This window comes from Microbacterium sp. AC215 (assembly GCF_979258645.1).
Genome location: NZ_OZ409869.1, coordinates 559,546 through 614,083 on the forward strand (window position 1 = coordinate 559,546; position 54,538 = coordinate 614,083).

At 64.5% G+C, this 54,538-nt stretch carries 61 protein-coding genes and 2 pseudogenes (2 of these 63 running past the window's edge); 21 read left to right on the top strand and 42 right to left on the bottom strand.

What is annotated here, in order from left to right:
• Together ACZZZF_RS02905 and ACZZZF_RS02910 are read left to right on the top strand one after the other, a co-directional pair.
• A protein-coding gene (locus ACZZZF_RS02905; RefSeq protein ID WP_463497018.1) for a GNAT family N-acetyltransferase crosses the window boundary here: on the top strand, window positions 1-974 show its 3' portion. 136 nt of this gene lie to the left of the window's left edge; the window shows 974 of its 1,110 coding nt (coding positions 137-1,110); its start codon lies off the left edge, out of view; it ends in the stop codon at window positions 972-974.
• Window positions 975-1,357: 383 nt separating this feature from the next.
• A complete protein-coding gene (locus ACZZZF_RS02910; protein WP_157538185.1) occupies window positions 1,358-2,227 on the top strand; it encodes an HNH endonuclease in 870 nt (289 codons plus the stop codon).
• Window positions 2,228-3,066: 839 nt separating this feature from the next.
• On the opposite strand, the pseudogene ACZZZF_RS02915 reads toward ACZZZF_RS02910, so the two are convergent.
• The 3 genes and pseudogenes from ACZZZF_RS02915 to ACZZZF_RS02925 all read right to left on the bottom strand — a co-directional run.
• Window positions 3,067-3,937: pseudogene (locus tag ACZZZF_RS02915) on the bottom strand (arsenic resistance protein); the annotation flags it as partial.
• A 52-nt stretch (window positions 3,938-3,989) separates the two neighbouring features.
• Window positions 3,990-4,385 (bottom strand): arsenate-mycothiol transferase ArsC, encoded by a 396-nt coding sequence (locus ACZZZF_RS02920; protein ID WP_056278753.1) that lies wholly within the window; start codon window positions 4,383-4,385, stop codon window positions 3,990-3,992.
• A 20-nt stretch (window positions 4,386-4,405) separates the two neighbouring features.
• Window positions 4,406-5,080 (bottom strand): arsenate reductase/protein-tyrosine-phosphatase family protein, encoded by a 675-nt coding sequence (locus ACZZZF_RS02925; protein WP_056278752.1) that lies wholly within the window; start codon window positions 5,078-5,080, stop codon window positions 4,406-4,408.
• Window positions 5,081-5,128: 48 nt separating this feature from the next.
• Here ACZZZF_RS02925 and ACZZZF_RS02930 point away from each other — a divergent pair, with 48 nt between their 5' ends.
• Window positions 5,129-5,881, top strand: coding sequence for an MIP/aquaporin family protein (locus ACZZZF_RS02930; RefSeq protein ID WP_056278751.1), 753 nt, complete (start codon window positions 5,129-5,131; stop codon window positions 5,879-5,881).
• A gap of 11 nt (window positions 5,882-5,892) precedes the next feature.
• Entirely contained in the window at window positions 5,893-7,275 is a 1,383-nt protein-coding gene (locus ACZZZF_RS02935) for an FAD-dependent oxidoreductase (protein ID WP_463497020.1), read from the top strand.
• 193 nt (window positions 7,276-7,468) lie between these two features.
• Here ACZZZF_RS02935 and ACZZZF_RS02940 read toward each other — a convergent pair whose 3' ends face one another.
• The 6 genes from ACZZZF_RS02940 to ACZZZF_RS02965 all read right to left on the bottom strand — a co-directional run bounded on the left by ACZZZF_RS02940 (window position 7,469) and on the right by ACZZZF_RS02965 (window position 12,568).
• On the bottom strand, window positions 7,469-7,780 hold the full coding sequence (locus ACZZZF_RS02940) for a hypothetical protein (RefSeq protein ID WP_056278749.1): 312 nt from the start codon (window positions 7,778-7,780) through the stop codon (window positions 7,469-7,471).
• 27 nt (window positions 7,781-7,807) lie between these two features.
• The gene (locus ACZZZF_RS02945) at window positions 7,808-8,611 is read right to left on the bottom strand and encodes a F510_1955 family glycosylhydrolase (protein WP_230100797.1); all 804 of its coding nucleotides are present in this window, start codon (window positions 8,609-8,611) and stop codon (window positions 7,808-7,810) included.
• Window positions 8,612-8,769: 158 nt separating this feature from the next.
• Entirely contained in the window at window positions 8,770-9,369 is a 600-nt protein-coding gene (locus ACZZZF_RS02950) for a DUF305 domain-containing protein (protein ID WP_463497022.1), read from the bottom strand.
• An 85-nt stretch (window positions 9,370-9,454) separates the two neighbouring features.
• Window positions 9,455-9,856 carry a DUF6153 family protein gene (locus tag ACZZZF_RS02955; protein ID WP_157538183.1) on the bottom strand — a complete coding sequence of 134 codons (402 nt, stop codon included), beginning with the start codon at window positions 9,854-9,856 and terminating at the stop codon, window positions 9,455-9,457.
• A gap of 116 nt (window positions 9,857-9,972) precedes the next feature.
• Window positions 9,973-12,093, bottom strand: coding sequence for a heavy metal translocating P-type ATPase (locus tag ACZZZF_RS02960; RefSeq protein ID WP_396654928.1), 2,121 nt, complete (start codon window positions 12,091-12,093; stop codon window positions 9,973-9,975).
• A gap of 55 nt (window positions 12,094-12,148) precedes the next feature.
• Window positions 12,149-12,568, bottom strand: coding sequence for a metal-sensing transcriptional repressor (locus tag ACZZZF_RS02965; protein ID WP_082586588.1), 420 nt, complete (start codon window positions 12,566-12,568; stop codon window positions 12,149-12,151).
• Between the two features lie 161 nt (window positions 12,569-12,729).
• Here ACZZZF_RS02965 and ACZZZF_RS02970 point away from each other — a divergent pair, with 161 nt between their 5' ends.
• Together ACZZZF_RS02970 and ACZZZF_RS02975 are read left to right on the top strand one after the other, a co-directional pair.
• A complete protein-coding gene (locus ACZZZF_RS02970; RefSeq protein ID WP_082586587.1) occupies window positions 12,730-13,296 on the top strand; it encodes a TlpA family protein disulfide reductase in 567 nt (188 codons plus the stop codon).
• On the top strand, window positions 13,293-14,054 hold the full coding sequence (locus ACZZZF_RS02975; RefSeq protein WP_017201929.1) for a cytochrome c biogenesis CcdA family protein: 762 nt from the start codon (window positions 13,293-13,295) through the stop codon (window positions 14,052-14,054). The genes ACZZZF_RS02970 and ACZZZF_RS02975 overlap by 4 nt, the downstream gene beginning before the upstream one ends.
• 98 nt (window positions 14,055-14,152) lie before the next feature.
• Here ACZZZF_RS02975 and ACZZZF_RS02980 read toward each other — a convergent pair whose 3' ends face one another.
• The 14 genes from ACZZZF_RS02980 to ACZZZF_RS03045 form a co-directional block, all read right to left on the bottom strand.
• A complete protein-coding gene (locus ACZZZF_RS02980) occupies window positions 14,153-15,508 on the bottom strand; it encodes a M23 family metallopeptidase (RefSeq protein ID WP_026049678.1) in 1,356 nt (451 codons plus the stop codon).
• A 193-nt stretch (window positions 15,509-15,701) separates the two neighbouring features.
• Window positions 15,702-16,385 carry a copper resistance CopC family protein gene (locus tag ACZZZF_RS02985; protein WP_026049677.1) on the bottom strand — a complete coding sequence of 228 codons (684 nt, stop codon included), beginning with the start codon at window positions 16,383-16,385 and terminating at the stop codon, window positions 15,702-15,704.
• Window positions 16,382-18,151, bottom strand: coding sequence for a bifunctional copper resistance protein CopD/cytochrome c oxidase assembly protein (locus ACZZZF_RS02990; protein ID WP_052492866.1), 1,770 nt, complete (start codon window positions 18,149-18,151; stop codon window positions 16,382-16,384). The genes ACZZZF_RS02985 and ACZZZF_RS02990 overlap by 4 nt, the downstream gene beginning before the upstream one ends.
• Before the next feature lie 125 nt (window positions 18,152-18,276).
• Window positions 18,277-18,792 carry a DUF3515 family protein gene (locus tag ACZZZF_RS02995; protein WP_042538292.1) on the bottom strand — a complete coding sequence of 172 codons (516 nt, stop codon included), beginning with the start codon at window positions 18,790-18,792 and terminating at the stop codon, window positions 18,277-18,279.
• Window positions 18,777-20,381, bottom strand: a complete 1,605-nt coding sequence (gene lnt, locus ACZZZF_RS03000) for an apolipoprotein N-acyltransferase (RefSeq protein ID WP_079112071.1) — start codon at window positions 20,379-20,381, stop codon at window positions 18,777-18,779. The genes ACZZZF_RS02995 and lnt (ACZZZF_RS03000) overlap by 16 nt, the downstream gene beginning before the upstream one ends.
• Window positions 20,365-21,315, bottom strand: coding sequence for a cytochrome c oxidase assembly protein (locus ACZZZF_RS03005; RefSeq protein ID WP_042538291.1), 951 nt, complete (start codon window positions 21,313-21,315; stop codon window positions 20,365-20,367). Before ACZZZF_RS03005 ends, lnt (ACZZZF_RS03000) begins: the two co-directional genes overlap by 17 nt.
• Window positions 21,316-21,340: 25 nt before the next feature.
• Window positions 21,341-21,676, bottom strand: coding sequence for a DUF6804 family protein (locus ACZZZF_RS03010; protein ID WP_042538290.1), 336 nt, complete (start codon window positions 21,674-21,676; stop codon window positions 21,341-21,343).
• The gene (gene lspA, locus ACZZZF_RS03015; protein ID WP_230100799.1) at window positions 21,673-22,185 is read right to left on the bottom strand and encodes a signal peptidase II; all 513 of its coding nucleotides are present in this window, start codon (window positions 22,183-22,185) and stop codon (window positions 21,673-21,675) included. Before lspA ends, ACZZZF_RS03010 begins: the two co-directional genes overlap by 4 nt.
• Window positions 22,186-22,204: 19 nt before the next feature.
• The gene (locus ACZZZF_RS03020; RefSeq protein WP_052492864.1) at window positions 22,205-22,882 is read right to left on the bottom strand and encodes a copper resistance CopC family protein; all 678 of its coding nucleotides are present in this window, start codon (window positions 22,880-22,882) and stop codon (window positions 22,205-22,207) included.
• A complete protein-coding gene (locus tag ACZZZF_RS03025; protein WP_042538288.1) occupies window positions 22,875-23,789 on the bottom strand; it encodes a cation diffusion facilitator family transporter in 915 nt (304 codons plus the stop codon). Before ACZZZF_RS03025 ends, ACZZZF_RS03020 begins: the two co-directional genes overlap by 8 nt.
• A gap of 9 nt (window positions 23,790-23,798) precedes the next feature.
• Window positions 23,799-24,788, bottom strand: a complete 990-nt coding sequence (locus ACZZZF_RS03030; RefSeq protein WP_308418032.1) for a flavin-containing monooxygenase — start codon at window positions 24,786-24,788, stop codon at window positions 23,799-23,801.
• On the bottom strand, window positions 24,785-25,450 hold the full coding sequence (locus ACZZZF_RS03035; protein WP_136041016.1) for a DsbA family protein: 666 nt from the start codon (window positions 25,448-25,450) through the stop codon (window positions 24,785-24,787). Before ACZZZF_RS03035 ends, ACZZZF_RS03030 begins: the two co-directional genes overlap by 4 nt.
• Window positions 25,451-25,520: 70 nt before the next feature.
• Window positions 25,521-25,994 carry a hypothetical protein gene (locus tag ACZZZF_RS03040; protein ID WP_162253852.1) on the bottom strand — a complete coding sequence of 158 codons (474 nt, stop codon included), beginning with the start codon at window positions 25,992-25,994 and terminating at the stop codon, window positions 25,521-25,523.
• Window positions 25,995-26,110: 116 nt separating this feature from the next.
• A complete protein-coding gene (locus ACZZZF_RS03045; protein WP_056278743.1) occupies window positions 26,111-27,067 on the bottom strand; it encodes an acyltransferase family protein in 957 nt (318 codons plus the stop codon).
• Window positions 27,068-27,196: 129 nt separating this feature from the next.
• Between ACZZZF_RS03045 and cmtR the strand changes: the two genes are divergently transcribed.
• Genes cmtR through ACZZZF_RS03070 form a run of 5 tightly spaced genes read left to right on the top strand, consistent with a single transcriptional unit; the run spans window position 27,197 to window position 31,575 of the window.
• Window positions 27,197-27,556 (top strand): Cd(II)/Pb(II)-sensing metalloregulatory transcriptional regulator CmtR, encoded by a 360-nt coding sequence (gene cmtR, locus ACZZZF_RS03050; protein ID WP_017201917.1) that lies wholly within the window; start codon window positions 27,197-27,199, stop codon window positions 27,554-27,556.
• A complete protein-coding gene (locus ACZZZF_RS03055) occupies window positions 27,553-29,463 on the top strand; it encodes a heavy metal translocating P-type ATPase (RefSeq protein WP_040568236.1) in 1,911 nt (636 codons plus the stop codon). The genes cmtR and ACZZZF_RS03055 overlap by 4 nt, the downstream gene beginning before the upstream one ends.
• Window positions 29,463-30,071: a cadmium resistance transporter gene (locus tag ACZZZF_RS03060; protein WP_056278742.1), complete on the top strand. Its 609-nt coding sequence runs from the start codon at window positions 29,463-29,465 to the stop codon at window positions 30,069-30,071. Before ACZZZF_RS03055 ends, ACZZZF_RS03060 begins: the two co-directional genes overlap by 1 nt.
• Window positions 30,068-30,601 carry a signal peptidase II gene (locus ACZZZF_RS03065; protein WP_056278741.1) on the top strand — a complete coding sequence of 178 codons (534 nt, stop codon included), beginning with the start codon at window positions 30,068-30,070 and terminating at the stop codon, window positions 30,599-30,601. The genes ACZZZF_RS03060 and ACZZZF_RS03065 overlap by 4 nt, the downstream gene beginning before the upstream one ends.
• A complete protein-coding gene (locus ACZZZF_RS03070) occupies window positions 30,598-31,575 on the top strand; it encodes an arsenic resistance protein (protein ID WP_056278740.1) in 978 nt (325 codons plus the stop codon). The genes ACZZZF_RS03065 and ACZZZF_RS03070 overlap by 4 nt, the downstream gene beginning before the upstream one ends.
• Before the next feature lie 207 nt (window positions 31,576-31,782).
• On the opposite strand, the gene ACZZZF_RS03075 is transcribed toward ACZZZF_RS03070, so the two are convergent.
• Window positions 31,783-32,289 (bottom strand): hypothetical protein, encoded by a 507-nt coding sequence (locus ACZZZF_RS03075; protein ID WP_056278739.1) that lies wholly within the window; start codon window positions 32,287-32,289, stop codon window positions 31,783-31,785.
• A gap of 46 nt (window positions 32,290-32,335) precedes the next feature.
• Window positions 32,336-32,479, bottom strand: coding sequence for a hypothetical protein (locus ACZZZF_RS03080; protein ID WP_157538179.1), 144 nt, complete (start codon window positions 32,477-32,479; stop codon window positions 32,336-32,338).
• A 229-nt stretch (window positions 32,480-32,708) separates the two neighbouring features.
• On the opposite strand from ACZZZF_RS03080, the gene ACZZZF_RS03085 reads away from it, so the two are divergent.
• Window positions 32,709-32,840, top strand: coding sequence for a hypothetical protein (locus ACZZZF_RS03085; protein WP_268776162.1), 132 nt, complete (start codon window positions 32,709-32,711; stop codon window positions 32,838-32,840).
• A gap of 177 nt (window positions 32,841-33,017) precedes the next feature.
• On the opposite strand, the gene ACZZZF_RS03090 is transcribed toward ACZZZF_RS03085, so the two are convergent.
• The 4 genes from ACZZZF_RS03090 to ACZZZF_RS03105 all read right to left on the bottom strand — a co-directional run bounded on the left by ACZZZF_RS03090 (window position 33,018) and on the right by ACZZZF_RS03105 (window position 37,133).
• Complete coding sequence (locus ACZZZF_RS03090; protein WP_230100800.1) at window positions 33,018-34,259, bottom strand: Fic family protein; 1,242 nt, start codon at window positions 34,257-34,259, stop codon at window positions 33,018-33,020.
• Window positions 34,260-34,962: 703 nt separating this feature from the next.
• Window positions 34,963-35,754 (bottom strand): hypothetical protein, encoded by a 792-nt coding sequence (locus ACZZZF_RS03095; protein ID WP_157538177.1) that lies wholly within the window; start codon window positions 35,752-35,754, stop codon window positions 34,963-34,965.
• 36 nt (window positions 35,755-35,790) lie between these two features.
• Window positions 35,791-36,486, bottom strand: coding sequence for a hypothetical protein (locus tag ACZZZF_RS03100; RefSeq protein WP_056278736.1), 696 nt, complete (start codon window positions 36,484-36,486; stop codon window positions 35,791-35,793).
• A 269-nt stretch (window positions 36,487-36,755) separates the two neighbouring features.
• Complete coding sequence (locus ACZZZF_RS03105; RefSeq protein ID WP_157538175.1) at window positions 36,756-37,133, bottom strand: hypothetical protein; 378 nt, start codon at window positions 37,131-37,133, stop codon at window positions 36,756-36,758.
• Between the two features lie 93 nt (window positions 37,134-37,226).
• On the opposite strand from ACZZZF_RS03105, the gene ACZZZF_RS03110 reads away from it, so the two are divergent.
• Together ACZZZF_RS03110 and ACZZZF_RS03115 are read left to right on the top strand one after the other, a co-directional pair.
• A complete protein-coding gene (locus ACZZZF_RS03110) occupies window positions 37,227-37,523 on the top strand; it encodes a hypothetical protein (protein ID WP_056278734.1) in 297 nt (98 codons plus the stop codon).
• Between the two features lie 120 nt (window positions 37,524-37,643).
• The gene (locus ACZZZF_RS03115) at window positions 37,644-37,850 is read left to right on the top strand and encodes a hypothetical protein (protein ID WP_056278733.1); all 207 of its coding nucleotides are present in this window, start codon (window positions 37,644-37,646) and stop codon (window positions 37,848-37,850) included.
• 451 nt (window positions 37,851-38,301) lie between these two features.
• Here ACZZZF_RS03115 and ACZZZF_RS03120 read toward each other — a convergent pair whose 3' ends face one another.
• The 4 genes and pseudogenes from ACZZZF_RS03120 to ACZZZF_RS03135 form a co-directional block, all read right to left on the bottom strand.
• Window positions 38,302-38,448, bottom strand: coding sequence for a hypothetical protein (locus tag ACZZZF_RS03120; RefSeq protein WP_230100832.1), 147 nt, complete (start codon window positions 38,446-38,448; stop codon window positions 38,302-38,304).
• Window positions 38,449-38,551: 103 nt separating this feature from the next.
• Window positions 38,552-38,674: pseudogene (locus tag ACZZZF_RS03125) on the bottom strand (SOS response-associated peptidase family protein); the annotation flags it as partial.
• A gap of 25 nt (window positions 38,675-38,699) precedes the next feature.
• Entirely contained in the window at window positions 38,700-39,197 is a 498-nt protein-coding gene (locus tag ACZZZF_RS03130) for a hypothetical protein (protein WP_157538171.1), read from the bottom strand.
• A 175-nt stretch (window positions 39,198-39,372) separates the two neighbouring features.
• Window positions 39,373-40,116 (bottom strand): hypothetical protein, encoded by a 744-nt coding sequence (locus ACZZZF_RS03135; protein WP_157538169.1) that lies wholly within the window; start codon window positions 40,114-40,116, stop codon window positions 39,373-39,375.
• 226 nt (window positions 40,117-40,342) lie between these two features.
• Between ACZZZF_RS03135 and ACZZZF_RS03140 the strand changes: the two genes are divergently transcribed.
• Window positions 40,343-40,660, top strand: coding sequence for a helix-turn-helix domain-containing protein (locus tag ACZZZF_RS03140; RefSeq protein WP_082586584.1), 318 nt, complete (start codon window positions 40,343-40,345; stop codon window positions 40,658-40,660).
• Window positions 40,661-41,140: 480 nt separating this feature from the next.
• On the opposite strand, the gene ACZZZF_RS03145 is transcribed toward ACZZZF_RS03140, so the two are convergent.
• The 4 genes from ACZZZF_RS03145 to ACZZZF_RS03160 form a co-directional block, all read right to left on the bottom strand.
• Window positions 41,141-42,268, bottom strand: a complete 1,128-nt coding sequence (locus ACZZZF_RS03145) for a hypothetical protein (protein WP_056278732.1) — start codon at window positions 42,266-42,268, stop codon at window positions 41,141-41,143.
• Between the two features lie 367 nt (window positions 42,269-42,635).
• The gene (locus tag ACZZZF_RS03150; RefSeq protein WP_082586583.1) at window positions 42,636-42,974 is read right to left on the bottom strand and encodes a helix-turn-helix domain-containing protein; all 339 of its coding nucleotides are present in this window, start codon (window positions 42,972-42,974) and stop codon (window positions 42,636-42,638) included.
• Between the two features lie 4 nt (window positions 42,975-42,978).
• Complete coding sequence (locus tag ACZZZF_RS03155; protein ID WP_056278731.1) at window positions 42,979-44,085, bottom strand: tyrosine-type recombinase/integrase; 1,107 nt, start codon at window positions 44,083-44,085, stop codon at window positions 42,979-42,981.
• A 331-nt stretch (window positions 44,086-44,416) separates the two neighbouring features.
• Window positions 44,417-44,743, bottom strand: coding sequence for a hypothetical protein (locus tag ACZZZF_RS03160; protein WP_053096077.1), 327 nt, complete (start codon window positions 44,741-44,743; stop codon window positions 44,417-44,419).
• A gap of 100 nt (window positions 44,744-44,843) precedes the next feature.
• Here ACZZZF_RS03160 and ACZZZF_RS03165 point away from each other — a divergent pair, with 100 nt between their 5' ends.
• The gene (locus tag ACZZZF_RS03165) at window positions 44,844-45,689 is read left to right on the top strand and encodes a class I SAM-dependent methyltransferase (RefSeq protein WP_463497023.1); all 846 of its coding nucleotides are present in this window, start codon (window positions 44,844-44,846) and stop codon (window positions 45,687-45,689) included.
• A 66-nt stretch (window positions 45,690-45,755) separates the two neighbouring features.
• Here ACZZZF_RS03165 and ACZZZF_RS03170 read toward each other — a convergent pair whose 3' ends face one another.
• From ACZZZF_RS03170 to ACZZZF_RS03180, 3 genes are read right to left on the bottom strand one after another with little or no spacing between them, the layout of a single operon-like run.
• Window positions 45,756-48,107 (bottom strand): ATP-binding cassette domain-containing protein, encoded by a 2,352-nt coding sequence (locus ACZZZF_RS03170; protein ID WP_056278728.1) that lies wholly within the window; start codon window positions 48,105-48,107, stop codon window positions 45,756-45,758.
• Between the two features lie 25 nt (window positions 48,108-48,132).
• Entirely contained in the window at window positions 48,133-48,543 is a 411-nt protein-coding gene (locus ACZZZF_RS03175) for a VOC family protein (protein ID WP_056279056.1), read from the bottom strand.
• A 5-nt stretch (window positions 48,544-48,548) separates the two neighbouring features.
• Complete coding sequence (locus tag ACZZZF_RS03180) at window positions 48,549-48,947, bottom strand: helix-turn-helix transcriptional regulator (protein WP_232224559.1); 399 nt, start codon at window positions 48,945-48,947, stop codon at window positions 48,549-48,551.
• A gap of 179 nt (window positions 48,948-49,126) precedes the next feature.
• Between ACZZZF_RS03180 and ACZZZF_RS03185 the strand changes: the two genes are divergently transcribed.
• On the top strand, window positions 49,127-49,726 hold the full coding sequence (locus ACZZZF_RS03185) for an HdeD family acid-resistance protein (RefSeq protein ID WP_053096073.1): 600 nt from the start codon (window positions 49,127-49,129) through the stop codon (window positions 49,724-49,726).
• A gap of 63 nt (window positions 49,727-49,789) precedes the next feature.
• Here ACZZZF_RS03185 and ACZZZF_RS03190 read toward each other — a convergent pair whose 3' ends face one another.
• Entirely contained in the window at window positions 49,790-50,554 is a 765-nt protein-coding gene (locus tag ACZZZF_RS03190) for an SDR family oxidoreductase (protein ID WP_056278725.1), read from the bottom strand.
• A 120-nt stretch (window positions 50,555-50,674) separates the two neighbouring features.
• Between ACZZZF_RS03190 and ACZZZF_RS03195 the strand changes: the two genes are divergently transcribed.
• The 4 genes from ACZZZF_RS03195 (at window position 50,675) to ACZZZF_RS03210 (ending at window position 53,363) form a co-directional block, all read left to right on the top strand.
• Window positions 50,675-51,148 carry an NfeD family protein gene (locus ACZZZF_RS03195; protein ID WP_053096071.1) on the top strand — a complete coding sequence of 158 codons (474 nt, stop codon included), beginning with the start codon at window positions 50,675-50,677 and terminating at the stop codon, window positions 51,146-51,148.
• Between the two features lie 9 nt (window positions 51,149-51,157).
• Window positions 51,158-52,084 carry an SPFH domain-containing protein gene (locus ACZZZF_RS03200; RefSeq protein ID WP_053096070.1) on the top strand — a complete coding sequence of 309 codons (927 nt, stop codon included), beginning with the start codon at window positions 51,158-51,160 and terminating at the stop codon, window positions 52,082-52,084.
• Window positions 52,081-52,854 (top strand): glycerophosphodiester phosphodiesterase family protein, encoded by a 774-nt coding sequence (locus ACZZZF_RS03205; protein WP_463497025.1) that lies wholly within the window; start codon window positions 52,081-52,083, stop codon window positions 52,852-52,854. The genes ACZZZF_RS03200 and ACZZZF_RS03205 overlap by 4 nt, the downstream gene beginning before the upstream one ends.
• 125 nt (window positions 52,855-52,979) lie before the next feature.
• Window positions 52,980-53,363 (top strand): RNA polymerase-binding protein RbpA, encoded by a 384-nt coding sequence (locus ACZZZF_RS03210; RefSeq protein WP_053096068.1) that lies wholly within the window; start codon window positions 52,980-52,982, stop codon window positions 53,361-53,363.
• On the opposite strand, the gene lnt (ACZZZF_RS03215) is transcribed toward ACZZZF_RS03210, so the two are convergent.
• Window positions 53,360-54,538 carry the 3' portion of an apolipoprotein N-acyltransferase gene (gene lnt / locus ACZZZF_RS03215; RefSeq protein WP_463497027.1) on the bottom strand. Its footprint extends 345 nt past the window's final position, so only the last 1,179 of its 1,524 coding nucleotides appear in the window; its start codon lies beyond the right edge, outside the window; the stop codon is at window positions 53,360-53,362. The two genes, ACZZZF_RS03210 and lnt (ACZZZF_RS03215), sit on opposite strands and share 4 nt — an antisense overlap.

Below are 54,538 nucleotides of genomic sequence, written 5' to 3' on the forward strand. Positions count from 1 at the left end.
TGCCGGCGCACCGGAAGCTGGACGCAGCCGGACACCCGACGGCGTCCGACATCGCCGCGCACATCACCGATCCGGCCTCGGAGCGATCGAGCCTGCTCACAGTGGAGGACGCGGTGTCAGGGGAGGTTTACGGATACTGCGGGCTCGTCTTCGACGCGAACGGCAACGATCAGGAGCCCGAGGTAGCGTTCGAGCTCCTCCAGGCCGTGCACAATCGCGGATTTGCCACGGAGGCCGCGACGGCGGTCCTGCGGTGGGCTGCCGAAGCGGGCTATCGCCGTGCGTGGGCGGGAGTCTGGGAGTGGAACGTGAGTTCGCGTCGCGTGCTCGACAAGCTGGGGTTCGTGGATTCGGGCCGATCGGGCCGCGTCAGCGAGCACGGTCGCACCCTCATCACGGTCCGCGACCTCGGGACCGAGCACACCCCGATCGAACGCACCGAGCTCGTCGAGCATCAGGATCTTTCCACATCGCAGTTGTCAGCGCTCGGCAAACTCTTCGACTCCGAGTACCGCGTGACGCACGGCGCCTGGAATCCTGACCGCCCGTACGGGTATTCGCCGGCGCATGTTCATGTGATGCTGTCGATCGGCCGGATCGTGATCGCGCATGTCGGCTTTCAGCGACGCACGATCAGTGCAGGCGGCCACGAGATCGTCGTCGCCGGAACCGGGGGAGTCCTCGTGCATTCCGACTGGCGCGGCAGTGGGGTCGGGCGACGGGTGATGGCGCGTGCCCAGCAGGCGATGCGGAACGACGCGCTGGTCGACTTCGGATACCTCGGATGCCGTGAGGCGGTCGTGCCTTTCTATGAGAGCACCGGCTGGAGGCGGATCCGCGCGCAAGAACGTCACATATCGATCGCAGACGGTTCCGACGCGACCGAGCCCTTCGGAGCTCCCATGCTCATCTACGACGCATCTGACTCGCGATGGCCGCCGGGGGACGTCGATCTGAGGGGTACGCCCTGGTGACGCTCAGGCCTCCGGGAGAGGCCGCTTCTCCCACTACTGGGGAGGAGCATTATCAGGCTCGCTATTATGCGGGCGGCATCAGACCGGGGGACGGTAAGCGGAGCTGACGAGCGCACACTCGCCATGTGACGTCGCGGGTATCGACGAAAGGAACGATGATGCTTCGCGGACATCACGCAACTCAGCGCGACCTGTTGCGCGGCATCAGAGGGTGAGGCTCAGCTGCTGTATACCCGTCATCGGCTCTGCATACGGAGCGCCCAGGTGGGTGCGCCGGAGCTGTCTCGTGGATAGTTGAGCTGCGGTGTTGACGAAGCTTGAGACTGGTCCGGCGAGTCGGTGACGGGCCCCTGATGTCGAGGGCGACGAGTACAGTCTGACCCGTGAGCGATTCCTCCGGCAAACGTCGCGTACGCGGTGTGATTGAGAGCGTCAACGGGCGCGCAAATGGTCGCGGTGTCCCCGAACTCAGTCAGGCCGTTCTTCGACTTGAAGACGGGTCAACCCTCGAGGTGCGTATGCCACAACCGCTGGGAGCGGAGCGTAATTTTCGAGCGCTTCCCGTCGCCTTCGACTTCATCGACTTCGGTGTGTGTCCGATCTGCCTAGAGCCAAAACCCCGCAGCCGGGAGCATGTCCCACCCCACTCCGTCGGCGGAAGCGTCATCACGATGACGTGCGAGACGTGTAACAACGAGTTCGGAAGCAAGTACGAGCCGCACCTGCGTAATTGGTACGAGAACGCGATAGGAAAGGTGCGACTCTCGGGTAAAAACCTACCCGGACTCCGAAACGCGGGAGAGTACCTCCTGCGCGAGAACACATCCGGCGGGTTCGTTCTCTTCCAACACGGAAGGCACGACCCGGCGGTCAACCAGATCATTCGAGAACATGAGTTCGAGATGAGCTACGTGCCTATCGACGCAACGCGCTCACATATTGCAGCAGTGAAGACCGCGTACTTAGCCGGATGCGTCGCGCTACGGCAGATCCCGAGAACACCGCACGCTGATGCACTGCGAACTGCACTCCTTTCTGCTCGAGACGTGCCCCGTACCCAAGATCTCACGGTCGACGACACGGTGACATCAATCAAGGTCGCGCGCTCCGCACATCAACCAAACCCGGGTGAAATCGTTCTGATGGCGTTCTCAGACGGATCGGAACCGGCGATGATTATCAGCTTCAATCGCGTCTTCGCCGTGAATTGGCCGCTCGACCCGATTACTGGATTCACTAGGCGTGTGGACTGATGATGGCACGTAACGATCGCCGGGGCGAGAACAAGGGAGCGCCAGTGATGCAGCCCACGGAAATCGTGGAACGCTTCGTGCTGCGTGCGCGGCGGGTTGCCGCGCACTCGCTCTCGCAGTCGAGGGAACGCCTCCAGGCGTTCGCCCACACCATGATCCGCGGCACCATCGATCTAGCGGGCCGCTTTACCGTCGTAGAGGATCTGCCCGATGAGGATCGCAGAGCCTGGCGTGATGAAACACCACGACGCAGCCGCCCGCGAATGACGAGGCGGAGGCATACATGCGTGAACGGATCGGCGTCCTCCAGAACCCGCCTGAGGCACAGTCAGAGACCTATCTGGCCTCGACGATGGTTCGGACTTCGACGCCCACAGGTTCTCCTGAAAACGCAGCTCGCCCCGTAGAGCGTGATCGGGGCTGGTCCCGACAGGTCTGGGGTACCCGCGGGACCACCTGCCGGCTTCGCTGGGGACTCCACCGGCCCAAGGATCGCGATCTTCTGCGATCTCGGCTCAACATATCTTCGGAACAGTCGGGCTCGTCGGCCCCTTGAGCGGTTCTTCGTCGGGGTCTATCATTCCGGCTTCTGCTGCTCGCTCTACGGTGCGGACTGGTCCGCCTGGGAGGATCGAAGAATGCCCGAACCTGTCGATGTCACCAATGCTGATCACTACGTGTGGGGCGAGGTCTCCGACGGGTGGCGACTACTCGACAGCCCCGGGCTGTCGGTGATCGAGGAGCGAGTCCCGGCCGGAGCCGGCGAAGAGTGGCACGTGCACCACACCGCGACCCAGTTCTTCTACGTGCTCGAAGGAACCGCCCAGATGTAGACCGCCGAGGGCGAGGGCGAGCGGGAGAACCACTAGGGAGTTGCGGGTCGCGCCGGAGAATACGACAGCGCGAGTGCTGGAGACGTCGAGTCGTGCCGCACGCCCCGCGAATATCCCTACCGGGATCATGACCGCCGCGAAGGTGGCATAGATCGGAACTGTGGCGAGCAGTGCAGGAAGTTGCCGGCTGACGCCGTAGACCTGGGAAGCGACGACGACGGCGAGCGTGAGCATCATCAGCGGCACCATGGCGGCTAGAGCGGTGTCTCGGAGAGTGCGACCCCAGCGCGTGCGGGAGGCGACGTACTGGGTGAGGCCGGCCGCCATGAGCGGGAGCACGATGAGCAGGAGGAAAGCGTCGACGAAGGGCGCGAGGTCGACCGCGGCGATGAGTTCAGGGCCGACGAACAGCCAGAGGTATGCCGGCAGGAGCAGCATCTGTCCCAGCATGAGGATCGGCGCGGCCGCAAGTAGCCGTTCCTTCGCCCCTCCGGCGAGCCCCGTGAAGACGATCACATAGTCGATGCAGGGCGTCAGCAAGACGAACAGCACACCAACCAACAGCGCCTGATCGTGAGCGACGAACCGAGACAGGCAGAACACGATGACCGGCACGATCACGAAGTTCACGACCAGCACCACGAACAGGAACCGCATCGCGGAAGGCGCGTCCGATCATCGAGAAAGGGACACCGAGGAATGTCGCGTACAGCAACAGCCCGAGAACGGGGTTGATCGCGAGCTCGAGCGGGTGCGCGGCTCCTGGTACCAACAAGCCCAGCACGACGCCCGCAGCGATCGCTGCGAGATAGAGGGCGATCTGATGACGTTCCCACCAGGCGACGAGGTTGCTCACGTTCCCAGCATGTCGACTCATCCGGTCCTGCACGAATCACCCACGCCAGGGCCGGGTTCGTGACAAGGGAAACTCAGGCAAGAAGCGTCGTACGAATCTTCTCGGCCACCGCTTCCCGTAGCGGGCGCACTGCTTCGGCGTCCCAGGACTCGGGGTTGGGGAACGACCACTCCAGAACCTTTCCGCGAGGGGTGGAAGGCAATGTGAGCCCGGGCTTCATCAGGACGATGACGTCGGCGGCATCCAGATCTTCGACCGTGACGGCGCGCGGTACGCGCCCCGTGATGTCCACCCCGAGCTCCGCGACAGTGGCGGCCACAGCCGGGTTCACTTCGTTCGCCGGGGAGAGGCCCGCAGACGTGGCACGAAACCGGTCCCCGGCCAGGTGCTCTAGGAGAGCCGCGCCGAGCTGCGACCGGCCGGCGTTGTGCTGGCAGATGAATAGGACGGTCGGAGTGGTGTCAGTCACGGGTTCTCTTTCAGGGTGAGTCAGCTGGCGGCGAGCCGGGGTGCGAGTTCCGCGATACGGCGCTCCAGCTCGTCGTAGGCGGTGTCGAAGGCGTCATCGGTGCCGATCCGAACAGGGTCGGGGATCGACCAGTGCAGGTGTCCGATGGCGCCGAGTTCTTCGTGGGCGCTGTCGCACACCGTCACCACGAAATCTGAATCGGTCAGGACCGAAGTCAGAGCGCGGGGTGCCTCATCGTGCAGCGCGAGAGTGTGGCGATCGGCAGCGGCGACTGCGCCCGGATCTATCCGCCCCGTCGGGTGCGTTCCTCCCGACGTCGCGGGGATACTGCTGCGGGTCGACCACAACGCCGCGGCGAGCTGCGACCGGGCGGAGTTCGCCGTACAAACGAACACGACGCGATCTGCGCGCTCGACCCGGCCGGGTGTGAGCCCGCGGAGTGCGTTATCTGAGAGGTGAACGTAGCTGCGCCGTCTATCGGCCTCCGAGCGGGACCGCGAGACCATCCCCACCGACTCCAGCACGTTCAGATGATGGGTGACGAGGTTGGAGGGAAGGCCCAACGCCATTCCGATTTCGGTGGGCGAGAGGTCGCCCAGCGTGAGACGATCGACGATCCGCAGGCGAGATGGGTCGCTCAGCGCAGCGTGCTTCGCGGCGCGCGCCTCCACCTGGTCAGTTCGTTCAGTGTTCATTGTCTCAATCTTGACTGAAGTACCCCGTTCGGGTCAAGATGAGCCGACATGAAAACACCTCACCCCGCCCTCGCACGGCCACACCTTCTGCGCCGAGCAGCCGCCGAGTTCCTTGGAACTGGTCTGCTCGTCACTATCGTGGTGGGTTCCGGTATCGCCGCGCAGCGGTTGTCCCCGGATGATGTCGGTCTCCAGCTGTTGGAGAACAGCCTGACCACTGCCCTCGGTCTGACGGTGCTGATCCTGATGCTCGGGCCAGTGTCCGGCGCGCACTTCAACCCCGTGGTGACGGTCGCGGATTGGCTGCTTGGCCGCAGCGCCAGCACCGGGCTTCCGTTGCGCGACGTCGCTGCGTACGTGCTCGCGCAGATCTTCGGCGGCATCGCCGGCACCCTGCTAGCGGGGGTCATGTTCGACACCGGTCCCGGGTTCTCGTCCAACGACCGGGTCACAGGCGGACATCTGGTCGGGGAAATGGTCGCCACTGCAGGGCTCGTGCTGCTGATCTTCGCTCTCGCCCGCACCGGAAAGGGGTCGGTCACGGCCGCCGCGGTCGGTGCGTACATCGGCGCGGCCTACTGGTTCACCAGTTCCACATCGTTCGCAAATCCCGCCGTCACGATCGCCCGAATGTTCACCGACACGTTCGCCGGTATCGCACCGTCGTCTGTTGCGCCGTTCATCGCTGCACAGCTCTTCGGGGCTGCCATCGGCCTCGCGCTGCTGCTCGCCCTCTATCCAATCGCCGCCCGCACGGCCGGCGACGTCGTGGTTCCTCAAAAACTCGAAACCCAGCCCTGAAAGGCATCCTCATGCATCTTGTAGCGATCGGCGGAAGCGACGCCGGAATCTCCACCGCCCTCCGGGCCCGCGAACTTGACCCGTCTGTTGATGTCACTGTCGTGGTGGCCGATGCCTACCCGAACTTCTCGATCTGCGGCATCCCGTACTACTTCTCCCGCGAGGTACAGCCCTGGCAGTCGCTCGCCCACCGCACCCACGCTGACCTCGAAGCCACCGGCATGAACCTCCGTCTGGACACCCTCGCTACAGGTATCGACGTCGACGGCCGCCGACTCACGGTCCGCGACGCGAACGGCAGCGAATCAACGATCGCCTACGACGAGCTCATGGTCGGCACCGGGGCCTCCCCGTCAACCGCGGGCATCGCGGGTCTTGACCGGCTCGGCCCCGATGACGGCGTGCACCTGTTGCACTCGATGGGCGACACGTTCGCGCTCGAGAAGTACCTCGACGAACATCAGCCCGAGACGGCGATCATCGTCGGAGCTGGCTACGTCGGCCTCGAAATGGCCGAAGCGCTCACTGTGCGGGGCCTCCAGGTCACCCAGCTGCAGCGCGGCCCCGAAGTCCTCTCGACCCTCGATCCCGAACTCGGTTCACTTGTCCGCGACGAACTCACCCGACACGGGGTCGACGTCCTCACCGGTACGCGTGTCGAAGCCGTCGCCCGTGACGGCGGCAGGATCACCGTCACCGGCATCCACGACGGAGAGACGTTCTCCCGTACCGCTGACGTGGTGCTCGTCGTCGTCGGCGTGCGGCCCAACACCAGCCTTCTCACCGCAGCCGGCGCAACCACGGGCGCGGGCGGCGCTGTCGTCGTCGACGAACAGATGCGCACTGGCCTGCCGCACGTGTGGGCGGCCGGCGACGGAGTGGTCACCCACCACCGCCTCCTCGGGATCACCTACCTCCCCCTCGGCACGACCGCCCACAAGCAGGGACGTGTCGCGGGCGAGAACGCGATCGGGGGCGATACGCGGTTCGCCGGGAGCCTCGGCACACAGGTCGTGAAGGTCTTCGACGTCGTCGCCGCACGCACAGGCCTCCGCGACCACGAAGCCACAGCCGCCGGCCTCGCCCCGCACAGTCACACCGCCATCGCGGACGACCACAAGCGCTACTACCCGGGCGCCACGCCCGTCAGCATCCGCATCACCGGCGACACCAATGACGGTCGTCTGCTCGGCGCGCAGCTCGTCGGCAGCCGAGGTGCCGAGATTTCGAAGCGCGTCGACACCTACGCCACGTCTCTGCACCACAGGATGACCGTCGCCGCGATGAGCGACCTTGACCTCTCCTACACGCCCCCGCTCGGCTCCCCGTGGGATGCCGTGCAGATAGCGACCCAGGCATGGGAGCGCGAGGCGCGCTCCCTCTCGCGTGTCTGAAAGAAATGGTGACCACGGCCGGGCACGATGAGTGCCTGGCCGTGGTCATCGTCATCCCGACGTATTGTCCGGGCGTAGCCGCAGGGCCACCCACCAGGCGCAGCGACGACAGATGAACACCCCATCGTCCCCGAGGGCATGCACCTTCTTACGGGGTAAGGATCGCCCGCAGCATGTGCACACCTGGTCGGAGTCAGTTGCCATGAGTGAGGATGGCCTCTCGGATCTGCTCGACCGTCGGGAGACCAGCCAGACCCGCCGGGGTTGCGTAGATGCGGCAGGCTAGGTCGACACTGGGCTCCGCACCAGGGAAGAGGTCTTCCCCGTTCAGGGTGACTGTGGGGGACCCCGAGAAGGGAACCTCCGCTGCGTCCTCCTCAGAGCGGATGAGTCGATAACGCAGTTCTGTTGCCGCGTGGCTCGTTTCTCGGAGGGCCTCGGTGACACGGCGACCGGCTTCGATCCAGCTAGGGCATTCAGCGATGTGTAACAGCTCGATCTTCACGTTTCCAGCATCCTCCTTTTTGGGCGCTCACTCCTGGGGTACATGGGTGATCCCGCTGTCGTCGACGATGAGCATGTCGCCGGTATTGGTGATCGCGATGGCTTGCGCGGTCCCGTGAACGGTTCCGGCCTCTGTCCACTGGGTAGCTCCCGCGGTGGTGACCCAGATCTTCCCACCGTTTCCGACGCCGACGAGCCGTTGATGGTCAGGGGATGCGTTCAGCATGAACAACAAGGGTGCGTTCGGCCAGAGGGCGAACGTGGCCGCGTCGTCGGTGCTGACCTGGAGGCCATCGGGGGTCGCGGCGACGATCCGGCCCGCGGTGTCAACCGCGAAGGAGACGGCGACAAGTGCCGCACCTGTCGCGTTCCAGGTGGATCCTTGGTCGGTGCTGATCTGCAACTGTGTGCTGTCCGAGGAGAGCCCGTATATGGTGCCATCGGGTCCAGCGGTGAGGGCGTGGAAGTCCTTCTCACCGGTGAAGGCGACCGGTTCCCAGGTTTCGGCCCGGTCGGCGCTGCGGATGATGCCGAGGTTGGGGGTGCCAAGTTCGACGGGGGTGTCCGGTCCGGGATGTCCGGACGCGAGCAGTGTGTCGTCGACGACAGTGAGCCCCATGGCGTCGAAGTCCGACCCGGTGACTCGTTGACCGAGTTCGCCGGTCTGGGTCGCGGGGAAGATACCCTCGTGTGTTCCGAGAAGGAATCCATCTCCTTCGGGGTCTGCGACGATGCCGTGAACGTGGGAGAGCGCCTGATCAGTGTGGCCGTCGCCCGTGGTCGCGGTGGTGGCTGCGCAGCCGGCGAGGGCGAGCAGAGCAGCTGTGCCCAATCCGATCAGGTGCACTGACCGCCGACGAGTGGGGGATTTCGAAAGAGTCGCGAGGATGCGCGTGGGAGCGCTGGAAGTGGTGTGCTGACGCATGGCTTGTCCGCATCGTCTGACCGATCGTGTGGCGCGGCTGTGGGGCCGCGCCACACGATGCGGGGTCAGAGAGTTGCGAGAATCTCCTCCATCGTGGTGATCTCGGCCGTCTGGGTGTCGATGATCTTCTGGGCGAGCGAGACGGCGTCACTGTTCTGCCCGTCGTCGACTTCGTCCTGTGCCATGTCGATCGCGCCACGGTGGTGCTCGATCATCTGCTCAAGGAACAACCGGGATGCTTCGGTGCCGGTGGCCGCATCGAGGGCTTGCATGTCCTCTTCGGTCATCATGCCGCTGCCGTGATCCATGCCTTCCATGTCGGAGGTATCGGCACCCCAGTCTTTGAGCCAGGATTCGAGTTTGTCGATCTCGGGCTGTTGGGCCGCTTTGATCTCTTCGGCAAGGGCGGTCACCCGCTCGTCGATGTCGGCCTTTCCGAGGATGGTGTCGGACATGTCCACGGCTTGCGTGTGGTGCTCGATCATCATGCTCGCGAACATGATGTCTGCGTCGTTCGCGTCCGCTGTTTCTGCCGGTGCGGACGAGCTGTTGCTGTGGTCCATGCTGGGCATGTCACCGCCGGAGCCGGCGCTGCCGGCGCAGCCCGTGAGGGCGAGCAGTGTGGTGAGGGTGATTGCGGCGATTGCCGCGGGTCGGATCTTCATGAGTGTTCTCCAAGGGTCGGTGATGACACCCGACGAAAGCCGGGTATTCAGGGTGCGTTGCCCGCGTGGGCGGGCTAAAGCGTCATCACGTGCGACTGATGCAGAGAACCGTGAGGGAAGGGGGAGGGGGAAGGGAGTACGCGCGCGCCGGCCACTGTGCCATCACGACCGCGAGCAGCATGGCCGGTGGGGTGCGCCGCCAGCTGAGGCCGACCCGACCAAGAAGAATGATGGCGACAAGGAGAGCGAGCACACACGCCATCCAGGTCATCGCATCCTGGTCACCACCGCACGTTGCGCACCCCGCCTCCTGCGAAGCAGTACCAGGGGTCACGGCGACGGTGGACGGGGCGGGATGCTGCTCTGACATGTCGCCGGTGTGCGCGCTCACGGTGACGGAGTCGTGGTGCCCGACAGATGTCGCATGCGAGTTGAAGGAATGCATCGCCAGCAGCCCGGCGATGACGCCCACGGCGACGATCAGCACGGTCAGAACGTTGCGGGTGAGCGTGCGCGAACCCCACACACGTTGTGCGACAGCAATCAGCGACATACTCACCTCCCGTTCTCCTAGGGTACGTCCGGGGTCGACGGTTCCCTGGTCTAGTTGCCTGTGACGGCCTCGGGGCGCAGGTCCAGCCGCCGCAGCAGCTGCGCGTTGAGCGCAACGACGATAGTGGACAGCGACATCAGTACCGCTCCCACCGACATGGGCAGCACGAACCCGATCGGGGCGAGCACGCCGGCCGCGAGGGGGACCGAGAGCAGGTTGTACCCGGCGGCCCACCAGAGGTTCTGCTTCATCTTCCGGTAGCTCGCTCGCGACAAGTCGATCACGGACAGCACCGACCGGGGGTCGTCGCTGGCGAGGATGACCCCCGCAGACGCGATTGCGACATCGGTTCCCGCCCCGATCGCAATACCGACGTCCGCCTGCGCCAGCGCGGGGGCATCGTTCACCCCGTCACCAACCATGGCGACCTTTCGACCTTCGCCCTGAAGCTCTTTCACCTTCGACGCTTTGTCCTCGGGGCGTACCCCGGCGAAGTACCGGTCGATGCCGAGTTCGCCCGCCACGGAGGCGGCGACCGCGTCCGCATCACCGGTGATCATGACCACCTGCACACTGCGCTCATGGAGCGCGTCGACCGCATGGCGCGACTCCGAGCGGATCTCATCCGCCAGACGCAGCGCGCCCACAACCTGACCGTGGACGAGCACGTGAAGGATGATCGCACCCTCGTTCCGCCACTCGTCAGCAACGGGCAGCTCCTGCGCATTCTCCTGCTCGAGCATGTACGGGCCACCGACCTGCACGACACGTCCGTCAACGCGGGCACGCACCCCGACAGCGGGGGATGACTCGAAGTCGGTTGAGCGTGGAACGGTGAGCGTCTTCTCTTTTGCCGCGTTGACGATCGCGCGGGCGAGGGGGTGCTCGGAGTCTGCTTCCGCCGCGGCCGCCCACGCCAACAGCTGATCGGCGTCGGTCCCCGTGACGGGGTTGATGGCGGTCACCGCGGGGGTGCCCTTGGTGAGCGTGCCCGTCTTGTCGAACAGAACAGTGTCGACGGTGCGCATGCTCTCCAGCGCGAGACGATCCTTGATGAGCACGCCCCCGCGGGCGGCGCGCTCGGTCGCGATCGACACGACCAGCGGGATCGCCAGGCCCAGCGCGTGCGGGCAGGCGATCACCAGCACCGTGATGGTGCGGATGACGGCGGCGTCGGGTAGGCCAACAACCGTCCAGACGATCGCGGTGATCGCTGCGGCGCCGAGCGCGAACCAGAACAGCCACCCTGCGGCCTTGTCCGCGAGCCGCTGCGCCCGAGACGACGAACTCTGCGCCTCGGTGACCAGCTTCTGAATCCCCGCGAGAGCGGTGTCCTCACCGATGGCCGTGATCTCCACCCGCACTCCGGAATCCGTGGCGACGGTACCGGCAATGACCGGGTCGCCATCGCTGCGGCGCACCGGCCGGGATTCTCCGGTGATCATCGACTCGTCCATGCTGGCCGATCCCTGAACGATGCGCCCATCGGCGGGGACCCGCCCGCCCGGACGCACGACCACGACATCGCCTACCTGCAAGTCCGAGGGCGCGACCGTTACGGTCGTATCGCCGTCGACCTTTTCTGCCTCGTCAGGCAGCAACGCCGCTAAGGAATCCAAGGCCGATGTCGTCTGCGCGAGCGAGCGCATCTCGATCCAGTGACCAAGCAGCATGATCACGATCAGCAGCGCCAGCTCCCACCAGAAATCCAACTCGTGGTGCAGCATGCCGAGGCTCGCACCCCAGGACGCCAGGAATGCCACGGTGATCGCAAGGGCGATCAGCAGCATCATCCCGGGCTTGCGTGCACGGAGCTCGCTCACGGCACCCGTGAGGAACGGGGCCCCGCCCCACACATACATCACGGTCCCGAGAACCGGGGACACCCAACCCACCCACGCGGCGTCGGGCAATGGGTACCCGAGCAGCATCGAGAACATCATCGAGAACCCAACCACAGGGGCCGCGAGGACCAGCATGATCCAGAACAACCGCCGGAACTGACCGACATGATCGCCGTGACCGCCGTGACCGCCGTGGCTCGTGTGACCAGCGTGCTCTGGGGGAGCACCGTGGTCGTGGCTCATCGCCGTGTGGTCATGCTCCGTTGTCGGCACGCTGCCGTGATCCTGATGCGCAGTGTGTTCGTGGTGCTGGTCATGCTGGCTCATCGGAAACTCCTTGCTCGGATGCACCCGGATCAGCCGGGCGCAAACGGATAGCGACTCAGATCGGGGAGGTCGCGAGGGTGTAGCCGGCCTCTTCAACCGCAGCCCGTACAGCCGTGGGATCGATAGGGGCGGCGCTGTGGACAATCACGCGGGATGCCCCGCCGGCATTCAGGTCGACCGTGACACCGTCGACACCATCGATGGCGTTCAGCTCATCGCTGACGCTGGAGGCGCAATGCGAGCATGTCATCCCCGCAACCAAGACAGCACTTGCCTGAGCGACACAATGAGCGAGATGGTCACTGAGTAGCGACAACGCCACCGTCTCGAGGGCCTTCGTCGCCGCAGACACCTGCGTCAAGATATCGATGCAGTACTTGTCCTCATCAACCATTCGTGCGATACCTCGCACCTGACCCTCTACCCGGCTCAACCGCTTACGCAGATCAGCCTTGTTGCTCTCGTAGCCGTTCACTCCCAAAAAGATACCCCCTAGGGGTACATAACACAATGCATGCGAGTCTATTCCCGGTCGGGAAGTGTCCGAGGCAAAGGTGACGCATAGGTGATCTGTGTAAGGTTCGAAATATGCGTCGAAGACCCCGCTTTCGTGCCGTTCGTGGCGCGGTCGGGGCCATGCTCGCTGTGTCCGTGATCGGGCTGACCGGGTGCGCGCCGGATCCGGTCAGCGATTCCTTCCTCAAGGGTGAGAACACCGGGTATGTGGCCGCTGGCGGCGCGATCGTCGAGATCCCGATCGACGAGCGGAGCGAACCGGTCGACTTCAGCGGCATCACTGAAACTGGTGATGATTTCGACAGCGCAGACAACGCCGGCAAGGTCACGGTGGTGAACTTCTGGTACGCCGGGTGCGCGCCGTGCCGCATCGAGGCGAAGGATCTCGAAAGCGTCTGGCAAGAATACGGCGGCGAGGATGTAGCTTTCATCGGCATCAATACCCGCGACCAGGCCGACACTGCCCAGGCTTTCTCTCACGAGTTCGGCATCACCTACCCGAGCCTGATCGACGTGAACACGGCCGAGGCGAAACTCGCTTTCTCCGAGGTCGTGCCGATCCAGGCGACACCGACGACTCTCGTGCTCGACAGGCAGGGCCGTGTCGCCGCCCGCATCATCGGACCCATCGACGGCACCTCGATCCTCTCGACGCTCGTCAAGGACGCTCTGGCGGAGACACCGTGAACGCCGACACCATCATCGGGTCCGGTGCGCTCTGGCTCGCAGTCCCCGTCGCGATGCTCGCTGGCCTCGTGTCGTTCTTGTCGCCCTGCGTGCTCCCGCTGGTCCCCGGCTACCTCGGCTTCCTTGGCGGGGTGGTCGCGCCGGACTCGAAGGGTCGCGCGACGAACGCAGTCGCGCCCCAGCGCCGTCAGCTCGTAGTCGGCGTACTGCTGTTCATCCTCGGCTTCAGCGTCGTCTTCGTTCTCATCACCGCGCTGGGCGGCACGGCCGGCGTGTTCTTCCTACGCTGGGGCGACCTGGTCACACGCATCCTCGGAGTCGTCATCATCCTGATGGGGCTCGTCTTTCTCGGGTTGTTCAATTTCGCCCAGCGGGAGGTCCGCTTCCACGTCGGCTCCCGGGCCGGAATCGCAGGGGCGCCGCTACTTGGAGTGGCACTTGGTATCGGCTGGGCACCGTGCATGGGTCCGACGCTTGCCGCGATCATCGCGCTTTCGTTCAATGCTGGCGACCCTGTCCGTGCCGGCTTCCTCGGCCTCGCGTATTCGCTCGGCCTCGGCATCCCGTTCCTGTTGGTCGCATTCGGGTTCGGTTGGGCGGCGAAGACGGTCGAGTTCCTCCGTCGTCACATCCGGGTGGTGAACGTATGCGGAGGCATACTGCTGATCGTCCTCGGAATCCTGATGGTGACAGGGCTGTGGACCGACATCATGTCGCGGCTGACGGCGGTGATGGGTAGCGTCATTCTCCCTCTCTGAGATCCCTAGCAAGGATGTCGCGAGTGACGACTGGAGCAGCCCTCTCTACCCAACTGGTCATTGTGGGTGGCGCCACTTCGTGCTCCCATGTCGGAGCCTTAGATATAGACGCCGCGGTCTTCCATGAATCGGACGGGGTTGGTGTAACCACCATTGATGTAGACCTCGAAATGCAGATGGCAACCGAAGGAGCGTCCAGTGTCACCCGCGTAAGCGATGACCTGGCCCGAATTGACCCATTGCCCCCTGCCAACGAGGATGCCACTGGGTTTGATGTGCGCGTACCCGGTGCTGACGCCCCCGCCGTGTTGGATGCGGACGTAATTGCCGTAGTTGCCGTTCGCGCCGGCGTAGTCCACTGTTCCGGAGTTGGCGGCGTAGATCGCCGCTCCGCAGCCATTGGCCATGTCCGCGCCGTAGTGGTAGCTCGAGGAGCAGCCCTGCGAACCGCAGATCGGGGTCCGCGGGCCGTAGCTTGAACTTCGGCCGCCCCCGTGGGGCCGGACCCAACCGCCGCTACCGGCAGAGCCTCCGCCGCCGCCGTTGCCGCCACCGTTGGCTGCCGCTTCCGCGGCTTCGCGTTCGCGACGGGCGCGCTCTTCGGCCTCGCGCGCGGCCACACCCGACTGGTAACCAGCGACAGTCTGCGTGGTGGTGTCTTTCAGCGCGGCGAGCTGCGCCTGCATCGTCTCGAGGTTCGCGGCTTGCTCGTCGAGCGCGGCCTGTGCGGCGTCGGCCGCTTCTTGTGCCGCAATCATCTTCTGCTCTGCGACCTGCTGCAGGCGGTCTCGTTCGTCGCGGGCAACCTTCGCCTGATCGGTCAGCGATTGGGCGGTGTTGCGCGCCGAGATTGCGCCATCGTAGACCGACCGGTTGTACTCGAGAAGCTTGTCCATGGTGCCCAGGCGTGACAGGAGCTCATCGGCGTTGGCCGCGGAACCGGAGAAGAACAGTTGCAGTGCTGAATCATCTCCACCGTTGCGATACAGCTGTGCCGCAACTTGACCGGCCCTGCGCGCAGAGGTTTCGGCAATCGCTGATTGTTCGTCCGCCTGCGCCTGCAGGCTCTGAGCTTCCGTGATCGCAGCGAAGTACTCCTGCTGCGCTGCATAGAACTCGTCGGAGGCTGTATCGGCAGCAACCTGAGTCTCAGCGACCTTCCGCGTCAAGGACTGGATCAGCCCTTCGATTCGGGTGATCTCGGCAGCCTTGGCAGCTTCGTTGTTCTTGGCGCGTTGCACATCGTCCCAACTCGGGTACGACGCAGCGTACGCCGCTGAGTCGCCGGAGCCGATGCCGAGTGCAGCGAATGCAGCGACACCGAGCGCGCCGAGCCCGAAAGCGCCACGTCGAGTAACACTCAGCTTCCAGAACGAGTCGCGTTCGGCGGGCGTGGGTGCACAACCGCATTCTTCAGCCGCCTCCGTAGCCGCAGAGACGAGTCGTCCGTTCACTGTGCCCTCTCCTCGAGCTCGGCTTCGTGGATTCTGCTGCCATGGGCGCGCAGATTGGCCACGCTTGCATTGCCCGCCGTCTGGTCCATCGGCCGTACGTGGCCGCCGAAGTCGCGCCGACTCGCTCGTGATCTCTGATCAGTGGCCCATATCTGTCGCATCGAATTCGAGTTCGACTGTCCTGACACGAAGTTCACGCTTTCGGGTCCGTGTGGATGTCGGGGCTCACCTTGTTGTGTTTGTTCTTTTTCACTTGCCGTACGACAACGGTGGTGGCGATCACCGCGGCACCTATGACAGCCACGGCGATGATGAGCGGGATCGCGATCGAAGCCACCTCGTTCTCGCCTGCGGATGCCGCCGGGGCAGGGGTGTCCGCTGCGGGAGGTTCGGTAGTTGGCACAGCAGAGGGCGACGCCTTTGCCGGTTGCATCCGTGATTGTTCGTTCCCGCATGCTGGTTGGTCCCATCCCAGCCCTGGCTCGATGCCGGTGGGAGCGTACGTGAACGTGAAGCTCTCGGATATGGGGTGACCGTCGCTGGAGACGGCGTTCCAAAGCACGGTGTAGACGCCGGGTTCTCCGAGTGCGACCGGGGTGGTGAGGATGTTGCGGTCGATGGTGGAGCAGCTGGATTCGTAGAAGAGGCCGTCGGGTCCTTGCACTTGGGCGAAGCTTGCCTGGCTGAAGTCAATGAGTTCCCCGCTGAACGTGAGAGCGACGTCGTCGAGTTGGGTGACGGTTTCGTCTGCCCCGGGCACGGTGTCCAGGAGGTTGTCGTGCGCGAGAGCTGCGGGGGCCGGTGCGGCCACGATTCCCAGTGCGATGAGGGCAAGAAGTGTGCTGGCGAGCCAGCGGGTGCGGTGGGTGGAGGTCACGGGCGTGGGTCCTTTCGTCCGGCGGGCACGGGGGTGCTGTCGGTAGGTCTGTTGTTGCGTTTCGTGTGGAGGACGGAGAAGCCGGTGAGGATTGCGAGCATTCCCGCGATCATCAAGGTGGCGGCTCCGGCGAGGGCCTGGTCCTGCAGGGGGGTGGGTCCCCACGTCCGCCCCATGGCGCCAAACCACTCCGCGACGATGAGGTCGGAGCGAGCGATAGTGGCGATGCCGAAGAAAGTGGCCACGCCTGTGAGCGCAGTGAGTGAGGCCACACGCCACCGCCCCTCGGGAGTCGTGGACGCGTTCGGGGAAAGCGATCGTACGAAGAGGCACCCGGTGACGAGGAGCTGGCTGATCATCCATTCCGCTCCGAGCTGGTCGTAGAGCGACCATCGGAACAGGTCGGAGTAGTGGAACAACCACAGCGACGTGGCGAACAGGGACGCGGCGACGACGGGGCGACGAGTAAACCGGGCCAGGGGGCTGTGGGCGGCCCAGAGAAGCCATTCGCGCGGTCCTCGGCTTCCATCGTCCCGTGGGTGGATGACCAAGGTTGCGAGGGTGATCGGCGCCGCGAAGACAAGGAGCAAGGGGATCGCGAGACTGAGGAGAGCGAAGGCGAGGAATCGCATACTGATGAGCGAATCGTCATAGGCTGCGATCGGCCCACTGGTCGTCCACAGAAGCGCCCCCATCCCCGCAATCCAGCTGATCGTGCGCCTGGCTGGCCACGGATACCCGCGGCGCCGTGCGCGTCGGACGCCGACGAGGTAGAAGACGATTCCGAAACCCGCGACGAGCACCCAAAGGAGGTCGGGACTCCACGCCGTGAACCATCTCTGCAGGGTGAGTGCGACCGGGACGGGTGCGTCGGTGAGGATCTCCGCGGCGGTGGTCTGCGGCAGGGTGATCGCATCGGCGGGGGCGGCGGTGCGGGCGAGGGCGGCGGCGACCCCGCTCGCGACACCCATGAAACCGAGTTCGACGCACACGATCATCCAGAAGGCGCCACGGCCCTCGCTGGTCTTTGCGATGAGTCGGCGGCGGTAGGCGGCACCCAGGACGCCCATGACCAAAAGCGCGCCGATCTTTGTGAGAAGGAGGATGCCGTACGGTGAGGCCAAATCCTCCCACCGGCCGAGGGCTGTGAGCGTCCGCGCGTATCCCGAGACGGCGACGCCGATGAACGCGATGAGCGCCACCGTCGAGTACCGGCGGAGCAGGTTCTCGAGTTCGCGCGGCGAGCTGATCGGTCGCGCGACGACGAGCAGGATGAGCCCCCCGAGCCATACTGCTGCTGAAATGACATGCAGGACGAGGGACATGACAGCGGGATCGTGATTGGCGAGCTCACCCGAATGACCTTGGGTGGCCATGGGAATCAGACTGATGATCGCAAGCACGGTTGTGATCATCACCGCACCATAGCTGCGCACAGCGAATGCGAGGACTGTCACGACCGAAGCGAGGATCGCGGTGATGAGCCATGATCGTCCCAGCTCCGTGTCGAGGAGGAAGCGACCGAGCTGCGTGCCGAACTCGGCACTCAGGTTAACTTGCGGATTGAATGAGGACAGGAAGGTGAGGTAAGCCACCACCCCGCTTGTGAGGGTGAGGGTCGCGGCGCCGGCGGAGGCAATATCGAGCGCGACGGTGAAGGGCTTCCCTGCCGAGGGGAGAGCGAACACCGCCAGCACCAGGGGCCCGAGCATCGCCGCACCGGACAGATTGACGAACAGTTTCGCGGCCGGGAGTCCCCATCGCACGAGCGCTCCAGGGTCACTCGCGAGTCTTGGTGCAGCTCCTCCACCAATCACGAGCCCGATGACCACAGAGATGAGTGCGGCGGCAACGAGAATCGTCGGTCCAACGATCCGGAGAACAACGGGATTCATGGAGTGGTATCCCCTGTCTGAGCGCCAGCAGCGTCCGGGTCTTCCGTCACAGGTGCCGTGCATTCACCGGTCTTGGGGAGCTGCTGGATCGCCCCGGCAAGAGATTCGAGAACCGCGTCCGCCGACAGGGTGGTCGTGTCCACGTACACCTGGGCAGCTGGATCTCGGCCGTAGGTTGTGAGCCGCAGATTCGGGGTCTCCTCCTCGTCGACGATCCAATCGACGCCCCCCAAGCTGACACATTGCAGCGTGGTGGGGGCCGGGGGCTCCAACCCGCAGGTGAGGAGCACGCTACTGGGGGTGCCCCATCCTGCGGTGGCCTGAGCGTCCGTCCAGACGCGAGCCTGGTCGCCAATCGAGTCCGGTAATCGTACGGTGACCTCTGCGCACAGCGGGTCATTCGCGTTCGCTGCGGGCTCGAGGTGGACGGTGGGTGCGCAGCTGGTGAGCACAAGCAGTGCGCACAGCGCCGCGCCAGAGGTCAGAATCTTGAGCTTCACAACGTCATCCATCCGTCTTCCTGGGAGTCAGCATGCGTCCGTCGCTGTCGGATCGACATGACGAGCAGCGCTAGTACCGTTCCGATACTGAGCATCCAGCCGAGCCACGGCATCAGCACGACAGCGAGAGTCGTGCCGGCGCGGAGGGGGACCTCGGTGATCTTCGCCGCGGTCGTGTCCACCGCAACCTGAGCCAACACTTTTCCATCGCGGCCGATGACTTGACTGGTCCCGGTGGTGGAGACGTTCACCGCAGTTCTCCCTGTTTCGAGCGCGCGTATGCGGGCGATGGTCAGCTGTTGGAGGTTCTCGTCCGTGCCTCTGAAATCCGCATTGTTGGTTTGAAACACGAACATCTGCGCGCCAGAGGACGCGCTCTGGTGGATGACGTCGTCGTAGATGACGTCGAAACAGATCGCCAGACCGATGGGCACATCGCCAACGTTCATGAGGGGCGTGTTGGAGCCGGGCGTGTACTCGCGTTGTATCAACCCGATGAGATCGGGGGCGATGGCTTCGTAGAACCAACGGTCCGGCACGTATTCGCCGAAAGGGACGGGGTTGGCCTTGTCGTGGAGCTGCTGCGGCCCGGCGCTGGTCCACAGCATCGAGGTGTTGAACGTGTCAGCTCCGCGGGTGGTTGCCGCATTCACCAGTGCCGGAGCGCCAGCACCCTGCACGAGTCGATCAAGGCGGCCTGCGACGGCGGCATCGCGCAGGGGATCGGCGTCGACGGCCCCTTCTGGCCAGACGAGAAGGTCCATTTCACGCCCCAGGAGCGGAGCGGTCGCTTCTTCCTGTGCGCGCAGGATGTCACCTGTTGTCCTGGTGTCGAAGTAGCCGCTGGGACCGTTGCCCTGCACCCATCCGACGCGCATCATTCCCGCTTGCTCAGTCGGGAACAGAGGGACGGCCATCGCGGCAACGACGATGACCGCCGCTGCTGCTCCCGGCTCCCACCGGCGGAGGGTGAGGGCTTCCACGACGCTTGCGCAGACGAGGATTGTCAGGAAGGTCAGCCCGGTTGTCCCCACCCAGGAAGCGGCTTCCGCGAGCGGGCTCTCGGCAAGAGTGAAGCCGATTCGCGCCCACGGGAACCCGGTGTACGGCGCATTCCCCATCAGCGTTTCCCGCAGCACCCACACCCCGGCGACGAGCACAGGAGTGATCGCGTGATACCCGAATCCCGCCCGCGTGGTGGCGACACGATAGGCGAGTGCGATCAGCGCACCGCCGGCACCGAACAGCAGGGATTCCAAGCCAGCCAGCGCGACCCATGGGATGGGCCCCAGAAACCGGGTCACCCATACCAAGTGAGTGAAGTAGAAGGCCGTCCCGTAGACGAGGGAGATCAGGAACGCCCCGGGAACAGAGCGTCCGCGAAGCGTCCACAGCCCGATGGTTGCGCTCACGAACGTCGCGGGCCACCACCCGGACGCGGGGTAGGCGAGATCCAGCATGCCTCCTGCGATGGCGGACGCGACGATCGCTACGGGAAATGGCACCGCAGCTGCCAGGAGCGCATCGTGCGCACTGGCGTTGCCGCGCCGTGGTCGAACGGAGAGGGCGTGTCCCACCAACGGGTCAGCGGTCACGGTCATGAGTGCCCAGGTTTTTCAGGTAAGCGTTGTACGAGTCGAGGTCGGCGTTCCCGTGCACGTCGGCATACCGATCCGCCGCGGCAGCACGAGCGGTGTCGCTTCGGAACCAACGATGCATCACGTAGATCAACATCAGTACGGTCGGGGCTTCACCGTAGGACCATGCCAGAGCGCCGGCTAGCTGCTGATCGGCGAGGGGATCGATGCCCAGTGCTTCGGTGGGCGCGACGAACGAGCCGACCAGGATCGTACTGGCCATCATGAGAAACACCCCGAAGAATGCGTGGAGCGCGGCTTCGGCAAAGACGTCCAGTGCACGGGCACCATGACCCAACCTGACCGGCAGCGGATCGGAGGACAGGATGGGGATGGTGAAGAGCACGCCGGCGAGGAGGAATCCGACCTCGAGTGCGACGTGACCCCCGGGGAGAGCGAGGATGGCATCGGCAGCACCCGCAAGGTAGATGCCGTAGAACGCGAACAGGTAGAGCGGGACAGTGGCCCACGGACTGAGTATCCATTTCGCGGCCGGGCTTCGAAGAGCACCGTGGGCCGCTGTGAGGACTAACCGTCCCGCTCCATGATGCGGTGTCGCTCGCAGAAGAAGGGTGCCGGGAGAGCCCAGGACGAGGAGCGGCGGCACCATCATCATCAGAGTGAGCTGCTGGAACATGAAAACGGACACCAGCGCCTGGCCGTAGGTTTCAACGCCTAGACCAGTGACCGCCGCGAGGAGAACACACCCGAGAAGGAAGCTGACCGTTCGCCACACGGGCCACCGACGCCCGCGCGTCCACAACCGGATCGCTCCGACCAGATACAGCACAGCGAGGATCCCCGCGACTATCGGTAACACCGGAAGCGGGATGTCCGCCGGTGCGAGGAACGCCTGCAAAGATGGGGGACTTTCGAGGATCTGGCCGCTCACACGCATGGTCGTGACAAGAAGATCGCGCTGTTCACTTCCGGATCACCTTGATCGTCGCCCCCGCTGCCAGGAACGCCACGGCCGCGATGGGCTGTGCTGTGGTCCACACGACACCGGAGAAGGGGAAGGGCATTACCGGGTTCCAGAGCACGGCGATCGCGAGGAAGACCGGGATCCACCACCAGTGGCGTGCCTGCAGCGCAAACCACGCGACGATCAGCCCGAAAATTGAGGCGATGAAGAGGACGAGGGGCGCCCAATTCGCCTGGAAGAGCGCCGGGGCGAGGAACAGGATCGCGGCGGCGACGAGGCTGGGGGCCAGGGCGTTCCGCTGGTAAGTGGAGGGGACACGTTCTTTGGGACTCATGGGTGAACCGTTTCTTCGGCGGGTACAGGGTCGACGGGATCGGGGCGGGACGAGGGGTCTGGCCGGCGACGGCTTATGCGCAGACCCGCGACGATGAGGAACACGGCACCGATGCCGAGAGCGACATCGGCGAGGTTGCCGATGAACAGGTTCCCGTAGGCAAGGAAATCGGTGACGTGCCCGATCCCGAACGCGGGCGGCGAGAATAAGCGATCGATGAGGTTCCCGATCGCACCGCCCACGATGAAACCGAAACCAACCGCCGACCACACGTTGCGGGCTCGGGTAGCGGCACCGATGAGGGCCGCGGTGACAGCGAGCCCGACGACGGTGATGACCCATGTGGAGCCTTCCCCGAGCGAGAAGATCGCCCCGGGGTTGAAGGCCAGTTGAAGACCGAGCCAGTCACCGATCAGCGGTATACGCGCATCCTGTCGCAACGTGTTCAGAGCAAGAGTCTTGGTGCCTTGATCGATCAGGATAACGATGGCGGCGACGATGAGCACCACGGCCGACCGGCGGACTCGATCACGCATCGGCGTCTTCCCCCGCGGCCGCGGCATCCTCAGCAACTTCGGCGCGATCCCGCTGGTGACGGCGGCGCCCGGCCATCATCACGCCCACAACCCCGACCCCCAGGATGATAGCCAAACCGGAGAGGAAGAATAGGGGCAGCATTTCGAAGGCACCGCCTCCGGATGGTGTGCCGCCGTACGTTTGTGCCGGCGATGCGGTTTCCGTTTCTTCGCTGCTCTGTGGTGAGGCTTCAGGGGTGGGGCTTGCGGTGGTTGTGCCGGATCCCGTGTCCGTCGCGGGTCTGACGGTGTACACGTACTCTCCGCTGATCGGATGCCCATCGGCGGAGACGGTCTTCCATCGGACAGTGAAGACACCGGTCGCGGCGTCCGGGGAGAGGTGCTGCGTGATAACGTCATCGGTCGCCTGGGGGGCGTCGACTGCGACGTTTGCTCCGGTTTCATCGACCACGTCGATGACTGTTGCGCCGTCACCATCCGGAAGCAGCCCGGTGAACATCAGAGAGATCTCGTCGGGAGAGCCGTCGACGGCCGAGTCGGCGTCGGGGTACGCCGAGACGAACTCGTCGTGAGCGGCGGCCGGGGCTGTGGTCCCCAGCACGACGGATGCCGACACCATCAGGGCGGCGGCGGCGAGGGCTGTGATACGTGCCGAGAGGCGTTTATGCATGGGTGTCGTGCTCTCCGGGGTGGGATTCGGGTTCGATCTGGAAGGTGGAGTGTTCGATGCTCACGGCGAAGTGCTCGTTGACGCATTGCTGAAGTGATGTCAGCAATGCGGCGGAAGCTTCCATCGTGACGGTGTCATCGACCACGACATGGGCGGTGAGCGTGGGGAGGTCGGTCGAGACTTGGGTCGCGTGAAGGTCGTGCACCGCGACCACGTGCGGAAGGGCAAGGATGTGGCGGCGGACATCCTCGAGGTCGAGGCCGGCGGGTGTGGACTCCAACAGCACCCGACCGGATGCTCGCAACAGGATAAGAGTGCGGGGAATGATGAGCAGCGCGATCAAGACGCCCGCGACGGCGTCCGCCTGATACCAACCGAAAACGGCGATGAGGATGGCGCTGGCGATGACGCCGACGGAACCGAGGGCATCGTTGACGACCTCGAGGAACGCGGCGCGCATGTTGAGATTGCGTCCGCGGCCGCTGAACAATACGAGCATGGAGGCGATGTTGGCGACGAGACCGACGATGCCGAAGAACAGCAGACTCCCCGATGCGATCTCAGGGGGCTCGAACAGCCGCCGTACGCCTTCCACGAGCGCGAAGATGCCCACCCCGAGCAGCAAAGTTGCTTGAGCGAGCGCACCGAGAACCTCCGTGCGTCGAAGACCGAAGGTGTACTTGGGAGTCGGGGGACGATTCATCAGATGCGCAGCGGTGACGGCCATCGCCAACCCGACGACATCGGTGAGCATGTGCGCCGCATCAACAAGCAGTGCGAGGCTGCCTGTGATGATTGCGCCGATCACTTCGACGATGAAGACCGAAGAGGTGATCGCGAACGCGATGACCAGGCGATTGCGGGGAGTGGCGTCACCGATACCGTGACTGTGCCCTGTGTCTGTCATGGTGCTCCTTTACGGCCGTCCAACGATGTGCCGGGCGACGATCGCCGCATCACGACCCGCCCCAGCGAGGGTGCCCGCATCTGCCCGGGAGTAACGCGGCATGCCAACAGTGAACAGTCCCGGGATGCGTGCATTGACGTGCAAAGGCTGCCCGGGCGGCTCCGAATCGGGCAGCCATGCGTCCGCCGGCCTGTACCCGGTCGCAAGGATCACGGAATGCGGCTTCACGGACGCCCCATCGGCGAACATCACGGTGTCTCCGTGTACCTCCGTCACGGCGGCGGCATGAGTGACGTCTGTCGAAGCTACGCGGGGGCGTGACTCAGACATCGGACCCCGACGTCGCAGCCTCGACCAGATGGGCCGCTCCGACACCTCTGAGGATTCCGCTCGAGTGGAGAGGGTGACGTCGTGGGAGGAAGCGAGCTCTTCTGCAATCTCCACTCCGCTGAATCCACCGCCAACGATCAACACGCGGCCGGGAGGTATCTGGGCGGGATAGAGGTACTGGCTGGAATGCAGCACAACACCGGGTACTGCCAGTTCCAGGCGCCAGCCCGGCACGCGCGGCACCGCGGCAGCTCCCGTTGCACAGACCACATTTCGGGTTTGCACTTCCCCGGCGGAGGTCGACAGATGCAGTGTGGATCCGTCGCCCAACCGGGTGATTCCAAGAGCACGAGTGCCCCACACGGTCTTCACACCGAGGGCGTTCTCCACCGAAGACAGGTAATCGGACATCTCATCCTTACTCGGATAACGGTCTCCATCGCCCGGGAAAGGAAACCCGCGGACGACACTGTGGCGGGCCGCGCTGCGTAGCTTCATCGACTGCCACCGTGTGGCCCAGCTTCGTCGACCGGGAGGTGCAGAATCGATGATCACGAAGTCCTTCTGCGGCTCAAGCCCGGAGGACCTGAGTGCGGCGGCTGTCGCCAACCCGGAGTGCCCGGCGCCGACGATGATGACGCGACGGTGCGATAGCGAACGCGCCATCATTCAGCACCGTTCACCGCGGCTTCAATGGTGTCCTCCAGGTCATTCCACGTCTCCAGCACGACAGGCTCCCCATCGATGAAGAACGAGGGGGTACTGCTGACACCGAGCTGCTCACCCTCGTCTAGATCGAACTGGACCCGTTCTGCAGTCGCCGGATCAGCGACCGCATCATCGAACGCGGCCATATCCAATCCGAGTTCCTCCGCAAATCCCCGGAACAGGTCCGCACGAGACTCTTGAGCCTCACCCCATTGAGACTGCGTCTCGAACAGGCGGTGATACATCTCTTCCAGCCGTCCCTGCTGCGCTGCGGCTTCGGCAGCGATCGCGGCATTCTTCGAGTTGAGATGACCCGGCAACGGGAAGTAGCGGATCACGTACGTGATCTCGCCATCGAACTTGCCACGGAGATCCTCGACGAGGGGATAAAAAGCACCGCAGGCCTCGCACTCGAAATCGAGGAACTCGACCACCGTCACCGCCCCATCTCCTCCGTCATCGAGGACATGCGAGTTCTCACGGACGACCTGTGGACCATCAGCGGCCCCCGTCTCGGGTGCGGCAGCTCGACTCTGATTGACAAGGACGAACACCAGCGCAACGATCAGCAACACCACGGCGAGAGCCACGGTGACAAGTACCGCTTTCATAGAAGATTTCATAGACACTCCAGACACACACAACGAACGAGGACGACCAGGGGAGCGCCATCGAAGAGATGGCGCCGCCAGATCAGGTTCGCGACAGAGAAAGCTGTGTGAGAGAAGGAGGCAATACGAACAGGCGCCCCGTCATGGCCGCCAGTGATGGTGCGCGCGGCAAACGTTCACGAACGCGAGAAGAGGGGACGTGACGGCGGAAGATCCGCGTGACGATGAGCACCAAGAAGCAGCAGAGGATACCCAAGAGGCACCCGGCGACGCCGATCATGATGTCGTTCGCAGTATCCCCAGCCACGACATGTTCCGCAGTTGCGCCGACACCGCTTTCACCCGAACCCGCCGCGACAGGGCCAGCAGAAGACGTACCTAGTGACGACGAGGATGTCGTGCTCAGATACGCAGTCGCATCCGTCGCGTCACGATGGCCGCCCGGCCACGCTCCGACGATGAGAAGAAGTGCCAATCCGAGGGCCGTAATGATCTTCGTTATCATGAACTCGTCGGCGCGGCTAACGCATTTGTGAGCGCGACCGTGGACGACCATGACCTCAGGATGATACCAGCCCCACCAATCAAGTCTTCTTGCGAACCCGTGAGCCACGCGCCCGTTCTACGGGCGAAGCGAGAAAGCCTTGGGACGTCGTCCGCTGAGCCAGCCCATCACCCATCAACTGGACCAGTTCCAACTAACCGCCACCACACCCAACCCGCCCCGATCATGCCCGGAACGATCACCAGCCATCCCAAGTAGAAGTTCTCGGCAGGGCGGCCATACGCGTTACTCCAGAGTGCGATGAGACCGCCGTGCAGCAAGTACAGGGACAACGCCACCTGACCGCACGCGCACAGGGGAACAAAGACAGCACCCCAAAAACGCTCTGCATGCTCCCGCCTCACCGTAGCCCCCAGCACAACGCAGACGTAGACGGCGAACACCAAGCCAATATCCCTCAGAGAGTCCAGGTAGTCCCCCGATAACACCGTGCCGAAGCGCTGCCCGAAACCCCAGGCAAGATACGCCAACAGCGCCACAGCCGCCATGATCCACAACAAGCGATCGCGTTTCAAGCCGTGACGGATCAACAGGGCACCGATGAGGAACACCGGCAACAGGTTGACCACCCGATACTGAGGGCCCAGGAACATCCAGGTCGTGACCTCACGCACGGGCGGCGGCGCGGTGTAGACCCAAATCCAGGTGCGTGCGACGCTCAGCAATGGCTGACTGGCCAGGACAAGGACCGCTGTCGCGGCGATCACGACCGAGCTGCGCAGGAGTAGAAGGGGCGCGCCGAGGATGATGAGCAGCCCGAGATAGCTCAGGATGACCGCCAGCCAGGAGCCCCACGTGGCCATCCACACACCCAGGACGATGAGGAACAGGCCACGCAGAGCCTGTTGCAGCAACGTCACCCCCGCAGCGCCGCCGCGTCTCCACACAAGCTCCGCCGACATGCCCATGACGAGTGCGAAGAGCGGCGACGCGACACTACTGAAGTTCGCCGTGACGAATTGCACCGCCCACGGTGCGTTCGGCACGAACGGAGCAGCGTGCGCGATGAGCATCGCGACAATCGCGAACCCGCGGAGCGCGTCCGGAACCAGAAGACGGCTCATGTCAGAGACGCGTCGAGCTCGCCTGTGCATTCTGGGCGGCAGCGTTCTTTCGGGCTCGAAGACCATGCCCTGAGGGCATTGGCTTGACCGCATAGGAAATAGGTCAGCGGAGACTGTATAGTTCAGGTTATGCTGACCATTGCTTCTCGTCTCGACGTCATGAACCGGCTCGGCCGCGCCATGGCTGATCCTACGCGTTCTCGGATTCTCATGACTCTGCTCGGTGGCCCGAGCTACCCCGCAGTCCTGTCCCGTGAGCTAGAGCTGACGCGCTCCAACGTGTCGAACCATCTCACCTGCCTGCGTGACTGCGGGATCGTTGTCGCCGAGCCTGAGGGCCGGCAAACCCGCTACGAGATCGCCGACCCTCATCTCGCCGCGGCCCTCCTCGCGCTTGTGGATGTGACGCTGGCTGTGGACGAGCACGCGCCGTGTGTGGACTCGGCCTGCACGGTGCCGGGCTGCTGCGGAGCAGGGGCTGACGCGTGAGCGCGGCGTGCGGCTGCGAGCACGAGTCCGCCGCCCCGGCGGGAGAGGAACACGAAGAGGCTGAGCGGCCGTGGTGGAGGGACCGCGGGATCATGGTGCCGGTCCTTTCCGGCGTTGCGTTCCTCGTCGGCCTGATCCTCGAGTGGTCCGGCCTCGAGATTCCGGCGCTCGTGCTGTTCTGGGCCGGTCTGCTGCTGGGTGCGTCGACGTTCACGCCTGGCGCGATACGAAAGCTGTTCAAGGGCAAGCTCGGCATCGGACTGCTGATGACCATCAGCGCCATCGGTGCAGTCGTCCTCGGATACGTCGAGGAGGCCGCGGCTCTGGCGTTCCTGTACTCGATCGCTGAGGCGCTCGAAGACAAGGCGATGGACCGGGCCCGCGGGGGGCTACGGGCGCTCCTGAAGCTCGTCCCGGAAACAGCGACCGTGCTGCAGGGCGGCAACGCTGTGCAGGTGCAAGCGAGAGAGCTTATGGTCGGTCAGGTCATGGTGGTCCGCCCGGGCGAGCGGATCGCAACGGATGGGATCGTCCGCTCCGGTCGCTCCAGCCTGGACACCTCGGCGATCACTGGGGAGTCGATCCCGGTCGAGGTCCAGCCTGGCGATGTTGTGTCGGCCGGCGCGATCAACAGCGCCGGCGCGCTGGAGGTCGAAACGACGGCTGCGGGCACCGACAACTCGCTCACCACGATCGTCGAACTGGTAGAGAAAGCACAGACCGAGAAGGGCGAGCGTGCTCGTCTCGCGGACAGGATCGCCCGCCCGCTGGTGCCCGGCGTGCTGATCCTCGCAGCGCTTGTCGCGATCATCGGTTCGCTGCTGGGCGACCCCGAGGTGTGGATCACCCGCGCGCTCGTCGTGCTCGTCGCGGCCTCCCCGTGTGCGCTGGCGATCTCGGTGCCGCTGACGGTCGTCGCTGCGATCGGTGCGGCGAGCAAGTTCGGTGTGATCATCAAGTCCGGCGCCGTTTTCGAGCGCTTCGGGACGGTCCGGCACGTCGCCGTCGACAAGACCGGAACCCTCACCCGCAACGAGCCCGTGGTCACCGCCGTGCTCACCACGAACGGTGTAACCGAGGTCCAGGCGTTGGCGTGGGCGGCTGCCCTGGAGCAGCACAGCACACATCCTCTTGCCTCAGCAATCACCGCCGCAGCCTCGGGGACACCGGCAGCTGCAGATGTGACCGAGCAGGCCGGCCACGGTATTGACGGCACCGTCGACGGATCGAGAATCACCGTCGGCAGTCCCCGCTGGCTGGACGCCGGCGACCTCGTCGAGCGGGTCGCAACGCTGGAAGAGCAGGGCATGACCGTCGTCATCGTGCACCGCGACGGGTCACCGGTCGCCGCGATCGGCGTCCGTGACGAGCTGCGCCCTGAAGTCTCTGACGTAGTCCGGACACTCACCGGCCAGGGCGTCGGCGTGACGATGCTCACCGGCGACAACGCCCGGACCGCTCGTGCTCTGGCTGCGCAGGCCGGGATCAGCGCCGTGCGAGCGGAGCTGCGCCCGGAGGACAAGGCGACCGCGATCGCAGAACTGTCGAAGGCAGGACCGGTCGCGATGATCGGCGACGGCATCAACGATGCCCCGGCCCTCGCTAGCGCAGACGTCGGCATCGCGATGGGCGCGACAGGCTCCGACGCAGCGATCGAATCCGCCGACGTGGCCTTCACCGGCCATGATCTGCGCCTCATCCCGCGGGCGTTCGATCACGCCCGGCGCGGTCGACGGATCATCAACCAGAACATCATCCTGTCGCTGCTGATCATCACCGCCCTGCTCCCGCTCGCGCTCTTCGGCGTCCTGGGGCTCGCGGCTGTCGTCCTGGTCCACGAGGTCGCGGAGGTCATCGTGATCCTCAACGGCCTGCGTGCCGCCCGCACGCCACGACTGGAAAGCTGATGCTCGCCACCATCGGTTCAGCGATCGGCCTTTTTGCGGCGACGAACATCGACGACATCGTCGTGCTCACCGTGCTGTTCCTCGCCTCCAGTCGAGGGAATCCCCGCCCGTGGCAGATCATCGCAGGCCAGTATCTCGGGTTCATCACCCTGGTCGTGATCAGTGTGATAGCCGCGCTCGGGCTCACGATCGTTCCGGACGAATGGGTCGGGTTCCTGGGTCTGATCCCGCTCGGCATCGGCGTGTGGACGCTCATTCGCGGCTTGCGCCGCAACGGCGACAATGACGACGACGACTCCAAGATCACCGCGGTCGGACTATGGGGCGTCGCAGGGATCACGATCGCCAACGGGGCCGACAATATCTCCCTCTACACGCCAATCTTCCGCACCAGCACCCCAGTCGACGTCGCGATCATGATCGTCGTGTTCCTCATCCTCGTCGCGGTCTGGTGTGCGGCCGGTCGGCTCATCGGCACCAACAAGGCAGTCACCGAAGCGCTGGAGCGCGTCGAGCACTGGCTGGTACCGGCAGTGTTCATCGGCCTGGGCCTGTTCATCCTGATCGAATCTGGGGTCATCGTCCGTCTGATCGAGGTCCTCGCATGACCTCCTCCCGGACAGAGGCTCGCCCGCCCGCTGCGCGCAAGCTGTCGTCGGCACGGCGGTGGCAGCTCACTGGTGGAACGCTCCTGATCGCCGTGGTTGTCGTGCTGATTGATCAGGGAACCAAGGTGTTGGCCGAAGCGACCCTCACCGAGCGCGAGCGCATCCCGCTGATCGGTGACCTCCTGGGTTTGCAGCTCGCCTATAACCCCGGAGCGGCATTCTCGTTCGGGGAAGGCTTCACCTGGGTATTCGCGCTGCTCGCTGTCGCCGCCACCGTCACAGCGATCGTGTTCGCGTTCCAAGTGCAACGCCCGGCGTGGGCGATCGTGATCGGCGCTCTCGGTGGCGCTGCCGCCTCACACGCAGGCGACCGCCTCTTCCGCGACCCCGGATTCGCCCGTGGACACGTCGTGGACTTCCTCGCCTACGGGAACTGGTTCATCGGCAACCTCGCCGACATCGTGATCTTCGCCGCAGCGATCACCGGAGCAGTTTTCATGATCCGCGCAGACGAGGAGAGCACCGAGTGAGATCTCTCGTGCGGTGGTGGGACACTCATCAACTCGCCCTCTACATCGGCGCAATCGCCGTGGGGGCGGCCATCGGGCTGATAACGCCGCAGGCCGCTCCGAGCCTCGAGCACTCGATCGAACCCGCACTGATGTTGCTGTTGTTCGCCACTTTCCTCGGCGTCCCGCTTATCGAGGTGAAGCGCGCGTTCCGTGACATCAGGTTTCTGGGCACGGTGCTGGTGGCGAACTTTGTCATTGTGCCGATGCTCGCCTGGGGTCTCTCCCGTTTCGTAGTCGACGACCGGGGACTGCTCCTCGGGGTGTTGTTCGTCCTGCTGACCCCGTGCATCGATTACGTCATCGTGTTCGCTGGTCTCGCGGGTGGTGCTGGCGCGCGACTGCTCGCAGCCGCACCGCTGCTGATGTTGGTCCAGATCCTGCTGCTCCCGGTGTTCCTGTTCCTCTTCGCCGGCGGCGCTGTGCTCGGTGTGGTTGACATCGGCCCATTCATCCGGGCATTCCTGTTGCTGATCGTGGTCCCACTCTCTGCAGCAGCGGTTGTGCAGGCTCTTGCGCGTCGTTATCGGGGAGGGCGGTTTATCGAGAAGATCATGGCGGGTGCGATGGTGCCGCTGATGATGGTGACCCTCGCCGTAGTCATCGGTTCCCAGATCGCCGCCGTTGGATCGCAGATCACCGCGCTCCTGCGTGTAATGCCGCTGTACATCGCATTCGTCGTCCTCGCCGTCGCGATCGGGAAGCTCGCCAGCCGCGTCGCACAACTAGACGTTTCCGCCACCCGCGCGGTGATGTTCTCCACCGCGACGCGCAACTCGCTCGTCGTCCTACCGCTCGCTCTCGCCCTTCCCGCCTCGATGAGCATGGCCCCGCTCGCGATAGTCACGCAAACCCTTGTCGAGCTGGTCGCGATGCTCGTCCTCGTCCGCGTGGTCCCCCTTCTCGCGCGCGAACCACGGCCGAGCCTCGCCTAGCCGCAGCACTGAACTATAAATCGGAGCGGTCGTCCCATCGAAAACGATCGTTTCCGGCGGCTTGGAGGATCGCCCTGGTCAACGTCACGACACGCCGAGGATCGACCCGCCGTAACCCCCTGCCGAAACGCAATAGCACCGAAACCGGTGGTGTAGCGTTTCCGGCTGGCCAATCCGAGCGGGTTCGGCCGAACCTGAAGGCCCACGTCAGTCGCGAGCGTTGAACACCTGGAAGGCGACGCCATCCTCGTGCTGCCAGTGGGAGGCGATGCCGAGCGAGCGCTTCGTCAGCTCATGCCGGAAGGCCTCGATGTCGTCTTCCGTGAAGATCCACGCGTGCTGGGACGAGCGGGCACGGTACTGGGCGAAGGCGCGGATGTTGATCCTGCAGGCGAACGATGAGAAGTCGACGCTGCGGGGGAGAGCTCGCCCGGCTTCGCGATCGACCTGCCTGGGCGAACCGCGGTGGTCGCCGTACTCGGTGCCGGCGCGCATCATCTCGGCGACCATGTCCAGGCCCTTCAGGTGCTCCGGCGTCGGGTACGTGGGTCGCTGCGCGGCCATGAGGGCGTCGTACTCATCACAAAGACGCCGCTGGTCGACGCTGTAGATAGTCCTGAGATCCGAGAACGCGCGCTCGTTGTCGTTGATGACCTGACGCAGAGCAACCAACTCGCCGGTGTCGTGCGGGGTCGTGCTGTAGATGAGAACCATCGGTGTTCTCCTCGAGGTCGTGTGTGGGGTGAGCGTCGAGCGCAGGTCAGTCGATCTCGCCTGCCTTCAGCGCGCGCTTGATCGCTTTCATCGACCGCCAAGGGCGACCCTTCAGCGCGTCGTCCTGCGTGATGACGAGAGCTCGGATGTGCCGGGCGGTCTTCTTGTCGATCGGTTTCTGTTCAGGCATGGGGCCACTTATTCGGGGTCAGGGTCGGTCGTGACGAGCGGGGTGGAGGCTCGCTGAGCAACTGAGGTTTGTGAGGTTGTAAACACGTAAACCCCGGAATCACGCGGATCGACGAGGACTCCGCATAGAGAGGTTTCTGGGGTTGCGGTCGCCAGCCGCAGTGGCTGTCTGACCGGATCCGTCGCGCGGGGGATGACCGCGGGCACGCCGAGTCCGTAGCGTGAAGCGCATGGATATCGCTTCGATGATCATGGGCGGCTCGATCGTTTCGATCGGGTGGATCGCGTTCTGGCCGTGGGCGCAGCTGAAACGGCTTCGCGAGCTCGAGGGAACTGCAGCCGCAGGTCCGGACCCGGATTAGACCTCGTTCAGAGGCAATGCGCGCTCGGATCCGCTCGATTGCTGGGGGTCTCCGTCGAAGTGCCCAGCAACCGAGCGCAGGGGAGCGCACGAAATCCGCGAGATTCCGCGGAAGTCGGATCGGGGGTCATAAGCAGTGCCGACCCGCCGGGGCTTATGACCCCGCGCTGGCGCGCGGCTAGCCTCGAGCGGTCATCCGGCGGATCTGCTCGGCGTATCCGTCGAGGACGTCGAAGATCCCGCGGTGCTGCCAGACGCGGTTGCGTCCTTGGCCGGTCGTCTCGGTGAGCACCCCGCGATCGGTGAGTGTGTCCAGCGCGCGCAGCGCCGCCATCTCGCCGAGTCCGAGCGCGCTCATGAGGTACTTCGTGTTCACAGCCGGCTGGCCCACGAGCGCGGGAAGGACCTTCCAGACCGCAGCGTCGGAGCGGACGCCCTGGAGTAGAGCGCGGGACTCGTCCAGCTGCGCGACGAGATCGTCGACCAACTGCGTCCCCGTGGACGCGGCGATGCGACTCGCCATGGCGAACTCGCGGATGATCGGGGCAGCGTCGCCGGCTCGGAAAGCGGTCAGCGCCTGGAAGTAGCGCCCGGTGTTCACGAGTAGTCCTGCAGAGATCGGTACGGCGGTGGAGCTGACGAGACCCTTGTTGCGCAGGATCGACTGCGCGAGCGCGCGGCCGGTGCGGCCGTTGCCGTCGACGAACGGGTGGATGGTCTCGAACTGGGCGTGCGCGACAGCGACCTGAACAAGCACGGAGATGTCCTGGCGCTGCACGAATCTGACCAGGTCACCGATCGCACCGGGAATCCGGTCGTGGTGGGGACCTATGAACTCCGCGTGGCGGGGGCCGGCGTTGCCGGGGCCGATCCAGACCTGTTCTTGGCGGTAGACACCGGCTTCCTGCTCGAGGCCGGATTGGTGGCGCAGCAGAGCGTGGTGCATCTGCAGGATGGAATCCTCGGAGATCTCGTCCGAGAGCGCGAGGGCTGCCTCCATGGCGCGGACGTTCCCGATGACGGTGAGCGCGTTGGCCTTGTCGCCTTCATCGATCTCGGCGAGAGCGAGCTGCTTCGCCGACGTCGTCAGCTGCTCGATCTGTGAGCTGGACGCGGACTCTGTGCGGAGCAGGATCGCGGTCATCGGGCCCAGGGCCGGGTTGTCGGTGCCCAACGTGCGCCGCGCATGCTCGTCGAACGCGACCAGCTGGCGCGTGGCGTCTTCGACGTCAGCGGCATCTTCGCTCGGGACCTGCGGGCTCCAATGAGCGATCGGAGCTGTGACCGTCGCCTCAAAGGGCCCGGTCTGACGCACAACCTCGGCCCGTGAGAACATCCCCGGTGCCCGCGGCTTCCAGTCCAGGGTCTCGCTCGAGATGGCATCGATGGGGATGCGGGTGCTGGGCGAAGACGTGGGCATCACACCATGATACCAACACTTATGAAACTAGGTGTTTGTAGGGGGTGACTCAACCCGCGTCTGGCGCGAAGAGCTATCTGCGGCGAGATCATCTCGCCGGATGAACTCGAGCGTCTCTTGGGTCGTGCAACCGTAGAAGGCGGCCCCGCAACGCTCAACCTGGGTCCTGAAGGCCAGCCGGAGCTGGGCACGACGATTAGCGAGGCGCCCGCGTTCACCGCCTTCTACGACTACCTACGCGCACGGCACCCCGAGCACGACCACCGGTATGACACCATATGGGACGCGCTCCGCCCCACCAACGCCAACACCGCCGTCGTTCTTTCGGCATGGTCTGAAGTCGTCGACGACGCACGATCCCTCGCCCGCCTCCTTGAGGTACGCGACGGCAAATGGTCCGTCCCCATCATCACAAGCCTCCTGGTGAGCCAAGGCAAGCTCAACGCGGCCTACGAAGAGATCGCGTCCCGTCTCCAGAGCCTCCGCAACAAGGTGGGCGGCGCCACCGAACCCCCACCGACGAGGTCGTGGACGACTTCGCATCCACCACGCGCGTCGTACGAGCACAACTCCGAAAGGCAGAGAAAAGCATCCGTCTCGCGCAAGCACGCGACCAGCTGCCCACGGACCAGTCACCTCACCGCCAGGCGGGTTCTGGCCGTGAATCGGGGACGAGTGAGGCAAGCAGCGGGTGTGCTGACGATCAGTAGGCCATCGGGTCGATCTTGGTGACGATGTCGTAGCCGTACTGTTCGGCTCCGTTCATGGCGAGCTGCACGTCGCGCTTGTACACGAACACCCGGTACCACTTGGTGGCGAAGAATCGCGGGGCGTTGCGGGTCTTTTTGAGGAGGGCGGCCCATTCGTCAGCACGCCATGAGCCGTCGACGAGCACGAAGGATTCACGGTGTGCTTCCAAGAGGCGGCGGTTACGAACGTACTCGTCCATGACCTGACGGAGGTCGAGGTCCTGCTCAATCGCAGCTTTGATCGCCGCCGAGAGGCGCGGCCCATAAGGTTCGGGCCACTCCCACGCCCAGAGCGGGTCGTAGGGCGGTTGCAGCAGGCGCTTGATGTTGTGCGCGATTGCGTCCGGAACGGCCAAGAGGTCGAGGTCCGACTCGTGCTTCGTGCGCTCGGTGAAGATCGCGTCCGCGGAGGACTCGACCTCGTCGAGCAACTGCACTACCCGATAGGCGTGCACGATGCCTGGGTAACGCTCGAGTGGTTCTCCTGTCGGAACGGCTTTCACCACCGGGACCAATCGGTCGAGCTGAGTTCGACCGGGAGTTAGATCATTGCATTCTTCGTCCCAGACGATCGGATGCCGGAGCACTGCACGTGCCTTCTCGACCACCGCACCCTCAGCATTGGTTACCTCAAGACTTCGAGCGCGCTTCGATAGGCGGCGCTCGGCACCGAGCACAACGCCACCAACCAGCCCACCTGTGACCACGCCGACGAGCAGGTCGGGTAAAAACGAATCCCAATTCACCCGCTCAGTATGCCGTGCGGTGGCGAAGAGCGAAGGTCAGGCGGGCGGAAAGATCGTGTCGAAAAGACGTTGGCCTAGTACGCCCAGCAGTGCGCCGATAACGAGGAGCAGCCCTTGTATGCCGACGGCGCGGAATCGAGAGGGGCCACGTTCGCCAAGAACCACTCGAGACCGCCCCGTGAAGGCAATGTAGGCACCGAGAAGGGCTACCTGGCCGATGGCTGAAGTGAGCACGGCGGGCAGCCAGTCGGCGCCCAACGCGATCAACCCGAAGTAGATCACGGCGTTGGCCGCGAAGAGCAGACCCGTGAAGGCGAGCCACCCTCGGAACGTGGTCAGCCACGCCCACTTCGGTACGAAGCGGATGATGGCTTCTCGCGCCCACGGTTCGGTCAACCGCAGCCAGTCTTGGTCGGTCGACTGGAGCATGATCTCGACGCTCCGCTGGACCAGCGTGATGCGAATGATGCGATCCCCGAGCGTCAGCCGAAGCCCGACGTACGCGTGAGTGCGGGGGATCTCGATCGTGGACACGACGTCCTCGACGGCAACCGTGGGATGGTCCTCCCGCCCCTGCTTGCTCTTGGTCACCCAGTAGACCGAAATCGGGGTGTCCACATCGACGTTTGCCCCGGAAGTCAGGTTGCGTTGCGCGTCGCTGATCAGTCCGACGAACTCAGTTGGGGTGATTCGCCACACGTTGGCGGTGAAGGGCACGACAGACGGCATCATCCGAATAACGTATCGGGAATCACGATCACCGCGGGGCAGCGGGGGATCGCAACACACCGATGTGATCAGCTGGAAGTGTGAGCGGAGCTCCTGTTAAGTTGTGCTTGCACCTGAACTGTGACCGAAGCCTCGCCCAACCGGCGGGGCTTTTGTCGTACCCGGGAGACGAGGTGTGTGGGCGGCCGGGGTCTGGAAAGGCCCGGACGCGCGGTCCCCAGCCCGCAGCGGCGCCCCTGGCACGAGTAAGCCGCCGCCCACGTCCCGGTCGGTTAGTCGACGAGTGTGACGGTGAATCGCTGCTGCAGGTCGACGCCGTTCACGTTCAGGCCCGCGTGGGCGCTGTCGATGCCGTCGGGCCCGACACTGGCGTCCACGAAGTGCACCGAGATCGATTCGCGAGTGATGGTGACCTTGTCGAGCGGGTAGTTCGACTGACCGCCACCCATGTGGTCGAAGACGAACGCGCGGACCTCGGGGTCTTCGGTGCCGATGAACTTCACCCCAAACTGCTTCAAGCTGCTGGCCCGACCGCCGTACACCGTGACCGAGTACATGAAGTACTCGACACCGCTGGCGGGCGCCGGGTCGCCGAGCGCCCAGGTGATGTGCACGCCGTTGTCGTCGCGGCCGACGAGCACGCTTTGCATCAGTCTGGGGTTGACTACACCGCTCGCTCGTTCCATGCCCTCACCGTATCGGAAGCCGCAGGGGAGGGCACGTGAGTAAGCGCACGCACAACCGTGAGGACCAGCGGCAGCGGACCGAGTTCATTCGAAGCGGGCAAGCTGCTCGACGCGGACCCGGCGACCCGCCACCTGTCGGTGTGCTGGATCTGCACGCTGCGCATCGACTGCGAGCAGGCACCGGGTACGACGACCGACTCGCACACCCTCGACCACTACTACCCGGTCGAGGACTTTCCCGTGCTACAGAACGAACCCGACAACTTCCGCCACGCGCACTTCGACTGCAACAGCAGCCGCGGCAAGGGTGACGCCGAGCGTGGGCTTGGCGAACCAATGCCGGCGTGGTGGTGATTCGCCACCCCATCTTCCGGCTCGCTTCGCTGCGGCGCACATACCTCGCGCATGGGCTGAGCGAGCCGGACTTGACCGAACGGAGAAGCCTTGACCGCTGTCGCACCCATTGAGGGAACCGTGGACATCAGTCTCGGCGCCGGTACGCCGACGCAGGTGGCGTCGTTCACCGTGCCCGTGAGTCTCGAGGACCAGGGTGGCGGGCGCGTGGTGCTGCACGCGGCGGCGGTCGACCCGATCAAGGCCGCGGCCGGCGAGGCGCTCTCGCAGGCAGCGGACGCCCTACTCGCATCCATCCCGACCGCGATCCTCGAGGACGCCCGATGAATCGCTTCGCAGCTGTGGGACTGTTCGTGGAGGCGGCGAAGGGCAAGCGCATCGCGGTCTTCACGCCGCGCCATGCTGACATCACGGATGTGCTGCGCTGCTTCGAGCGGGTGCCCAGGGTGGTCGAGTGGCCGGGTGTTCGCATTCGCCACTACAAGGGGGATTCGCACATCGACCTGGGTGGGCGCGGCCGCATCACGCTCCACAGCGTGCGTTCGAACGTACGGGGGATCAGCGCCGACATGGTGTTGATCAACCAGGACGCGGACCGTTCACTGGACGACGGGCGTCACGATGACTTCCATCGCGACGCCCGTGCCATCGTGCTGCCAGCCCCAAGGGGGAGGTGGTCCGCGCATGAGTACCGACAAGGCCCACCCGGACCCGCGGGCGACAGTCCCACGCGTGGATGTACCGCCCGGCCAGGTGTCCAACCGCCACCGGCGCGGCTTCACGAACGCGTCCACTGCGAGGGAAAGTCGTCAGTTGTGAGCCAGCTGATGGGCTCTCCGTTGACCATCAGCACGATCCCGGCCACGCTGAGCGCGACTCCGCCGAAGGCGATGATCGCCCAGAGAATCTCTCGACGCCCAGCCATTAGGCGGCCTGCTCCAGCAGAGTCGGTTCAGCGGGGTCGACGGTGCGCGAGCTGCAGACCTTCCCGCCAACGATGTGCTCACGGATCGGGGAGGCGACAGTGCTCGAGCCGTGAGCCAGGTATCCCAAGTGTCGGGCGTCAGGAACGCTGGCATGCGGTCGTGCACCGCGCCACTGGCGTCGCGCGCTTCGCGGGAGATGACTACGAAGCAGGAGCTGAAGTTCAAGTTCGGTGCTCGTCGCTGAAGACGATCACGTCTTGCTGGAGTTCATGATCACCGCGACAATCGAATTCGGATCCCTCTTCAGGCGCAACCACTGCGCCGGGGTGACGAGCTCTAGCGCAGGGCTTCGAGTCGTCATGAATGAGTACACACGCTCAGCAGACCACGATTCTGGAAGTGCCTTTCCTAGTTGCGTGACGCCCTCGAGCACGCCGCAAAATCGGTCAAACTGCCACACGGGGTAACGCCGTTTCCGGTTCACCACAAAGTAGTAGAGGGAGCTTTGTTGAGCGCGTCGCCGGACCTGACGTGCACCGACCATGAGAAAGTCAGCAGTTTCATCGTCGCTCCAAGAATCGATGACGGCCTCGAGTCGTAGTCGGTACTCGGGACGAAGCCGAAGTCTCGGTTCAGCCGGCGAATCAATTGGAGTAGCCGTTTCGTTGCTGGTTGTGCTCGTCTCAGGAGCCGGCGACTTTGCCGATATAAACAGATCGCCTTCGGTCTCCAGCACCAGTTCGATCATCGTGCGGAGGATTGCGTCGATAAGTTTCCGATCGCGCCCGGAATCTGCTGCCGCTTGCACGAGCCGTCTGAACGCCTCGAGAACTGAATCGAGCTCCTCTTGCGTGACTGCGTCGTGATCACCAGGAGTGCTCACTCCCTTACGGCGCGACGAGGGCTCACGCTCCTGGGGGTCGCTATTCACTCTCCACCTCCAAAGTCTCGAGAAAGTCGGCGATCTGGTGTGGATCACTCCCTCGTATTAACCAGTCGGCGGGAGAGACTGAGCCGCCATCGTCGGCGAGTTCGCGGCGCGGAGTCATCATGAACGAGTTGATCGTGGCCGGCGACCAATCCTTCGGAATGGCGGGGGCGACGATATCGATTCCCGGTACGACAGCGAATCGTGGTCGCCCCGCGAACTGCCAGGACGGGTATCGCCACTCGGAGTCGCACTCGACGACGTGCAGATAGCCGCGACGAGTGAGTCGACGCAACGACGTTGGCGCGACGCGCAGTAGAGCGCGGGCTTCGACCGCGCTCAGGGAGTGCTCCGACGCGTCGGTCGCCGTGGGCGATCTCGCACCGCCTAACGCTTTATTACTCTCGCGGGGTTGCGCTTGGAGTGCACGAGACTGCTCGCGAAAGCGGTGACCGACTCGAAGACTACGTGTGACCTGTCGGTCGTATTCGATGTATCCGCGTCGGCGCCATTCGATAGCCACGTGGCTACGGAAGCTGCTGTTCCCGCGGCGTCGCTCTAAGACATCCCATTCCGTGGGGAGGCGGGCAGGAACTCCACCGGTGTCGGGGAGCAAGTGCTCGAAGAGTTCCCGGAAGGTCGGTCCCTGCGACTGACGACGGCGGTACTGGGCAATGAAGATGCCTGCTGCCAAGCCCCATTCATCGGCAGAGTCCTCTCCGGTGAAGTCCTCGAACATGTATGCCCACGAAGCGGGCGGGGGATGGCCCACACCGCGCCACCACGAACCCCAAGAACTACTCGCCACGATAACCGTCACAATCGCGGTCGCACGCATCGGCCCAGCCCTGCGGTGCGACCGCGGTGTCCGTAGGGCGGGCAGCACACGTGCAGAGTGGAGGGAGGATCCGGCGAAAGTCGATTGTTTCGTATGGCCAGAGTAATTATGCCATACGGACTAGGCCATGTCCTCTGCACCGAATCGCGAGGCTAGAGATGTGGTTCGGCGAAATGAGTTGGCGGAAGCCGAGTGGAGCGCGTACGCGCAGCAGCTCGCGGTCGCACTTCGTCGAGTTCGGCAGGAGGCTGGGCTGAGCCAAGAGGACGTGGCGTACGGCGCCGGCATGAGCCGTTACACCTATCAGAAGTACGAAAAGGGGGAGTCCCGTCCGGGGATGCCGGCGAATCCCTCACTTCGATCACTGTTCGCAATATCCCAGGCCCTCGGGGTCGGTTTGGATGCCATTCTTCCCGGAGGCGTGCCAGACCTACGCCCCCGCTAGCCGACGGGTGGTGTCCGGCGGACGGCTCGACGGGATCCGCATACGTGTTCTCGCGTTGGTCTCCCTCGAGTCTCGAAACTTGCTTGATCGACCATGCCATGAACCCTCCGCCTACAGCTTTGATGTGTCGCACTAGCGTCGGGGCGGCACACTCAAGCGCGACAACGCAGAGGATGAAGAGACGTTAGCGTTCATGCTTCAGCCCGCGCCGTGGGAGAGCCGCACCGACGATGATGCCGCTTCGACTTCGAAACTAGGCGTTCGACACGACTGAGCCGGAACGAGACTCTGCTAAATCCTCGGTGGAGGCGGAAGCGGCTACGCGACCGTTCGTAACGGCGGGGCTATACGACTCGCAGACCGCGCTCCCGCAAGCGTTCGCCCTCCGGTTTGTCGCCCGAGACGGGGGAGTGGCTGCTGACCTTGGCTCTGAACGAGAGATGTTGCTGAACAGCACCGAAGGCGCACCGGCCGACGACGTCAGGAGGTTTCATCCTCACGGTGAAATCGGCCATGCACGTACTGTTCGAAGCGGACGCCCTGGTGGATCTCATGCTGGTCCATCGCGTTGAAGCTGAATCCCATCGCCATTGCGACGAGCGGCGCTGGCATCCGGGTGACGAGGTCGTCCAGGCTGGTGTTCTTCGCTGCGAGAACGTCGATACCAAGCGCGTTTAGCTCCTCTTTCAGTTGTTGCGCGGTGATATGTCTGCCGGCTCGCATCCCGGGGAAGAGGTACGAATTGTCGTCGACTCGCTGGGTTCGGACGCGGGCACGCGCGGCGAGGTGTGCGGAAACGATACTCGCGAACGGCTCCGGCACCGGTACGTCCTTCCCGGAAAATCTGACAATCAGTTCATCGGCATCGGTGCGGGTGAACTGATCAACGCGCATTTTCGAGAGGCGCGTCAGCGGTTGACCGAACAAGAGAAACATCAATGCTGCCGTGCGGGTCGCGAGTTTCAGGTCAGTGGCGTCGCAGTAGAAGCGGATCCAGCGAAGGCGTTCGTCCGCGTCCATCCTTCTCGTGGAGCGCGCGTTGCGGCGCGGCACCGTCAGCGGGTGGGAGAGCTTGTGTTCCGTGCAGTAGTCCAGGAACAGCTTGAGGTTATAGCGTGTGGTCGGCCCAGTTGTCAGCCATTCATCGACGAGTCCCTGTCCACAATCGCCGAGGCTGACATTCTGCACCTCTAGCCATTGCAGGAACTCGCTCGCCGCCGTGATCTGCTGTTTGGCGTAATGTGCGGGGGAGTGGGCGTCCTGCCCCCGCTCGACTAGTTGTCGCACACGATTCAGGTGATGCCAGACGGCATACTGCGTGAGAGGCAGACGCTGGTTCGGCGGGGTCTCTTGGACAACACGGTTGACCCAGTTTTCAAAGGAGACGTAGGCCTCATCGCGAGTCGGGAGCAGCTTCATATCGACGAGCAGTGCTCGTATGTGTTGCACGGCTCCCGTACGCCCAGCACTGTCGAGACCTTCATGGGTGATCGAGATGGATCCGTCCGCGAGTCCGCGGAGGATGGTCTTGACCTTGGGTGAGCGCATCCAGGTAAGCACGCTTGTCGGACGGTCGCTCTCGAGTAGGCGGGTCTTGAGCGCCGACATCGTCGGATCAAACTGATCAGCCCCGTTCAGGACTTCGCTGAGATCGTCGTCAAGGGAACATCGTTCACAATTCCCGCGTCGGAAGATGGCACCCTCGTGCCCGCATCGGTGACAAATGAAGCTGCGCCCGAGGCCGCCGCAGTCAGAGCACACCGAGCGTCCCGACGAGTCGATTCCGGGCAGCAGCCTGTTGGTCGAACACCCGGGACAGTCGCCGAAGGTGTGGGTCGCTCGGTCGTAGCAGCGCCCACAGATCAGACCTTCAGGGAACCGATACTTCGTTGTCGTCTTGGGTGTCTGTTCCTGGCACCGCGCGCACGTGACCTCGCCCGGCGCCCGTGGTCGGCCCTTTGGTCTCCTCCCGTTGTCAGCGGTCATCGGCAATCACCCTCGCTCGTTTCGGTCGGGCTCGGCTCCCCACGGCGTTCAGGTTGGTGACCTCATTCACTGCTCGTTTCGCGGATGCGGCATCTGTTGCCGACGTAGTTATCAGGTCGGCAGGCGTGCAGTGAAAGATGTCGCACAGTGCGGCAAGCAGGGGCAGCGAAAGTCGTTCAGGCCTCCCAGTGACCATCCGCCAAATCTGCGCTGACGACAAGTTGATCCCCCGATCCGCTAGGTGGGGAGCGAGATCTGTGGAGTTATGCATGGCGTTGCGTGCCATCAGCTCAGACAGCTTCCAGTCGTAGTCGGTTGTGCGGCGCATTTCATCATTCCTTGGATCCGTTTCTGAGAGCGTCTCCGATAGTTCCACCGAGCATGTCTCGAACAGTCGAGGTGAGGTATTCGTCGGAAACACCCGTGTACAGCGCGGTGGTCGACGCGTACTCATGACCAACCTGCCTCTGTACAAAGTACGCTGGTGCGCCTGCTTCGATGAGGTGTGTGATGTACGAGTGTCGCAGTGAGTGCATGACGACCTCGCGTCCTAGCCCTATATCGTCCCGATACTGACGGAACCTGGCGCCTAGGGCAGTTTCGGACACGAACGTTCCACGTTCAGTTGTAAATAGCTCGGTGCCGCCTTGAGTTGCCAAGTGGGGATGCCCTCTCTCGAGCCACTCCTCGAGTATCTCGCTGCCCCACGGGAAGAGGGCGAGGACGTTGCGCTGTTTGTAATCCGATCCTCGCATCGCCTTTCCGTACCGGACGTTGAGGTGACCGTACTTACCGAACTCGGGCGCTTTTCGATTGCGACTGAAGTCGAAGGTCTCAAGATGACGGACTTCGTTCCTGCGAAGCCCGAAGCAGTATGCGATCTTGAAGAGTGTCGCGTCGCGAAACGCTGCCGCCCAGCCTTTTCGATCTGTCCGTGCTATGCGTTCGACCTCATCATCGGCACGGTCGAAAAAGGCTTGAAGCTCGGTGTGACGAAACGGTCGACGTCGTCCTCCGTGCTCCGCTTCTTGGATGTGTCGAGCGGTATTCCAGTAGTGGAAGACCGGCGCGGGATGCGTGTCGAAGAGTTCCATACAGCGGTCTATCCAGCCGTATGACTCCGAGCAGATGTAGTCGGTGAAACCCGACAGCGCGTTCTGGTAACTGCGGATCGTGGAACGTTGGTTGCCGTGGACCGCGCGACGGTCAGCGAAGAACTCATCGACCATGTCCACACTCCAGGCCCAGGGGTACTCATTCATCTCGGTAGCGAAGCGGCGGATCAGTCCCTCCCGATTCTCGACAGTGGAGAAAGCAAGATTTCGCGTCAGCTGCTGGCGCCGAAAGCCTTGCAACATCTCGGAAAACACAGTCTCTTCCGGGTGAAGCAGCACGAATCCGGATTGCTGCACGAATCGTCCTTGCTCGTCGAGACCCATGACCTATCCTTTCATTTGATGATTGAATCATGCACTTAACGAAGGATCCGCGCAACCACTAGTTCTGGCACCCATCGACGCGCGTGCTTCTGCTTGGTGGCCACGGACCCGCCACGCCCTTGATGACGAGTAAGCCGATGGCTTCTTCCCAGATCAGACGGCGCTTCTTGCTAGATTTGATCGAGCCGCCACGCACGCGCGAAGGGAACCGCGGCGGATTTCATCTGTTGAAATAAAGCTCAGTCGAACTGACATAATGTGCATTATCGGCTATTACCCATTTCGATGGCTCCCGCTGCGCGTCGTCCAGAACGCCGCGGGACGGCCGGTGTCATTCGAGGTCGTATCCGGGTGGATACTCGATCTCCAGCGGCTGACTCGTCGGAGACTCGATAGAACGGGTGCGCTGTCGCAGTCGCTCGACGAGTTCGGGATCCTCGATCTCCGGACCCTCGCCAGCGGCCTCCTTGGACACGATCTGGCTCGCTGGACCGATGAGGAACTTCGCGACGGCTGTGCCGCCGTCGTTCTCCCGCACCGGGATCTCGACGATCTCCGCACGCTCATCGTCTCCCAGTGCTCGGCTGTAAGCCAGCAGCGCATCGGCGATCGCATCTCCAGTGAGGTACTCATCTCCGGCGTAGATGATCTTCTGCATGCTGCTTTTCTAGAGGATGACGCCGTCGACAAGATCTCCCTTGATCCGCGACTCGTTATTTGCTACGAGAACGATGCGAGCGCATCGCTAGGCTCTAGGCGTGAACGGTAGCAACATCGACATCGATTGGACGGTCGCCCGCGACGCCAATCAGGACAACTGGAACGATCGCGTCCCGCTGCATGAGGTCGCCTACGGTCTCGACGCGTTCGACGATCCTTCGCATCTCAGCGACGTCGTCAGTGCCGATCTCCCCGTGCTTCGCCGATTCGTGCCCGACGGCAGAATCACGGGACTCGACCTGTGCCATCTGCAATGCCATATCGGTACCGACTCCGTCTCGCTGGCCCGTGCGGGAGCGACCGTCACCGGCGTCGACTTCTCGGCGCCGGCCCTTGCTGCGGCCGAAGCGCTGGCCGAGCGCACGGGGGTTTCGGCGACATGGATCGAGACGGACGTCCTCAACGCACGCGCAGCCGTGACGGGTGACTTCGATGTCGTCTACACGAGCATCGGCACGATCACCTGGTTGGACGACCTCGACCGCTGGGCTGCGCAAATCGTCGGCCTGCTGCGTCCGGGAGGCACGTTCTTCATCCGCGACGGACATCCTGCTCTGTACGCGCTCGACGAAGATGCGCCGACGCTCGTGACCCGCTACCCGTATTTCGGTGACGGCCGGGCGCAGCGATGGGACGACGAATCGACCTACGCCGGGGACGGCAAGGTCGCGCACCCGCGCACGTACGAATGGCCGCACCCGCTCTCGGAGATCCTGGGGTCGCTGTTGAAAGCGGGCCTTCGTCTTCTGCACTTCGACGAGGGGCGAACACTCCCCTGGCGGTTCAGTCCTCGGATGGTCGAGGTCCCCGGCGGGTATGCCTGGCCTGAAACGGAACGGAACCTTCTCCCCTGCACGTACACCGTGGTCGCACGCAAGGACTGATCGCTCGTCGCGAAGGTTCGTACTCATCTGGCGACACGGCTCGTGACATGGCGCCAGCCGCCCGCTCTACGCGCCGACGTACTCTGCCAGATGCTCGCCCGTGACCGTCGATCGCGCAGCCACGAGTTCTGCGGGGCTTCCCTCGAAGACGATGCGGCCGCCATCGTGGCCCGCGCCGGGACCGACGTCGATGATCCAGTCGGCGTGCGCCATCACAGCCTGGTGATGCTCGATCACGATCACGGTCTTTCCGGATTCGACGAGTCGATCGAGCAGTCCGAGGATGTTCTGGACGTCAGCGAGGTGGAGCCCTGTGGTCGGCTCGTCGAGCACGTACGTGTCGCCCTTCTCCCCCATCTGGATGGCCAGCTTGATGCGCTGGCGTTCGCCTCCGGACAGAGTGGACAGCGGCTGTCCCAGCGACAGGTAACCGAGGCCCACATCTTCGAGGCGTCCGAGGATCGTCGCTGCCGCCGGCAGCTTCGCCTCCCCCTCGGAGAAGAACACCCGTGCCTCGGCGACCGGGAGATCCAACACCTCGGTGATGTCCTTGCCCGCCAGCTTGTACTCGAGGACGGCAGCCTGGAAGCGCTTGCCGCCGCAGTCCTCGCAGGGTGTCTCTATCGTGTCCATGAACCCGAGTTCGGTGATGATGACACCGGCGCCCTTGCAGGTCGGGCAGGCACCCTCGGAGTTCGCGCTGAACAGGGCCGGCTTGACGCCGTTGGCTTTGGCGAAAGCCTTGCGGATAGGTTCGAGCATGCCCGTGTAGGTGGCGGGATTGCTGCGCCGTGATCCCTTGATCGCGCCCTGGTCGATCGCCACGACCCCCTCGCGCTTCGACACGGACCCGTGGATCAGGGAGCTCTTGCCGGAACCCGCGACCCCGGTCACCACAGTGAGGATCCCGGTGGGGATGTCGACATCGACGTTCTGCAGGTTGTTGGCCGAGGCGCCTCGGATCTCGATCGCGCCGGTGGCACTGCGCACCGAATCCTTCAGCGCGGCTCGATCGTCGAGGTGGGCGCCGGTGCGGGTTCCGCTGGCCTTCAGTCCCTCGATGGTCCCCTCGAAGCAGATCTCACCGCCGGCGCTTCCTGCGCCGGGACCGAGGTCCACCACGTGGTCTCCGATCGCGATGGTCTCCGGCTTGTGCTCCACCACCAGCACGGTGTTGCCCTTGTCGCGCAGGCGCAGCAGCAGGGTGTTCATCCGCTGGATGTCATGCGGGTGGAGGCCGATGGTCGGCTCGTCGAACACGTATGTCACATCGGTGAGAGACGAGCCGAGGTGACGCAGCATCTTGATGCGCTGCGCCTCTCCCCCGGACAGCGTCCCCGATGGACGCTCGAGGCTCAGGTATCCCAGGCCGAGCGTGACGAACGCGTCGAGGTTCGCGCTCAGCGCCTCGAGCAGGGGCGCCGCCCCCGGGAGCTCCAGGCCTCTCACCCACTCGGCGAGATCGGTCACCTGCATGCGGCAGGCATCGGCGATGCTGATGCCGTCGATCTTGGAGGACCTCGCTCCTTCGGTGAGGCGGGTGCCATCGCACTCCGGGCATGTCGCGAACGTCGCCACACGTTCGACGAAGGCGCGGATGTGCGGCTGCAGCGCGTCGAGGTCCTTCGAGAGCATCGACTTCGTGATCTTGGGGATCAACCCCTCGTACGTCATGTTGATGCCCGAGATCTTGACCTTGGTGACCTCGCCGTAGAGGAAGAGCTGTCGCTGCTTCTCGGTGAACTCCGAGACCGGCTTGTCGGCGGGATAGAAGCCCGATGCGGAGAAGCCCTTCACCATCCAGCCGTCCGCCGTGTAGCCGGGAACCATGATCGCTCCCTCGTCGAGAGACTTCGACTCGTCGACGATCTGCGCGAGGTCGAGATCCGACACCGCTCCCCTGCCCTCGCATCGAGGGCACATGCCGCCGAGGTAGATGGCGTCCTTGACGATCTTCTTCTCGCCGCCCGGCCCCGTCATCACTCCGCTGGCCTTCTGAGTCGGGATATTGAACGAGAACGCCGTCGGGCCTCCGATGTAGGGGTCACCGAGCTTGCTGAAGAGGATGCGCAGCATGGCGTTCGCGTCGGTGACCGTTCCGACGGTCGATCGCGGATTCGCGCCGAGACGCTCCTGATCGACGATGATCGAGGTCGTGAGTCCCTCGAGCACGTCGACGTCCGGACGCGGGACCGACGGCATGAAGCCCTGGACGAACGCGCTGTACGTCTCGTCGATCATGCGCCGTGACTCGGCGGCGATCGTGTCGAAGACCAGCGAGCTCTTGCCGGATCCGGAGACTCCGGTGAAGACGGTGAGGCGACGCTTGGGAATGTCGACGCTCACCTCTTTGAGGTTGTTCTCGCGCGCACCCTGTACGCGGATGATGTCGTGGCCGTCAGCGGGGTGCGTCGTCATGGTGATCCTCGAGTAGCGACCGGGGTCAGCCGGCCTGGTTGATTCGGAGCAGGTTGCCTGCGGGGTCTCGGAAGGCGCAGTCGCGCACGCCGTAGGGCTGATCCATGGGCTCCTGCACCACATCGGCGCCGTTGTCGACAAGTCGCTCGAACACCGCGTCGAGATCGTCGCTCGCGAGAGTCAGCGCGCCGTAGCTGCCCTTCGCGATGAGTTCGAGGATCGTCTGGCGCTCGGCGTCCGTGATCCCGGGATCGGTTGCCGGCGGGTGCAGCACGATCGACGTCTCCGGCTGCCCCGCGGGACCGACCGTGAGCCACCGCAGGCCGTCGTAGCCGACGTCGTTGCGCACCTCGAAGCCGAGGGCGTCACGGTAGAAGCCGAGAGCCGCCTCGGCATCGGTGTGCGGAAGGAATGCGTAGTGGATGCTGATGTTCATGAGACTCACGTTAGGTGCGCGCCCGTGCGCGGCGCTTCTTGATTCCTGATCGGTCGGATGACGTGCTTCGCCTGGAACGTCGGAATGCCGTCGACGTCGGCGGCGCGCTCACGATACACGCGGGGTGGGACACCGACCAGTTCCGTGAATCGAGTGCTGAACGTGCCCAGCGATGAGCATCCGACTTCGAAGCACACCTCGGTGACGCTGAGGTCGCCGCGGCGCAGCAGAGCCATGGCGCGCTCGATCCGCCGCGTCATCAGATAGGAGTAAGGCGACTCGCCGTAGGTCTCCTTGAAGCGCCTGCTGAGATGGCCGGCCGACATGTGTGCTCCGCGGGCGAGCGCCTCCACATCGAGAGGCGTGGCGTACTCGCGGTCGATCCGATCCCGCACCTTGCGCATCACGACGAGCTCGCGGAGCCGCGCGTCATCGTCCGAGGTCACCCCCTGATTTTGCCATGACCGCGCGTGACGGAGTGTGAACGTCGGCGACATATCGATATCGGGTTCCCCCATCCGTCACCGGACAGCGCTACTCTGTCAGCATCCCTCACAGGATTTTCTCAGAAAGGGTCCCCACCATGACTGATTCCCTCGCTTCCGAAGCGAAATCGCTGTTCAAGTCCATTCGAGTCGTCCTGGCCGTCTCCGGTGTCATCGCACTGATCGCGGGCATCGTCCTGCTCGTCTGGCCCGCCAAGTCCGCCGTCATCGTGACGGGCATCTTCGCCACCTACCTCGTGATCGCGGGCCTCGTCTACATCGGGCTCGGCATCTTCTCCCGCGTGAAGGGCGGGTGGGCTCGAGTCGGCCACATCGTGCTGGGCCTCGTGTACATCGTGGCCGGCGTCATCGCGTTCGCGAACCTCGGCGTGGCCGCTGCCACTCTGGCGCTCGTCGTCGTCATCTTCATCGGCATCAGCTGGATCGTCGACGGAGTGGTGGCGTTGTCGCTTCTCGGAAAGGACGGCTCGCGAGTCTGGACGCTGCTCTACGCTCTGCTGAGCATCATCGCCGGTATCGTCGTCCTCTTCTCGCCCCTGTACGCGGCAGCCGTGCTCTGGCTGGTGCTCGGCATCTCGCTCGTCGTCCTCGGGATCGTGCAGATCGTGCGCGCGATCACACTGGGCAAGGACGCGAAGGAGTTCGTGGCATCGGCGAAGGCCGACTCCGCGCTCTGATCCTCCCCGTAACGCGAAGAGCCCCGTCCACGCGGACGGGGCTCTTTCGGTGGTATCAGCCGCTCACTCCGCGGCGAATGCGCTCACATCGCCGACGAGACGCGTGTTGTCGGCGGGGACAGCGTCGATTGCCGCGCGAGCGACCTCCGCGGCGAACTCCGACACGTTGTAGAGCTTGCCGGCGGATTCGCGCCGCTCCGCGATCGCTCCAGGGTTGGCGCGCTCGAGCAGAGTCGCGGTGATCGTGCCTTCGATCATGTCTCCGGACACCACGGTGAAGCCGATGCCCTTCTCCGCGAGCCCGGGGATCCGCTCGCGGAGCGCGTCTTCCCCGGCGCGCTTCGACAGGGCGACGGGCTCGTACTCCGGCATGGTCGGGGTGGTGCGGATGAAGTGCGCCTGGTGGCTCGTGACGAAGACGACCCGCGCGCCGTCGCCGAGCAGCGGAACAGCCGCATCGAGGACGTTCAGCTGCGCGTCGCGGTTGAGGGTCAGGGCGTAGTCCTCGGCCATTCCCGATTCCATGCCGCCGGAGGCATTGAGGACGAGGACGTCGAGGCGTCCGAACTCGGCCTTCACCGCATCGAACATCTCGCCGACGGACGCGGGGTCGGTCAGGTCGGCACCGACGACCAGCACGCGGCGGCCCAGCTCGCGCAGCTGCCCGGCGAGCTTCTCTGCACGTGGGGCCTTGTTGCGGAAGTTGATCACCACGTCGGCGCCGGCCTCGGCGAGGTAGCGCACGGTGTCCGCCCCGATGCCTCGAGACGAGCCGGTGACGAGGGCGACCTTGCCCTCGAGAGAACCTGCGGGAAGAACGTCGGTCACAGTGACTCCTCTGATGCGTGATTCGCCGTGATGACACGGCGCTTTCAGACTATCAAGCCGGCCCCGTCCAGCCGGGACCGGGCTCGACCTGCGTGATAGGTTGACCGCAAAGGAGGCCGCATGGACAACTTCGCGACATTCGTTCAGTTCATCGACCAATGGGCATGGATCGGTTGGCTGATCCTGATCGCCATCTTCCTCGTGATCGAGATGCTGACTCTCGACTTCACCTTCCTGATGCTGAGCTTCGGCAGCGTCGTCGGGCTCGTCACGGACTTCCTCGGCATCCCGGTCTGGGTACAGGTGCTGATCGCCGCCGCGGCGGCCGCGCTCTTCATCCTGTTCCTGCGTCCGCCGCTGATCAAACGCCTGCATCGAGGCGAGGACCCGACCAAGTCCAACGTCGACGCGCTTCTCGATCTCCGAGGCATCGCGCTGCAGGACATCACCCAGATCTCCGGCCAGGTGAAGCTGAGCAACGGCGACACCTGGACCGCCCGCACCGCCGGAGCCGTGCCGATCCCGCAAGGATCACCGATCGCCGTCATGACGATCAACGGCGCGACCGCGACCGTCCGTCCCGTCAACGACTAGGAGAGTCTCTTGGACGATGCATCGTTCATCCCCGCAGCGATCGGGTGGATCCTCGTCATCGCGATCATCATCTTCGTGGTGGTCACGCTGGCTCGCTCCATCCGCATCATCCCCCAGGCCACGGCCGGCGTGGTCGAGCGCCTGGGCCGATATCACAAGACACTGACGCCGGGTCTGAACATCCTGGTGCCGTTCATCGACCGGCTGCGTCCCCTCATCGACATGCGCGAGCAGGTGGTGTCCTTCCCACCGCAGCCCGTGATCACCGAGGACAACCTGGTGGTCTCGATCGACACCGTCGTCTACTTCCAGGTGACCGATGCTCGCGCTGCGACATACGAGATCGCCAACTACCTGGGCGCCGTCGAGCAGCTGACGACGACGACACTGCGAAATGTGGTCGGTGGACTCAACCTCGAAGAGGCCCTGACCAGTCGCGACAACATCAACGGACAGCTTCGCGTCGTGCTCGACGAGGCGACGGGCAAGTGGGGAATCCGCGTCGGCCGCGTCGAGCTGAAGGCCATCGACCCGCCCATCTCCATCCAGGACTCGATGGAGAAGCAGATGCGCGCCGAGCGGGACCGTCGAGCGGCGATCCTCACGGCTGAGGGAACCAAGCAGTCGGCGATCCTCGAGGCCGAAGGTGCGCGACAGGCGGAGATCCTCCGCGCGGAGGGCGACAAGCAGGCCGCCGTGCTGCGCGCCCAGGGTGAGGCCGAAGCGATCCAGAACGTCTTCACCGCCATCCACCAGGGTGAGCCTGACGACAAGCTGCTCGCATACCAGTACCTGCAGATGCTTCCGAAGATCAGCGAAGGCCAGTCGAACAAGCTCTGGATCATCCCGAGCGAGCTGACCGAGGCGCTCAAGGGCATCGGCACCGCGTTCACCCCGCGACCGGGACAGCCCCCGACGAACCTGCCGGGCGCGTGACGCACCCGTATTTCGTCAAGGCGCGTCACCCCCGAGTCCTCGCTCACCGCGGTCTGATCACCGCGGCGGGCGGGGACTCCGGTGTCTGGGAGAACTCGGCCGCCGCCGTCGCCGCCGCTCATGCCGCCGGAGCAGAGTACATCGAGACCGACTGCCGGGTGACGGCCGACGGTGACGTCGTGCTCTTCCACGACGCGACGCTGCACAGACTGGCTGACGATCCCCGTCGCGTCGGTGAGGTGCGCACCCGCGAACTCGCCGCGATCTTCTCCGACCACGGCGGGCTGCTCACGGTCGCTGACGCACTCTCCGCTTTCCCGACCACGCGCTTCAACATCGACGTCAAGACCGTCGACGCGGCAGCACCCCTCGGCCCCCTCCTGGCGGACGACACGCATCGAGTTCTCGTGACCAGCTTCTCCGATGCGAACCGACGTGAGACGATCGCAGCGGTCCTGCGCGCGGGGGCCCCGCTCCGACCGGCGACGTCGGGCGGCAGCCGCACCATCGCCGCGGTCCGCGCTCTCTCCACTCTGCGCCTGTCCCCCGGCCGCGCTCTGCTCGACATCGACGTGCTGCAGATTCCTGAGCGGCATCGCGGCGTGAAGGTGCTGACGCCTGCGCTCCTCCGAGCGGCGCACCGGCGCGGCGTCGAGGTTCACGTGTGGACGGTGAACGACGCGGACTCCATGCGACGACTCGTCCGGCTCGGCGTCGACGGCATCGTCACCGACCGCGCCGATCTCGCGCTGGCTACGATCGGCCGTTGAGTCCGCCACGCCGCCATTACGCTGTGGCGCTGGGATTCCGCTGTGAATAGCGCCGAGAACGCGCTCGTATGGATGAAGCGCACAGGCTGGAGCGTTATACCTGACAGCGACGAGAGGACCACACAATGGCAGATCGCAGCCTACGCGGCATCCGACTCGGCGCCCAGAGCCTACAGAGCGAAGAGGGCGTCGTTTTCATGGAGCGCCGTGAAACCACCTACATCTGTGACACCTGCGGCCATGTCACGAACCTGATGTTCTCGGCGGACGCAGAGCCGCCCCAGACGTGGGAGTGCCGTTCCTGCGGAGCGGACGCGCGCCTGAACGTCGACGGCCAGGCCGTCACGCTCGATGCCACGGACGAGAAGGCCGCCCGCACACACTGGGACATGCTTCTCGAGCGTCGTACCCGCGCAGAGCTCGAGGAGCTCCTCGAGGAGCGACTCGCCTTCATCCGTGCCCGCCGCGGCGCAGGTGAAGACCCGACCCGCGAGAAGATCGGCGCCTAGCGCCTGCGGGCGCGCAACCACCCGAAGGCCAGCGCGCCCAGTCCGCCCCAGACCAGAAGACCCTGGATCCAGGGTCCCAGGACGACTCCAGCAGTCAGGCCGGAGCGCAGCTCGACATCTTCGAGCAACGCTCCGGCCTTTCCTGCATCCAGGCTCGAGACCGTCGTGCCATCCGCGCGGATCACCTGGCTGGTGCCGACCGTCGAGATGTTCACGACGCTGCGGCCGGTCTCGATCGCACGCATCCGCGCGACGGCGAGTTGCTGCAGATTCTCATTCGTCCCACGGAAGTCCGCGTTGTTCGTCTGGAAGACGAGCACTTCGGCACCGTCTGCCATGCCCTCGCTGATCACGTCGTCGTAGATCACATCGAAGCAGATCGCCAGCCCGACCTTCACACCGTCGACGTCGATGACCGGCGGATTCGAGCCCGGGGTGTACTCGCGCTGGATCAGACCGATCAGATCGGGTGCGAGTGCGTTGAAGAAGGCGCGGTCGGGGACGTACTCCCCGAAGGGGACCGGATGCCGCTTGTCATGGACCTGCCCGTCAGCGCCCTCTTGCGTCCAGAGCATCGACGTGTTGTAGAAGAGACCGTCTCGTTCCGTGGCGGCATTCGCCAGCAGCGGTGCGCCGACACGCGAGGCGATCGCGCTCATTCTTCTCGCCAGAGAGTCCGATTGGAACGGATCGAAGTCGAGCGACCCCTCGGGCCAGACCAGCAGGTCGACGTCCTCGCCGTAGAGCGGTTCGGTCGCGTCGGTCTGCGCGTCGATGAGCGAGTAAGGCTCGCGCTCGTCGAAATACCCGCTCGGCCCGTTCCCCTGCACTGCCGCGATGCGCAGCGATCCGCTGGTGGTCGTGGGGAAGAGCGGTGTGAGCAGCAGAACCACGGTCACGACAACCGGTGCGATCAGCGCAGCCGGCCGGCGCCAGAGTCGTTCGCGCACCACCTGGATCACGAGGGCGACGAAGAACACCATCAGGAAGCTGAGACCGCTCACGCCGGTCCAGGACGCGACGTGAGCCAGCGGGCTCTCGGCCTGGCTCATGCCCAGACGAGCCCAGGGGAACCCTCCATAGGGCCAGGAGCCGACGAACACCTCGCGCCCGACCCAGAGCGCCGCCACCACCGCCGGAAGGAGCAGGAGCCGCGCCCAGACGCTCGGGAAGGC

Excerpts from the sequence above, each read along its gene's own strand:
- ACZZZF_RS02925 (WP_056278752.1), bottom strand. The coding sequence starts at position 5,080 with ATGAACACTGAACGAACTGACCAGGTGGAGGCGCGCGCCGCGAAGCAC.
- ACZZZF_RS02930 (WP_056278751.1), top strand. The coding sequence starts at position 5,129 with ATGAAAACACCTCACCCCGCCCTCGCACGGCCACACCTTCTGCGCCGA.
- ACZZZF_RS02935 (WP_463497020.1), top strand. The coding sequence starts at position 5,893 with ATGCATCTTGTAGCGATCGGCGGAAGCGACGCCGGAATCTCCACCGCC.
- ACZZZF_RS02950 (WP_463497022.1), bottom strand. The coding sequence starts at position 9,369 with ATGAAGATCCGACCCGCGGCAATCGCCGCAATCACCCTCACCACACTG.
- ACZZZF_RS02960 (WP_396654928.1), bottom strand. The coding sequence starts at position 12,093 with ATGAGCCAGCATGACCAGCACCACGAACACACTGCGCATCAGGATCAC.
- ACZZZF_RS02970 (WP_082586587.1), top strand. The coding sequence starts at position 12,730 with ATGCTCGCTGTGTCCGTGATCGGGCTGACCGGGTGCGCGCCGGATCCG.
- ACZZZF_RS02995 (WP_042538292.1), bottom strand. The coding sequence starts at position 18,792 with ATGGATGACGTTGTGAAGCTCAAGATTCTGACCTCTGGCGCGGCGCTG.
- lnt (WP_079112071.1), bottom strand. The coding sequence starts at position 20,381 with ATGACCGTGACCGCTGACCCGTTGGTGGGACACGCCCTCTCCGTTCGA.
- ACZZZF_RS03005 (WP_042538291.1), bottom strand. The coding sequence starts at position 21,315 with ATGCGTGTGAGCGGCCAGATCCTCGAAAGTCCCCCATCTTTGCAGGCG.
- ACZZZF_RS03010 (WP_042538290.1), bottom strand. The coding sequence starts at position 21,676 with ATGAGTCCCAAAGAACGTGTCCCCTCCACTTACCAGCGGAACGCCCTG.
- ACZZZF_RS03020 (WP_052492864.1), bottom strand. The coding sequence starts at position 22,882 with ATGCATAAACGCCTCTCGGCACGTATCACAGCCCTCGCCGCCGCCGCC.
- ACZZZF_RS03025 (WP_042538288.1), bottom strand. The coding sequence starts at position 23,789 with ATGACAGACACAGGGCACAGTCACGGTATCGGTGACGCCACTCCCCGC.
- ACZZZF_RS03030 (WP_308418032.1), bottom strand. The coding sequence starts at position 24,788 with ATGATGGCGCGTTCGCTATCGCACCGTCGCGTCATCATCGTCGGCGCC.
- ACZZZF_RS03035 (WP_136041016.1), bottom strand. The coding sequence starts at position 25,450 with ATGAAATCTTCTATGAAAGCGGTACTTGTCACCGTGGCTCTCGCCGTG.
- ACZZZF_RS03040 (WP_162253852.1), bottom strand. The coding sequence starts at position 25,994 with ATGGTCGTCCACGGTCGCGCTCACAAATGCGTTAGCCGCGCCGACGAG.
- ACZZZF_RS03045 (WP_056278743.1), bottom strand. The coding sequence starts at position 27,067 with ATGAGCCGTCTTCTGGTTCCGGACGCGCTCCGCGGGTTCGCGATTGTC.
- cmtR (WP_017201917.1), top strand. The coding sequence starts at position 27,197 with ATGCTGACCATTGCTTCTCGTCTCGACGTCATGAACCGGCTCGGCCGC.
- ACZZZF_RS03060 (WP_056278742.1), top strand. The coding sequence starts at position 29,463 with ATGCTCGCCACCATCGGTTCAGCGATCGGCCTTTTTGCGGCGACGAAC.
- ACZZZF_RS03065 (WP_056278741.1), top strand. The coding sequence starts at position 30,068 with ATGACCTCCTCCCGGACAGAGGCTCGCCCGCCCGCTGCGCGCAAGCTG.
- ACZZZF_RS03075 (WP_056278739.1), bottom strand. The coding sequence starts at position 32,289 with ATGGTTCTCATCTACAGCACGACCCCGCACGACACCGGCGAGTTGGTT.
- ACZZZF_RS03080 (WP_157538179.1), bottom strand. The coding sequence starts at position 32,479 with ATGCCTGAACAGAAACCGATCGACAAGAAGACCGCCCGGCACATCCGA.
- ACZZZF_RS03085 (WP_268776162.1), top strand. The coding sequence starts at position 32,709 with ATGGATATCGCTTCGATGATCATGGGCGGCTCGATCGTTTCGATCGGG.
- ACZZZF_RS03090 (WP_230100800.1), bottom strand. The coding sequence starts at position 34,259 with ATGCCCACGTCTTCGCCCAGCACCCGCATCCCCATCGATGCCATCTCG.
- ACZZZF_RS03100 (WP_056278736.1), bottom strand. The coding sequence starts at position 36,486 with ATGATGCCGTCTGTCGTGCCCTTCACCGCCAACGTGTGGCGAATCACC.
- ACZZZF_RS03105 (WP_157538175.1), bottom strand. The coding sequence starts at position 37,133 with ATGCAAAGCGTGCTCGTCGGCCGCGACGACAACGGCGTGCACATCACC.
- ACZZZF_RS03120 (WP_230100832.1), bottom strand. The coding sequence starts at position 38,448 with ATGGCTGGGCGTCGAGAGATTCTCTGGGCGATCATCGCCTTCGGCGGA.
- ACZZZF_RS03130 (WP_157538171.1), bottom strand. The coding sequence starts at position 39,197 with ATGATCGAACTGGTGCTGGAGACCGAAGGCGATCTGTTTATATCGGCA.
- ACZZZF_RS03135 (WP_157538169.1), bottom strand. The coding sequence starts at position 40,116 with ATGTTCGAGGACTTCACCGGAGAGGACTCTGCCGATGAATGGGGCTTG.
- ACZZZF_RS03140 (WP_082586584.1), top strand. The coding sequence starts at position 40,343 with ATGTCCTCTGCACCGAATCGCGAGGCTAGAGATGTGGTTCGGCGAAAT.
- ACZZZF_RS03145 (WP_056278732.1), bottom strand. The coding sequence starts at position 42,268 with ATGTCGGCGCTCAAGACCCGCCTACTCGAGAGCGACCGTCCGACAAGC.
- ACZZZF_RS03150 (WP_082586583.1), bottom strand. The coding sequence starts at position 42,974 with ATGCGCCGCACAACCGACTACGACTGGAAGCTGTCTGAGCTGATGGCA.
- ACZZZF_RS03155 (WP_056278731.1), bottom strand. The coding sequence starts at position 44,085 with ATGGGTCTCGACGAGCAAGGACGATTCGTGCAGCAATCCGGATTCGTG.
- ACZZZF_RS03160 (WP_053096077.1), bottom strand. The coding sequence starts at position 44,743 with ATGCAGAAGATCATCTACGCCGGAGATGAGTACCTCACTGGAGATGCG.
- ACZZZF_RS03170 (WP_056278728.1), bottom strand. The coding sequence starts at position 48,107 with ATGACGACGCACCCCGCTGACGGCCACGACATCATCCGCGTACAGGGT.
- ACZZZF_RS03175 (WP_056279056.1), bottom strand. The coding sequence starts at position 48,543 with ATGAACATCAGCATCCACTACGCATTCCTTCCGCACACCGATGCCGAG.
- ACZZZF_RS03180 (WP_232224559.1), bottom strand. The coding sequence starts at position 48,947 with ATGCGCAAGGTGCGGGATCGGATCGACCGCGAGTACGCCACGCCTCTC.
- ACZZZF_RS03185 (WP_053096073.1), top strand. The coding sequence starts at position 49,127 with ATGACTGATTCCCTCGCTTCCGAAGCGAAATCGCTGTTCAAGTCCATT.
- ACZZZF_RS03195 (WP_053096071.1), top strand. The coding sequence starts at position 50,675 with ATGGACAACTTCGCGACATTCGTTCAGTTCATCGACCAATGGGCATGG.
- ACZZZF_RS03210 (WP_053096068.1), top strand. The coding sequence starts at position 52,980 with ATGGCAGATCGCAGCCTACGCGGCATCCGACTCGGCGCCCAGAGCCTA.